The sequence below is a fragment of the Shimazuella sp. NTD248 genome (genome assembly GCF_059510395.1).
Window position 1 is genome coordinate 115,343 of sequence record NZ_JCAJZT010000002.1, and the last position, 57,671, is coordinate 173,013.

A 57,671-nucleotide genomic window follows, 5' to 3' on the forward strand; every position below is an offset into this window, starting at 1 on the left:
TTGTTAATGAATTTCTTAATTGGTTGTCAAGGTTAAAATAATTAGATAGTTAAAACAGTCTTTTATATTTTTCTGAACCACACTTTAATATTCTTAATTATCCTCTATAATAAAGTTAAGGAATATCAAAGCTAGGTCACTATCCTGATTGGGGAAATAAATGATTGAGGAACTTACCGTCTTTGAGGGTTGGTCTAAGAAAATGCTGGAGTCACTGACTGAGGCTGTCGTCTATCACATGGCATCCTCAGCAGATCTTGAACACTACACCCCTGAACTCTTGGAAATGCTTCTCTTTCAAATTGAGATGGACACACCAATGCCGCTCATCAGTCCGGGAGATCTCCTAATCACCTTTGACCATAAACCCACTTGGGTCGAATTGGAAGAGATGATCCGCGATGATCTAGTTGACTTTGGGCGTAATGTCCTTCAGTTCCTTTTCAAGGACTTTCTCGAAAAGAAGGGATTGCCGGATGAACTTGTTCTGGCAAAGTTGAAGAAGAAGCTACCAGTTCTCTTCGACAACTAAATATTCGGCAACACTTGATCCCAAGGTAACCTTCCTTCGATGATCCTTGGGTACGCTTCTGCGGACTTTGTATCGGCTGGATCTGGATTCATTCAATAGATCCAGCCGATCACCATTTCATCTCACTGGTAGAGTAGATAAAACTCCCTAGACGAGAGTTTTATCTTCGATCTTTTTATCTATATTTATGAGTACTTTCACACCCCCCTCCCCCTTAGACCCCCTCAGCGCCTGATTACAATTCCCTTTTCACGTTAGTCAGAATAGGTAGAATTTGGTGTATAATTAACATATAACAACTAACTTTTTTATGAGGGGAGGAAATCGTTTGGACATTACAAAGTTAAGAAAATCCCAACAAATTGAATTTATCAATGGAGATGGTTATTATGTGGGAGCTACATTAACTGGATTCCTTCATGGCCCTGATTTTGCTGATGAACTAACTAGACTCCTAGAGGAAAAACAGAGTGAAAACACATTCGCTGAAATACATCAAATTAAAAAATATTCAGATGAACATGGTTTCATAATTATCTTTAATTTATACAACTAACTGAAATTGGCAGTTTTTATCCTTTTAAAATTTTTTAAATGAGGTGTTAATAGTGATAGATGAAGATAAATTATTGGAATGGCTTGCGAATCAGATTAAGGATCAGGACGAAAAGGCAGCGGAATATTCCGAATCTGGTGACATGGATAGGTTTTTAACTTGTATTGGTGCTTCTAACGTATTATCTTTTCTTACTTATCAGATTATGATAGGTACTTTCAAAAAGTAAATATTAGGGGTCGATCTTGTGAAAGTTCTGGCTTGTAATTTGTAATCGTATCAGGCTATGACTTGACTTGTTCAAGTTTGGCAAGGTCTCGGAGTGTCCCTACCCCTGTGGGACGCACTCCCCATATCTTAATAATACAAGTCAATTAAGCCCCTCCTATTTCGTTCATCTAATAACAATCCAATAAATACATCACCTATACACAGTGTTAAAATTGTATAGGTGATTATTATGTACATTTCTCCCCTGTTACTCCACAGAACAGATAAACCATCCAACAACCATGATGATATATGTGAATTAAAAATAGATGGAATCAGACTTCTTCTCTCTACTGTCGATGGAAAAATCTGTGTTACGTATACTCAAGGTAAGCCTTGCTTTGAGTCAACCTCGAATGCTCTTTCTTTGTGTCTGTTAGGGAAGTGGTACCTCTTTCCACTTATTTGTGTTATCTGAATTTTGGTTGTTTATATCATTATACGTTAACTCATGGGAATACTTCCCCACAGTTACTAGCCAAGGACTGGTTTCATTTTGCTTTCTGACACGTACCTTATAAGTAACTTCTGTATCTGGTACATAAATGTAAAAATCTTTTTTCAACTTTTCTTGCTTACCATATTGAAGTACTAATACACTTTTGGGGACTACATTATTTAAATTTGTTTCCGAATGTTCAATCTCGAATCCAGTAAAATCTTTATATCGGTTATCTACCAATTTGCAGATGAACGTATTGAGGATGGAGTTAGAGAGATCAAGGAAGAACTTGGTATTGATGTTCCGTTTAAAAAACTACGATCATTGGGAATAAGACAGACTCCTCCAACTGCTATATCTATATAATTTGGTCTGTCAAAAGGATAAAGATCGGGTGATTTTTTCTGTAGTAACATTGTCCTGTTTTCGCTATTAATTACAATACAAGTGAAGACTCGATGCCATAAGCTTTCCTTGTGTGTTTCTTCTTTTGAAGCCTGTCCAACATGTTCGTATTGATCAGAAAAAATATCAATAATTTCGCTTCCCATGTTCCACATTAAACTCCTTGCGACTGTTTTTTTTGGATCAAATCTAAAATTTTTTATCCTCTTGAAATGACCCAAGGATCGCTAAGGGGAAGATTGAATCCAGTAACTGATTCAGAAAAATCCCTGAAAGCATCAGCATAAACTCCCTCATATGCTAATTCAGGATTTTTTTCTGTAACTCTGCCAATTCTTTAGCCCATTGGTCATAAGTAGAATCAGGTATTATTGAAGTGTTCATTCTGTAATACAGAAAAGAATGAATTAGGATTTGCCGACGGCGACGATTAATTAATTCCAGTACGGAATTATGCATTTAAATGTCCTCCAAATTAATAATCGTTCTTTCTAAGTTTATTTAAGTTCAAGTGAATAACCAGAGGATTTTTCGTGGAGTAAAACACGAATATCTGGATACCAAGGCATTAACCGTTCAGCTTCAGCAACATTCAACCATTTAATTTGTTTTATGCTTGAATCGTTGTTTTCTTCTTTTCCACCCACAATATTTGCACGAAATGTAAAAAACAAAACATGTTCTTCTTCTGTTATCTGCTCGTTTACATTTACCAAATCAGTTACTTCAATATCTAAGCCAGTCTCCTCTTTTGTTTCTCTTATTATTGCATGCACTAGAGATTCATTTTCCTCTCTTTTACCACCTGCTAGACTCCATGAATTCACATTTTCCACCATAAGAACCTTCTCTGTTTCCTGATCAAAAACAAGCGCATAAACAACATCTAATCGTCTTTTTTTCATTAGTTAGATCCTGCCTTTTCTAAAATACTCAATCCAATTTCATACTAATTGTTGAATTCTGATCGCAACAATCCATACACTACCGAATCACAATAAGTTCCATTTTGTACTGTAACTTTTCTTAAAACTCCTTCTTGAACAAATCCCAATCTTTTTGGTATAGCACGACTTTTCACGTTTGATGTCATAGGAGCGGTATTAAAAGAAGCAGGACAACCTCGTCTTAAAAGAAATTCACGAAAGAGTTTGCTCTAAGTTGGAAACGGATATTAAAATGGCTAATTTCCGAAATAATATTATAACTAGGCTGTAAAAAGCAATGAGAAAATATCCAGAGCAAGTCACGGATACTATCAATACAAATCCACTTGATAAAATGCTGATTTTATCAAGTAGCAAACCTGCTCTATTAAGCAGGTTTTGATTTTCTAATTAGTATTAAAATCGATTTATTTGGTCGTTTATTTCAAGGGGCTTATGTTGGATAAAATTCGAGCATAATAAATCAATATGAATTCTCTTTCTTATGTCTAATCCTTTGTTCTTCTATATTATGATAAGAATTAGTATAAATTTGATTATCAACATTTAATGAATCTGATATATTATGCCATTCGGCTTTCTTATCCAAATAGTGAAAATGGTATGTTATAAAACGATTATACTTTTCCCTAACTTCTTTAACGTAAATATAACCGGAGATAGGCTCACTAAGGGTAGTGGAAATTTCAAACATAAAAAGAGCTACATTTAATGGTTTCATGGATACAACAAAAGCATAAATCGGAATTTCAATAGAAAACACTTCACCGTAAGAAATAGTTTTCGGAGTAGAGGTGAGTATATCGTTTGAACTAATGTCTGTAGGTTTTGAGCCTGCGGATACATCAATGGTTAAAATTTCTACGTTATATATATGTACCTGAACCGCTTTGACATTAGTAAAATGAAGATATACTTTATCTATACGATTTTCTTTATTTACATTTACGCTAGTTTTCAATTTAGGCTTTAGTGCTTCTTTTTCTTTTCTTCTTGCTTCTTCTTCTTTTTTTCTTGCTTCTTCCATTTGCTCTATAGCTAGTTGAGTTTGTTGTAAACTAGCATCTGTTTGTTGCTGAGAATATTTTGTTTGTTTCCATAAAAACCACACTGTTATCAAAGTTACTATTCCGCTAAACCACTGACCTAACATTGCCCACAATTCAACGTTTACCCAACCATTTAATAAAATCCAAGTATGAATACTTTGAAACATTAACTCACACTCCATTTGAGTTTATAATATTGTCTGCTGGGTTTATCATTTATGTATATTTCAGTAATTCATGCTTTACACCATGTTTATTTTTAATTTTATATAAATTCATAATATCAAAAAAAGTTGTTGAAGCGAAATAATTAGAAGCTTAATAAACAAAAAGGAAAATTTGTACTTATGAAGAATCATTGTATCAATGGAGGTTTTTCTACATGGTATTTAAGAGAATTAACGACGATTTTGGAAACTTCGAAATAGATGACTTTGAAAAAGAACGCAGTCTTTCTATTCACATGAGCATGGTCGAGGATTTCAATAATGAACTGGATGAGGCATATAAAAGGGAGTGTAATGAAGAATATAGAAGAATGATTCAAGAGGAATTTGAGGAAGAGCAAGAAAACTTATATATGAATGATTATAAGGAGTATTCTTTTGATTCTATTCCTGAAAATGAAAAATCTCACTATATCTTTAATAAACAGAAAAACACAGTAATTAAGCTTTCAAATGAACTAATTGAAACTTTCGACAAAATAAAGCAAGATATATTTGTTTCTGATGTAGTTGCAATGATGCTGAACTACAAAAGACTGGCTGATCCGGAAAGTATTTAGTAGCATGCACTTTCTTGGCTACCAACCTCCCTTTTCAGATGAACAACTAAATTTACTAGAAGAGTACTCTGTCCAAGCGGATACGATCTAACTAATCGAATGTGGGCGCATGTTGAATTCGGAAAAAACTTGACATAATTGACCTCAATATCCAAAAAATAAAAAGCGAGAGAACTCCTCGCTTTATTCAATCAAATATTCGTTTACTTTTATCTGGAGGAAAAGAGAAAACATCATCAAATGGTTCAAATCCTTCAGGCTCCCAATTTTCTTCGGGATAACCATCTCTTCAAATAACTCTCTTAAATACCTTATAACCTCTTCCCATTTAGAAAACTCAATCGATTGATAAGACGCTTTCCCTTCACATGCAATCCATTTTTCATTGGGCAACTGAGTTGCAAACCATTCTGCATCTGTTGGTATAGTAAAAATGTAAAAAGAAGAATGATCTATTAACTTATTCCAATTATTGAAGCCTCGACTTTTGACTAAGCAGCCATTCAAAATTAAAGTCCCATTATTGGGACTTCTCATTTTCCTTTAATCTTCGGTAATTCGATATCAATCTTAATTCTTCTTGAGCCTTTCGTAAATTTTCTTCTTTACTAATATGGTATGTTAATGGTGGATTTCCTGGATAATAATTAATTTCGATCATATCATTTTCAAATTCAGGAATTGGCAGACTCCATAGTTCATACACTACCTCGACAATATCTTCGAAACTGCAAACAAATTCAAAACCACAATATCCAACACATATCCTAAACCATGTCAAAGAATTATCTGTTTCGCGATCTCGATAAAACCTAGCAGCTTTTTCAGGATAGCCAAGTACAAGACCTAGCTGATATTCAAACTCTGGTGTGCTACGATCAAGATCTTCAATACTTATTAGAAAATGATCTTTTATTTGCTGATTAAGAAAGTATATATGTTGACACGTTCTGCCTAAATCCATATGAAGGATGTGAGGATGTTTATTTAACTGGTCTTGTACATCCTTAGAAAATATTTCGTCAACGATACAAATAACAGCTGGTTTATATCCTTTTAGAAAAGAAGTCAATGGATTTAGTTCCTCTTCCAAAAAACATCTCCTCCTCTTTAAATCCATCATCATTTTTATTCATAATGTAATTCATCATTTCTATTATTTCTTTTGTGTCTACTTTTAGAGTTCTTGCCAAATCTCTGATTTGACACCATCTATTATGAGACTGGATAGATTCTGAAGATTCCACTTTACCAAAAATCATGTCTAAACCTTGTTCTTCCATGATTTGAACAATCATTTTTGATTTGTACACTCTGCCTCCCAAACAAAATCTACTACTTGCCATAGTAACCTCTTATATCTCTCTTGTTTTTCCAAATAATTGAGTAAATAACGAATAAAACTTTCTGTTCGTTTATCTAAATCTATAAGATAGGAATCGTCTAAATCATAAAACAACGAGTAATCTATTTGAATTAATTGAAACATGACAGTCGATTCCTGTGGACTATTATTATACGTTTATATAGATAAATCCTTTAAAATTGGAATCTGTCGGAAACTATTTTGAGAATAATTTCTTTAACAGCTTCATATAATACAGTTCGTCCATTACGCTTCCCAACATACAACAAACAGTTCTTGCCAACACTAAACCACTTTTAATCCTGCCGATGACATAAACATCTGATGGGTTATTTTTTTAGTGTAGACTGAAGGAAACAAAGAGTAATCATCCGATTACTCTTTACATATCAATTTAATCTGGGAAAGCTTGTTTCAATTTTTCCATTCTCAATTTTTTTAATGTTTCTCTTCGTTTTTCACCGCCACAAGCTTTACACCTTCCACCTTCTCGAAAGGTTCTCAATCTGGTATAGGAGATTCTTCCACATGAACATCTATACTTAAACCGATGTAATATTCCTTTGTACTCACTCAATAGCTCACAACCTGCCTGAGCTAGTTCTTTAGCGATCTCATTATGGGAATGTCTTGAATCTTCAATCCAACATTCTTTACACCGCTTCCCAGAATCAAATTGGTTCCATGAAGCAGACCATTTGTGTCCTCTTGGACATGTCAAAGGGACTTTCGTCCTATTATTAATATAATGGTCATCCTCTATTTTATATCCTTCTGATTCTAATGCTTGCTTAAATTTTTCATACATCTCTTCCCTATGTTGTTTTCTTGGTTTATTTTTTCTAATTGCTTTTTGTACTGATACTTGTTTGTCCACTCCAGCAAGATAACATTGTTTACATCGCTTCCCTTGACGAATATTATCCCATGTCGCCCACCATTCATGACCGTTTGGACAACTCATTTGGAGTTTTGTTCGATTGTTAACATAAACATCTGACTGAACAATATACCCTTCTTCTGATAGCAATTCTTTAATTTTAATTAACTGCTTCTCGCGAAAATTGTCATCATATTTCCCTGTTTTTTTTGGCATTGCATTTCCTCTCTTCTAACTTAACTACTATAGAGGGATTAATTAGTTTTTTATAATTGTTATGAAATAGTAGTATTATCATATCAAATTAATATAACCAGTAGTTCACTAAATATAAGGATTTTAAGGCTTTAGGGGTCTAGTACAGCTTATCATTTATTTGGTTCATTTACGAATTACCACTCCATCAGGAGTCTCTACAGGTGAACCTATGATAGTATTGACATCTACCATATCCCTGAGGTTTTCCATCGCTGTTTGCATTAAGCCTTGAATAGGATGTTCGTTTGACACTTTATATCCTCCTTCATGATCAAACTACCCTTATAATGAAATCAGACTTAGCATTTCCCAATGGCTAAAGAATATTCAGATGCAAATTAGTCATGAATTTTCATATTTATGGGTACAAAAATTTAATTCGAACGATTATAATTTGTTTATCAAATACATTACAATCAAGGGAGCAATGTAACAATGAAAATAAGATTTAGTTTTACGTTTCGAGAGCATAAAGTCACACAAAACATCGAAAGTTACAATATCCCATCAAGATTAAAAATCAAATGCATCAAAGTTTACTGAAATATTACTTTCTCATTCATATCTGGTAACCCGCTCAAGGGTAAGTTTATCAAATGGGTATATTTACTGCTTTGTACATAATTAAGTTGGAAAGCTTACTACTAACAGTTTCATGGAACTTTCTTAGTGTATAGCTAAAGGTTATATCTGCCAAACAGTCACGGGAATAAACCTTTTACAGTAAAAGAAGAACCGCTCGATCCTGGTTTAAACGTAAGCGTTTTGTTTTCGTCTTTCACTTTTAAATTCTTCAGGAGAAGAATGTTTTCGCATATTTACCTAGTAATTCAAAAAAACAAGTTCATCAGTTTTAAAAAATGCTTTTGGTCATCTTTGTAATATAATGGATGATTTTTTGATGAGAGCTGTGCTAAAACTCATTATATCTGCTTCCGTGGATTGGTGTTGATCGTACTTTCATCATAACCACGGTTTTATGATGTATTTTTCTGTTTAATTGCGAAGATTAACACAACAAACTCTAATAAAAATCTGATATTATATAGGTAAGGATGAACCATTGATTTGATGTAAGTATTTTAGACTATATATCCATTGAAACAGAAAGGAAAACATCTATGAAAACATTGACCATACTCTGTGAAGCTAATCCTAAAACTGATAAGGAACACTTCATCCAATTATATAAGGAAGCGTTTTTACCAGAATCTATTAAGATCAATGGGGTTGTGAAGATTCAATATTGTGAGGTTAATCCAGTAGAATCAGAGCTGTTCCAAGTTACTTTGGGAAATGATATTTTCTTTAGTATTACAGCTTATTTCCCAACTACTGAAGCTATCGAGGCTATGATAACTGACGAAAGGAGTAGTGAGTTGATTTCTGTATTTAACTCACTAGGGGTAAAATCTCACTGGTTTATAGGTGTTGAAGATACTGTAACCCGGTATCATTTCTAAATTAGAATAAGGGTGTGAAGAATATTTATCGACATATGGTTATTCCCACTCCAGAAATTATTAAAAAGCTTTACATTCCATTTGATTTTCAAGAATGTGAATTTGGAGTAGAAGCAGAAAAACACATGAATGATTGGGTAAGATATTTTGGTTTTTTTGATAATTTTGAAGATGAGCGGAAGTTTCAATCATATGGCTATAGTTGGTTAATGGTTTACGCCTATCCAAATGCTGGCAAGGAAGAGCAATTTATTGTTTCTGATTGGAATGCATGGCTTTTTTTACTTGATGATTTGAATGATACTTCAGAAATCGGACAAGACTATACGAAGCTTCGCCACCGCTTTGATTATTTATTGCAACTATTAATAGATCGAACCATACTATCGAGAGAAGCACAAGATCCTATCGCTGAATCAATGTGCGAACTTTGGAGTCGGATTTGTAAACATCAACCAGATATTCAATGGCAAGAACGATTTATAGATGGTATGAAGGGATATTTTGATGCTTGTGTCTGGGAATCCCGAAATCGCCAGTTTCATATTATCCCTTCCCAAGAAGATTATATACGCAATCGATATTATTCTGGTTGCGTATATCCTTCCATGGATTTAGGAGATATCACAGAAAAGATGAACGTCCCCAATGAAATCAAAAATCATCCTATTTTAAGTGAAATGACAGATTTAACTGTCATGCACATTACCCTCTGTAATGATCTCTTCTCACATGGTAAAGAGATCCTACAAGAAGAAGTTCATCACAACTTGGTTTTACAAATTGTTCAACAGAATCAAGTCACTGTTGAAGATGCTGTTAACCAAGTAATTGAACGGGTAAATAGAATGGTAGAACGGTTTTTGGTTTTAAAGCAAGAGATACCTATTCTTGGAACAAAGACGGATCAAGATGTAAATAAATATGTAGGACTTTTACAAACTTGGATTAGAGGACATGTCGACTGGGTGGGAAAAAAGTCTCAAAGATATATAATAACTCGCGGTGCTAGTTAAATTTCCTAAAAAAGTTCACATAATCATTGCACAACCACTTCATTTAGAATAAGTGATTTGCTTTGTCTGCCGTTTTTTCTCTTCCTTTCGTTACAATTCAGCCTAAATACTATGTTCGAACTTAGGAAGAGATTTTCTGTCCTCCACCCGTTATGCGGGTGGTTTTTTGTTGCGCACACTTGTCTGCATAACTGGATGAATCCATACTCAAAATCATATTACTATGAATATGCTAGCAGGTTCTTTTACATTACATATTATTCATTCTCTGTGTTGAAATGATATGCGATTTTTTATTACTTTTTTTTAATCTGAACCGCAAAAGCAAAAGAAAACGCACTGCAATTCCAAACGTAAACGAAAATTCAGCTTCAAATGATGTATTTAACATCGCCTGTTGAAAACAAGGAGTTACTTCTATTTGAGGTCTGCTATCCCATTGAATATAATGACTAATAAACCCGAGTACTGTTGTCTTTACTCCCCATATCACACCAGTTAATACACCAGCCTCTGCTGCATCTCCTGTCCCTACATTTGTCTCCCAATCCCATTTCGTACAATGGACACGACTCATAAAGCCCTTTACACTCTCTTGAAAATATCTAACTCGATGTAATAAATCTTCATAATTCTCATACCAGAGCTCAATTTTTTCTTTGTTGATGAATGTATCTTCTGCTTTTTTTTCTGTAGAGGTCTCTTTGTTACTTTCTACTTTCACACCCTTATCTATATTTTTGAAATCAAGTGTTGGAATAGATATACGATACCGAAGAAGCCCTCCCAGAGCCTTCACTTTAAGTTCCCCTTTATCTTGTTTATCTGTTCGCACGTAATAAATCTCAATTTTAATTTTAGAATAATAAACCAACAATCCTAATCCCAATACTAGTATCAGAATAAACATTACCATTTGTATCTCACACCAATTTTAAAATAAATAAAAAAAGATCCTATATCTAGGATCGGCAAAAATTGGCAGGAATATTCTTTCGTGACAAATCTATTTCTTACAAGCAAGTGGACAGTTTTTGCATTTGACATCCGATGCACTCGGCAACATAAAATATAAGCAACATTTATTGCGTACAGCACCTTCACAGAAATCTGCAAATGGATTTTCCGACAATTGAAATAAGCTGCCATCTGCTTCTTTCGTTAAATAAATAAAATTCTTATATGCCTCTGGTGTTTTAATCTTATTCAAACAGGTCCAAGCAATATAAATGTAGGTATTTTCCCATAGTAAATCCATTTTAATGCCCGTAAGTTTGGAAATAGAAGTCCATAATGGAACCAAGTGTTCAGCAAAATAATGCTGAATATAACGATCCAATTGTTTTTTGGAACAATGTTTTACCTGATATCTTAATGTACTTTCTTGGATAATAAGCTCTAACTCACTTGTCTGATAGTTGAATTCAATAAAATCCCGGTCTTTTTGAATCGAAGGAAATTCCCCACTTATTAACAATTGGTTAAGACTTAAAGAAAATAAATAAGAGCTATACCGTTTTGAAAATTGAGAAGCAGCTACAATGGTAGAAGGTGCCTTTAGGATAGAGGTTACTTCCATTAAAAATGTTTGAAGAACATCGAGTTTCCACAATTTATCTAGATGTATCGTTTTTGTTTGTTGTAAAGAGGCTAATGTCTCCATCATATCGATTCCCTTATAATTAATTGATAATGATATTTATTATCAATTGTAACGAGCAATATTCATTTCGTCAACATTTTCAAAAAAGAAAAAATTAGGCTATTTATCTGTGTATTATGTATGCTGAAAAATAAAAAAAAGACCCTTTTTCGGGTCATGGTTTTATGTATATTCATGCTGACTTTATTTTTAGATCCAGTATTTCTTTTTCTTGCTGAAGAGATCGTTTCGTTAATATATCCATCATCTCATCCTGTTTTGTTATCTTTTCCACAATTATTTCCATATTATGACCTAACTCGGAAGAAGACCCTTTAAGCATTATCATTTTTTCATCGAATGAACCGACCTTTGCATTTGTAGAACCAACAATCTGCAATAACTGTGTTATCATCTTCTCATTTCGCTCTTGGTTCTGTTTTAACTGAATGATATCTTCTTTTACTCCACAAATGGCCTCTTTCACTGCGCTTAATTCCTTCAAAATGATATCCTTATTGTTTACCATGGGAACCTCCTCGTATTCTCGCACCTGTTGTTTGATTATAGCGAAAACAAGAAACAATTTCCACTATTATTTGGTTATTTTTCCAAATTTTCGCCAGAAAACGCGTTCCCTTGACATAAATCAATTATTCTAAATTACTCTCTACTTCTGATTCTACTCCTAATCGATCATATAAATTTTTTCGATCTTCTTCCCATTCTTGCCAATGAAATATCGATTCTGGAGAAGGCAATTCATCAATTTTATTCAACCCAAAGTACTGTAAAAATTGGCGGCTTGTACCAAAGAGGATAGGTCTTCCTGGGCCTTCTGCTCTGCCAACTTGTCGAATTAACTCTTTTCTCTCCAATTGCTGAATGATACGATCGCTTTTAACGCCACGAATCTCTTCAATCTCAACACGAGTTACTGGTTGTCGATACGCGATGATAGCGAGCACTTCAATAGCTGCACGCGATAATCTTGCTCTAGTTGGGGCTTGCGCCATTTTTTGAATATAAGGTGTATGTTCTGGAAGAGTATTCATTTGGTAAGTTCCAGCGACTTGTGTCAGTTGTACCCCTCGATGGTCCAGTTTCCATTCCAATTGCATCTCATTTAACAGCAGTTGTATTTCTTGCTTTGGTAGTTCTGTAATTTGCGTTAGTTCTTTTATATTTACTCCATCTACACCAGCAGCAAAAATAATCCCTTCCAATATACTCTTCCATGCTTTTGCTTCCATCAAACATTCTCCTTTGTTTGATCTAGCCGAATACATATGTCCGAAAATAATTCTATTTGTATACAAGTTAGCGGTTTGGTTTTCATCAACTCTAAGATAGCGAGAAATGTAGTAATTAATCTTTCACGAGTAATACTATCTGCCTCTACTAATTTAGAAAACCAAAGTTCACCTTTATGTATTAACTCCTGATAAATTTGATCCATCCGATCACTTACTGATATTTCTTCTCTTGCCAATTTTGTTAAGGGCTGCTCAACCTCTTTTTGTTGTTCCAGTAAAGCGAATAATGCTTTCCATAAATCTTCAGGATCTAAACCTTGTAGTGGGTTTTGAGTAGGAGTATAAGGCGTTAAATCCATAGGCTGTCGAGAATAAACCCTATTTTGTTCAATCTCTCGCTCCTCTAGTTGATCCCCTAGTCGTTTAAATTGTTTATAGACTAATAAGCGTTCAATCAGCTCTTCCCTAGGATCTAACCATTCCTGTGTATCAGACTCTCGTTCTTCCTCTTTTAAAGTAGGAGGTAACAACATTCTACTTTTTAAAGATAATAGTGTGGCTGCCATCACCATAAACTCACTTGCGATTTCCATATTCCATGCTTTTGCATCATTCAAAACAGTAAGATATTGATCCGTAATGGTAGAAATAGACACCTCATAGATGTCTACTTCTGCTTTATCAATTAAATGTAGTAACAGATCAAAAGGACCTTCAAAAGCATCTAGTTTTATTTGTAGCGTTGTAATTTACATCACAGCCTTTATTGCCTTTTGTAAATTTGCCATCTCAATGGCATTCACTGCAATTTCATGTCCTTTATTTCCAGCTTTTGTCCCTGCACGTTCAATTGCCTGTTCGATATTATTTACTGTCAAAATCCCAAATAGAACTGGCAATTGGTACTTTGTGCTTGCAGCAGCAACCCCTTTGGCAACCTCTTTACATACATAATCATAATGAGTGGTTGCTCCACGAATTACTGTTCCAAGCGTGATCACAGCATCATAACGACCTGTTGCAGCTAGCTGTTCTGCGATCAGTGGGATTTCAAATGCACCTGGAACCCAAGCAATATCGATATGCTGTGAGTCAGCTCCATGTCGATAAAGTGCATCTTGTGCACCTGTGAGTAGTTTTTGCGTAATAAATTCATTAAAACGACTGACAACAACAGCAAACCGTAAACCTTCTGCTACTAGCTTTCCTTCTAATAAATTAGCCATATTTCTTCTACCTCTTTACGTTTTATAGATGAAGGAGATGTCCAAGTTTTTCTTTCTTGGTCTCCATATATCTTTTGTTATGTTCTCCTGTTGGAAGCTGGATAGGTACTGTTTCCACTATTTCAATACCATGTTCATCCAATCCTTTGATTTTCCTTGGATTATTGGTAATTAATTTGATTTTTGTCGCTTTCAAATCTTTAAGCATCTGCGCACATAAATCATATGTCCTTAAATCATCAGCAAATCCCAAGCGTAGATTTGCCTCTACTGTGTCATATCCTTCTTCTTGTAGTTTATAAGCCAGTAGCTTGTTAAGAAGACCAATTCCTCTTCCCTCTTGTCTCATATAGAGAACAATTCCTGAACCTGTTTCTTCAATTTGATGCAGAGCTGCATGAAGTTGTGGACCACAATCGCATCTTCTAGAACCAAATACATCACCAGTTAAACACTCTGAGTGAATCCGAACCAAAATAGGCTCATCTGGATTAATTTCGCCTTTTACAATGGCAACATGCTCTTTATTATCGACTGTATTCGAATAACCTACCATCTTAAAATCTCCATAATCGGTGGGCAGTTGAATAGAGACAACGCGTTCTACTAGTGGTTCAGCCGCACGGCGATATTGGATCAAATCTTGAATGGAGATCATTTTTAATTGATGCTTTTGAGAGAAAGTAGCGAGCTGTGGTAATCTTGCCATGCTACCATCTTCATTCAATACTTCACAGATCACTCCTGCCGGTGTACCTCCTGCCAATCTAGCTAAATCCAATGCAGCTTCTGTGTGACCTGCGCGTCCCAATACACCTTCAGGGTTAGCAATCAATGGGAAAATATGACCAGGTCTACGAAAATGAAATGCTTTCTTTGTGGGATCACACAACGCACGAATGGTGGTTGCTCGTTCTGCAGCTGAAATACCTGTTGTCACTTCATCCGCATCTACTGATACAGTAAATGCTGTTCCATGTCGCTCTGTATTTGATGTAACCATTGGTGTCAGCTCTAATTCGTCTGCTCTTTCTTTGGAAATCGAAGCACAGACCAATCCTCGTCCATGAGTCACCATAAAATTGATGATCTCAGGTGTAACTTTATCAGCAAGACATATCAGGTCTCCTTCATTTTCACGATCTTGTGCATCTACTACAATCACCATGCGTCCAGCTCGTAAATCTTCAAGTGCTTCTTCTACAGTATGAAACATCTCTCTACTCCTTCCAGATTAAAAGCCGTACTTTGCTAGTTTTTCTTTATCTAATACTTGTTCTTTTTCTTCAGTTCTTCTCCATTTAAATAAATACTTTCCAATAATATCGCATTCTATATTTACTAATTCTCCAACTTGGAGCACTTTAAATTGAGTTTGATTAAGGGTGTGGGGAATGAGAGATACAGCAAATGTATCTTGGATAACTTCTGTTAAGGTTAGACTTACCCCATTAATGGCAATAGAACCAGTTTCAACTAATAGTGCAGCAACTTCTGGAGTGGATTGGAATTGAAAATATGTAGCACTTCCATTATCTAACCGTTCCAGTACCGTTGCCACTCCATCTACATGGCCCTGCACAATATGTCCTCCTAATCGATCTGAAGCCTTCATTGCACGTTCTAAATTCACTACAGTAGATGAACGATAGTTTGCCAAGCCACTTTTCCGAACTGTTTCCGCCATTATATCTGCAACAAAAAATCCTTGTCCCATCTCTGTTACAGTCAGACAAACACCGTTCACAGCAATACTGTCTCCTATGTTGGTGTTTTCTAGGACTCTAGAGCAAGAAATAGTTAACTCCATTCCGTCCCCACTCTGCAAAATCTGTACAACACGACCAACTTCCTCAATAAGTCCTGTAAAAATAATGCTTTCCTCCTTAAGCAGTGGGGTAACCGATGATGCATAAATCCTCGCCATACTGCTTCCAAGATACTTGGTGGAGTGGTATTGCCTCTGCCATTTTATCTGGTCCCTCTCCTCCTATAGAGCTAGGACTTTTTACACCTCCCAACAATTTCGGAGCAAGAAAAGTAATAAATTTATTTACATGATTCCCTCTTAACATGGCAGCATTTACTTCACTTCCACCCTCTACCAACAAGGATAGTATTCCTTTACTTCCAAGTATCTTTAACATCTGTTCTATACTTACTCTTGAATCAGAACCAGTTGAAAATACTTGAACACCAGCTTCTTGAAAAGCAGCCTCTTTAAAAGGATCTTTGGCATCCGTCGTAAAAATCCAGGTAGGAGCTTTCGTCGTGTTTAATATTTTTGCCGTAAGTGGTATTCGTAAAGTGCTGTCTAAAATAATGCGAACTGGATGGATACCATTTCCTTCCGGCAGTCGAGTCGTCAGCTCTGGATCATCTGCGATTACTGTGTTTGCCCCCACTAAAATTGCATCTTGCTCGTGGCGAAGTTGATGTACAATTGCTCTCGATTCTACACCAGTAATCCATCTACTATCACCGTTTTTGGTAGCAATTTTTCCATCTAACGTCGTTGCCGTCTTTAGTGTAACAAAAGGTTTTCCTGTTTTTCTATGATGAAAATAAGCTTCATTCAACTGTAAACATTCTTGTTTGTTTACTCCTTCTAAAACTTCAATTCCTGCTTCTTTTAATCTAGCAATTCCTTTTCCTGCCACTAATGAATCTGGATCACCAGAACCTATGACTACACGTTTTACACCACATTCAATAATCTTCTCCGTACAGGGCGGTGTACGTCCAAAGTGATTGCAAGGCTCAAGGGTTACGTATATCGTACTTCCTTTCGCTTCATCTGCCGCCATATGTAGTGCATGTACTTCTGCATGAGGAGTTCCTGCTTTTAGATGGGCACCTGTTCCAAGTAAACGGTTATCTTTTACTACAACTGCACCTACCATAGGATTTGGTGAAGTTTGTCCAGTCGTTGCTTTTGCTAATTGAATAGCCAAATTCATCCAGTGTTCATGAATTCCCACCTGATACCTCCTAATTTACGACTTATACAAAAAAACGACCAAACTAGTGTTTTGGTCGAGGTTTAACTTGCATGCCGAATGAACCTTTATGTTTGTTCAAACAAAAAAGGTTCGTTCTATCCCTCTCCCATCCAGACTATACTGTCGGCTTTGGATTTTCACCAAATCCACCGCAGAATACGAAACGATTCTGCGGGTCACGGGCTTAGGCCTCATGGCACCTCACCGCCGGTTGGGAATTTCACCCTACCCCGAAGGACACTATATATATCTTATATTCGAAATTATTGACATCGTAACACAAACATATCGTACTAATCAATAGTTAGTCGCTAACCCCAATTTTTCGATGTCGCCATATACAATAGGACTGTGAAAAATAGAGAAATAATGGTAGTATGCAGCAACGCTGCAAGTAATTGTCCACCACTTAAAACCACAATAATACCTGATACTGCTTGTAGTGTTATCAAAATAAAGCCTAACGAAGCTATCTTCTTGAGTTGTATTCTATCTTGGTATTTTACCAAAATGACAAAAAGTAATACCAACATCAAAATCCACAATGAAAATGCTGCATACCGATGGAGTACTTGAATACCAGCTGGTGTAGAAAGACTGGGCAACAACTGAGGTCCACATAAAGGAACATTGTACCCGCAAGCCATTGTAGCATCTGCATGACGCACTAGAGCACCAGAATATACGACGATATACGTATAGATGACATACAGCCAAAGAAATATGCTGAACTTCTTCCCTACAGGAAAACGAGTAGGTTGATTCTCTTTCATCAGTCGAGTTAGTTCAATATTGAGCAATACAACACTAGCAAAAGAAACCAAAGAAAACCCAAAATGAAGTGCTAGAGCTGCATTTCTTTCGAATTCTCCTTGAAAAACAACGGTAAGTGCTCCAAGAGCTCCTTGCAACACTACAAAAAACAAACTATAAAATGCTAACCAACGAATTCTTTTCTCTTTCCAGAAGGAAATCCAGCACCAGATTGTAAGAAATAAAATAAGGAAACCAACCCCTCCAGAAACAATCCGATGACTATATTCGATGACAGTAGCAACAGATACATTACTTGGTATGAGTTGTCCTTGGCAAACCGGCCAACTATTTCCACAGCCTTGTCCAGATTCGGTAATGGTAACGATGGAACCATGGATGAGCATAAGATAAGCCCCAAATACTGTTAGCCAAGTGAGAACACGTAAATATCGATATTGTTTATGCACGTGAATAGACCCTCCCTATCCAATTACACATTGTAACACAGATAAGACCTATTCTTAGAATAGACATAAAAATGTCAAAATCACAGAAAGGTAAATATTCATAAAAAAAGCACTCCGATTGAGTGCTTAAATTTTAGGTGGCGGGAATATTCATACAGGCTTCACGGTTTGTTTTAAAAGTCTTGACGGAATTTTGTCTTTTTTGACAATATCTTCATATGTTTCGCGTTCCACGATGACTTCAGCTCGGCCATTTTGCACTAATACAACAGCCGGTTTAGGCAGACGATTGTAATTGCTAGCCATGGAATAATTATAGGCACCAGTGCAACTAACAGCTAATATATCTCCTTTTTTTACAGGTGGAAGATGAACATCCCAAATCAACATATCCCCAGATTCACAGCACTTTCCAGCTATGGAAACCAATTCAGTTGCTTCTTCATTTGCTCGATTGGCCAGCATTGCTTCATATTTTGCATCGTATAGTGCCGGTCTTGGATTGTCAGCTATTCCACCGTCTACTGCTACATACTTACGAATACCTGGAATCTCTTTCATCGTTCCGACAGTATAGAGTGTTGTGCCTGATTCTCCAATGATCCATCTACCTGGCTCTAACCAGATTTCAGGGCACCTTTCTGGAAATGCTTTTTCGATAATAGCTGTTATTCCTTGAATTATTTCTTCGATCGACCTTGGCGTATCTTGTTCTGTATAACGAATCCCAAAACCACCACCAATATTTAGTACGGCAGGAAAGAAAGCATACTCTCTATGACAGTCATGGATTAGCTCTACTAAACGATTGATAGCAACTGCAAAAGCATCTGCGTCAAAAATTTGTGAACCTATATGTGAGTGAAATCCTTTTAATAATAAGGATGAACTTCCTAATACGTATCGTACAGCTTGATCTGCTTGCCCACTTGATAAATCAAATCCAAATTTTGAATCTTCTTGTCCAGTTTGCACAAAATTGTGTGTATGTGCTTCTACTCCAGGAGTGATCCGAAACAAAATCGGAACAATTTTCCCCATTTCACTTGCTAAATCCTCTAACATGGTCAATTCTACCATATTATCCACTACGATATACTTTACTCCGTGATTTATCGCTTCTCTCAATTCCTCTATAGACTTATTATTTCCATGAAAATAAATACGATCTGCTGGGAACTCTGCTTGAATTGCTGTATACAATTCCCCTCCAGATACAACATCCAATAAATAACCTTCTTCTTCTACTATTCGACACATAGCAAGCGTATTAAAGGCTTTACTTGCATACGCAACATGATAAGGAATGGATGTCTGTTCACAAGCTGATTTTAGCCGTCTCATTTGATTACGAATATTCGTTTCATCCATCACATACAGCGGAGAACCAAACTGTTTCACTAGTTGTGTTGTATCGCATGATCCGATTTCTAGATTGCCATCATGATTGATTTTTGCAGTCCCATGTAAATACATTTCGCCTTATTCCCCTTTGTGCCAATAATACTCTACTATACGCTAGTCTGTTAGAGGATAAAAGCATTATTTTCACTCATTTTGATAATGAATATTTAAGATGAGCTGTATAGCTTTGGTTGTTATGGGGGAACCGATGGACATAGTATCTCGATGGTGCATCTTACCGATATCTCCTATACCAATAATGACGGGAATAAATAACTGATTTAATATTTCTACCGTGTCTCCATATATTCTTGCTGTGCGTTGTTGTTGAAGATAACCAAATTTATTCACACCTGTACTTACTACATTTCCATAACAATCCAATGACATATGTACGGGTGTTCCTCGACTTCTCATACAATTAGATGCAACTACAATCGCTCCTAGCACCTCTATATCTGGATGAGTCGCAACATTATACATACTGTTCTCTCCAGCACCAATCTTGCTCGATCCACAATCATCAAACATCACAAGCACTGGATCATAAGGTGCTTGCTGGATAAAAGAGACCAATTCATCCCCAGTAAGCGGTGAAGGATTTCCAGCAGATAAGGAGATACACCGTCCTCCAATGTTTCTTGCTGCCTGCTCCAAACTATCTTTTGCTATTTGATCTCCATCGGTGACTAATATCACTTGTCGCTTAGCCATGATTTATCCTTTTGGTTTAAAAATAAACGCAGTTAAAAGACCAAAGATGATTGCGGCTGATATTCCGGCGCTTGTAATTTGAAAAATACCCGAAAGCACTCCGATTAAACCTTCTTCCTCTACTGCTTGCAAGGCTCCATGTACCAAAGAATTACCAAAGTTTACAATCGGAACAGTAGCCCCAGCACCAGCAAAGGAAATTAACGGGTCATAGAGTCCTATCCCATCCAGAACTGCTCCTGCAACTACTAAAATACTCAAAACATGTGCAGGGGTAAGTGGAGTTAAATCCATCATTAATTGTCCAATAACACAAATGAGTCCTCCGACAATAAAAGCACTAAGAAATGATCCCAATGACAAACCCCACCTTATCATGTGATATATGAAAGGTAGTATGTCCAAAAGCTTAGTCAAGATACAATTGGGGGTTTTGTATAAATAACTACAACTTCCTAATACTATATTTAATTCATTTTGAAGTTTAAACGAGGTCTTATGATGGAAACAAATCCAAATAACACACAGGACAACAAACAAAACAGCAATCCTATCTCCAGTGACATCATGGTGAATATAGATTACATATCCAATAGATTCTCTCATAGCCCTGATTTAATGATTCGTTCATTCCAAACAAAAGGCGGAGAAAATGTTGCGTTATTATTTTTTAGTTGTCTTATCGATAAAGTTTCCATAAATGAAAATATATTACGACCCTTAATGTTCCATTTGGACAATATCAGCGATATATTTCAACCTGAAATACCACTTCCCGTTGGGAGTGTTCAAAAGTTAAGTTCTTGGGTTGACATTGAAAAAGCTATGTTCCGAGGAGAGTCAGTCCTCTTTATCGATAGCATCTCCCATGCACTGGCATTTTGCACTCAAGGATGGCCACAACGTGCTATTACAGAACCACAAATAGAATCCTCTCTAAAAGGCGGACATCAAGGATTTGTAGAATCGCTAGAAATAAATCTTGCGTTAGTTCGAAGATACATAACAGATGATAACTTAGTGGTGAAAGAACATTCCGTAGGAAAACGTGCTCCTGCCAAAGTGTTCATCCTATATATAGAAGACGTAGTTAATCCAGATTATGTACAAGAGGTGACAAATCGCATTCAAAATATAAAAAAAGATGCGGTATTAGATTTAGGTGAGCTAGAAGAAATGATCGAAGATGTACCACTTACTGTCTTCCCTCAATTTTTGATTTCAGAACGACCAGATAATATTGCTTCCAATCTCTTACAAGGGCGAGTAGCAGTTCTAATGGATCACTCCCCTAACGCTATCGTTGCCCCTATGACATTGGCTGCATTCTTTCAAAGTCAAGACGACTACAGCTCTCGATGGATAGTCGCTTCTTTTATACGATTGTTGCGATTGGGTGCATTTTTTTTAGCCATCATATTGCCAGCCCTGTACATTGCCGTTATTTCTTTTCACTATGAAGTAATCCCCCTAGATTTAATGTTATCAATAGGTGAATCTCGTTCTAAAGTCCCATTCCCACCGATATTAGAAGCGATTTTAATGGAAATCGCGATTGAAATGCTCCGCGAAGCAGGATTACGTCTACCAAGTCCAATCGGGCAGACAGTAGGGGTTGTTGGAGGGATTGTAATTGGAGAAGCTGCAGTCCAAGCAGGGATTGTGAGCAATATCATGGTCATTGTTGTATCCGTTACTGCTATCGCTGGATTTATTATCCCAAACTATGACATGTCAAGCGCTGTCCGATTAATCCGTTTTCCCATTATGTTCATATCTGCTCTATTTGGAATCGTCGGATTATCAGTAGGATTAATGGTACTATTCGCTCATCTCATTGCACTCAAATCACTTGGTGTTCCTTTTGGAAGTCCCATTTCACCCATTCATTTAAGGGATTGGAAAGATGTTTTTGTACGCGTTCCGCTAAAATGGATGAAACAAAGACCTTTCTCCGTTAACCCACAGCAATCTAGACGTCTTGGAGAGGAAAAAGAATAACATGCAAAAGAAAACTCCATTATCTTTTGGTCAATTTATCTTCGTTATTTATAAAACACAGATTGGAGTAGGTGTGTTAACTCTTCCTCACGATCTGTTTCTCTCTAGTGGAATGGATGGATGGATTGCGGTTATCTTTGGGTGGATCATTAGCATCATTATCGGATTCCTTATTATTAACACCTTGGAAAAACACCCGGATGAAACGCTTTATGATTTACTTCCAAAGTATTTTGGTAAATGGCTCGGAAAAGGGATGCTTTTTTGCTGGATAATGTACACATTGTATGCTGCAAGTTATGTGTTTATGTACACCATTTATCTCATTAAAGTCTGGGTTTTGCCCAATACTGATCCGATCCTACTTGGGTTACTTTTTATTGTTCCGATTTTCCAAATAACCGTACGTGGTCTACCAATGATCAATCGATATGCAGAATTCACTTTTCTTATTACGATATGGATGTATCCCGTCATCTTAATTACAGCCCGTTATGGAATGTGGTTTAACTTACTTCCTATCATAAAAGATGGTTGGATGCCCATTTTTAAGTCTACTCCTACAACAGCACTTTCCTTTTTGGGATTTGAACTCCTCTATCTTATATATCCCCATCTGAAAAATAAAAAACAAGCCTATAAAGGCATGTTTATAGCGAATACCATGACAGCTATTGTGTTATTACTCGTCACCATTTTAAGTTATGTACGCTTAAGTGAAGCAGAACTTTCTTATGCTATCTGGCCAACATTAGACCTTATCAAATTAATTCGTTTTCCTTTTTTAGAACGCTTGGAAATTGTCTTCATTTCCGCTTATATCATTATCTTATTAATGACGATTATCCCATACCTTTACATGGCTTTATCTGGAACTTCTCAACTCTTCCAGCGATCGTCATTAAAAAAAACATCTCTTATAGCCGTATTATTACTTTGGATTATCATTCTTTATTTTCCGATTATCGGATTTCAACCTATCATCTACTTTAAAAAATGGTTCGCTAATTTAGGTATGATTTTTGCCTTCGCATTTCCTGTCCTGCTTTGGTTATATAGCAAAGTATTTTTGGCTTTACGAAAGGGGCAGATAAAAGGATGAAAATCAAATGGATTACAGTCATCTTTTTTTGTTTGTGCTTGCTCATAAGTGGTTGTGGCGATCAGATGTATCTAGAAAGATCGGATATTATCCTTTTACTTGGTATTGATTTGAATGATAAAAATGAACTGATATTTTATGCAGATACTCCTGTTTTCAGTACGGATGCCAAAAAAAAAGATCGTCAGATGAAGGTAAAAGCAAAAAGTTTACGTGAAGCTAGGTATCAGTTTGATTCCTTGAGTCCAGGAGAAATCGTCAAAGGAAAAATTCAAACTATCTTACTTGGAAAAAAGCTTTTACAAAACAAAGCAGTTTTACCTTTCATAGATGTTATATTACGCGATCCGAAAGATGATCTAAATAGCAAAGTTGTTATGGTAGATGGGTCTATAGATGATATTTTTAACGCAAATATGAGCGATAAAGGCCGTCTTGCTGTTGTGATAAGAAATATGGTAGACACCTCTTTTAGTAGTGGGGTAATTGCCAATCCAAATTTACAACAGTACGTTGCCCAGCAGTTAGATACAAGATTTACACCCATGATACCTGCGATAAAAGTAATCAAGAACGAGCCCAAAATTACAGGTATGGCATTACTATCTCATAAAGGTTTTTATGTAATGACATTGAATTTGTCTGATAGCCCATTAGTATTAAGTATACAAAAATTCTTTACCGAAAGAATTCCCTTGAATATACAGATTACATCTGACAAAATTCATGCAAAAAAAGAACTTAAACTTATCAGTATACAGATTAAAGAAATCAGACGAAAAGTAAACACAAAATTTGTGAATGGACATTTTGAATTTGATGTTCAGTTAACGTTGTATGCAGACCTGATAGAAAGAATGTTCTTTTTAGATGCAGAAAAACATGCTGCACTTCTAAAAAAAGTCATTGAGGAACAATTGGATAAAGAATTTAACAACCTGATACAAAAAATACAACAAAAGAAGATTGATCCTATTGGTTTTGGTGTTTATGCAAAAGCAATGCAATATGATCAATGGAAAAAAATCAAAGGTGAATGGTTTGACGAAAACGCCAAAGCAAAAATAAAAATCCGAACCAATTTAATCTTAATTAACACAGGTGTCAGCCATTAAAATAGGGTGGAACAAGCGTACAATCTGGTATATCTGCTTGATTTGGAACATAACAAGATAATTTCTTTAAGAAGTAACACGTTTCAGGAAGATGGTGCTCCAAAAACCGGTAAGTCAATCTATTTAACAATTGATTATCTTTATATTCCTGCAAAATACGGATGACCAATTGGTTGAACTCGTTTACAGCTACGATTACTTGATGGACAAATTTCTCCTGTTGGGGTACGTCCTCATGTGTAAAATGTTCCATTTGTGCTAATGCACGATTGTGAAATAAATAGGATAAAAATTGTCTGGCTAACACTTGTGATTTGGCAATGATCTCCCCTTCCAGTGGATCTAGTCCGTTAGCTACTAGCTCAGCATGTCCCGCCTGATCTTCTAGCCACAAATCAAGTAGTTGAACAAGAGACAAGGGAGGGGCTTCTTTGCCACATGACAAATAACCTAAAATTCGAAGGTACTCCTGATTTTCCAATAAAGTTCCAGTTAAAAAAGAAGGAGTTAAATTAAGGTTTACCTTATTTCTTAATCTTAAATATTGCAAATTAGACTCTAAAGTAAAATACCCATATGCTACAGGATGAACTTCTCTGGCAAAATGAATCAATTCCGGTGAAGAAACTTCTAGATAAGGATCAATTTGTGTTAGCCTTTTTCTCAAATATCTAAATTGATCAATGTACTGATTTGCAGTCCTTACGTACTCTTTTTCTGTTGGGGATAAATAATCTCTAACAAAATGAGCGTGATCATCTAATATTTTTAACCAGAATTGATGCTCTTCCCACGGAGAAATATAACACTTATCCATCTATTTTTCCCCCTCTTCTTATTCGTATCATTTTATTAGATGGGTTATGGCTTTATCCCCTTTTATAGAAAAAAGAAGACCTTACAGGGGTCTTCTTTTCTTACAAAAGATGTGATTTCATTTGCGATATTATTTTCTTCTCCAACCTTGATACTTGGACTTGAGATATCCCTAACCTTTTCGCCACATCAGATTGAGTCTGATCTTTGTAATAACGCAGATACACAATCAATTTTTCTCGCTCTGTTAAATGCTCAATCGCTTCCTTTAAAGCTAATTTATCAAACCAAGTTATATCAGATTCATCTGCAATTTGATCCATGAGCGTAATCGGATCACCATCATTTTCATATACCGTCTCATGTATAGAAGTAGGCGCTCTATTTGCTTCTTGAGCAAATACGATCTCTTCTGGTGTCAGCTCTAATTCATCTGCAACTTCTTTTAGTGTAGGAATTCTATTTAATTTTTTGCTGAGCTCGTCTTTCTTTTTCCTAACTTTGGTAGCTATTTCTTTTAGTGATCTACTCACTTTTACCATTCCATCATCACGCAAAAAACGCTGAATTTCCCCAATGATCATTGGAACTGCATAAGTAGAAAATTTGACATCGTAGGATAAATCAAATTTATCAATTGCTTTGAGTAATCCAATTGACCCGATTTGAAACAAATCCTCTGCATCATAACCTCGACCTAAAAATCGTTGCACAACAGACCAAACCAATCGAATGTTGTGTTTTATTAAATGATCTCTAGCGGAATTGTCTCCACTCTGGCTTTCTTGAATCAGTTGCTTTACCTCTTTGTCTGGTAAGTACCGGTGCCTTGTATTCCTTACATCAGCTTCCATTTTACCATCCCTCAATTCGCCATCGTTTGAGGATGATTTTTCAACTGCTTCACAAGATAAACGGTTGTTCCTTGACCTGGATTTGAACGAATCGCGACCTCATCCATGAAATTCTCCATGATGGTGAACCCCATACCTGATCTTTCAAGTTCCGGCTTTGAGGTATAGAGCGGCTGACGGGCCTGCCCTATATCATCAATTCCAACCCCTTTGTCAGTGATTTGAATCGAAATTTTGGTACCTTGAATTTCAGCACGAATATATACCTGTTCTTCAGGATGTTCTTCATATCCATGAATGATTGCATTGGTTACTGCTTCAGAAACTACCGTTTTAATATCATTCAGCTCATCTAAACTCGGGTCTAATTGAGATACAAAAGCTGCAACGGCAATTCGTGCGAAAGACTCATTCTCCGAAAGACTAGAAAAGGTAAGTTCCATTACATTTCGATAAGCATTACTCATGAGGCCACCTCACATGCATAAACAGCACTACGCTCATCTTGATAAGTAGGCAAAATTTGAAATAATCCTGACATCTCCATCAATTTAAAAATAGATGTTGAAACAGAACAGAGATACATTTTTCCGCCCTTGCTGGTCATTTGTTTATATCTACCTAAAATCATCCCTAAACCTGAACTATCCATAAATTGAAGGTTCTCAAGATTCAAAATAAGATGAGTATGGATATCCTTCACCAACTCTGCTTCTATTTTTCTTCGTACATCTGAGGCAGTATGATGATCCAAATCTCCATTCAGTCTAACAATAAGCACTCGATGATTGGAAGTTATATTTACAGATAACGACAAACCTAGCACGCTCCTCTCCATCCTTTAACGAATACATTCTCTCTATTCCCTTATATTTCCTGCTAACAAAAACCCGATGTGCAGCTCTCCTTATACAAAAAGTACCCTATCGAGTAGGATTTTTTTACGGGTCTACACAATAGGGTACTCTTTATAAAATTGTCTAAAATAATGTATCTTCTAACACTCGTTTGACAGAAGACCAAAAACTAGCTCTTCCGATATCACTCGAACTTATCAATTCAAGTGAGGCAACTCTTCTTCCCTCTTTATGAAACTCCACCGTTCCTAAAACTTGTCCCTTTTTGATAGGGACTTGTAAGGTGCGCCATTTAATAACTTTGCGTATACCGTTTGGATTTTCTCCTCTTTTTAACATCATACTAATTGGATGACGAGCACGAATGGAGATATACTCCGGATCTCCTTTTTCTATCCGTAGTTTCGCAATTACTTGACCTTTTTTGTAGAATACCTGATTGGTGAACTGAGCGAATGCATAGTCAAGCATTTGAGATATTTCTGCATTTCTTGTTTTTACATCTGGTTCACCCATGACAACCGCTATAACCCGAAAGTTTTCTCGTTTTGCAGTAGCAGTGAGACAAAAACGTGCTTCACCCGTAAAACCTGTCTTAAGACCATCGAGACCCGGATAAAAGCGAACCAATTTATTAGTATTTACTAACCAAAATGGTTTTTTACTTCCTTTACGTAAGTAATCTTGGTATAGACCTGTAAACTTCGTAATTTCCGGATGTTTCAACAACTCACGGGACATAAGTGCAATATCATGCGCAGAAGAATAATGATCTGCTATTGGCAGTCCATTAGAGTTTTGGAATTTCGTATCATTCATCCCTATTTCCTTCGCCCGGGCATTCATCATTTGGGCAAAACGTTGTTCCGTTCCACCTAATTTTTCCGCCATAGCCGCAGAAGCATCATTTGCAGAACCTACTGCGATCCCCTTCAGCATATCACGAACACTCATTTGTTCTCCAGGTTCCAAAAATATTTGTGAACCACCTTTAGAAGCTGCATTTTCGCTCACACTAACTTGATCCGTCCACTTCAATTGTCCTCGTTCGATGGTTTCCATGATCAATAGCATGGTCATTACTTTGGTAATACTAGCCGGTGGTAATTTATCGTGTCCGTTTTTCTCAAAGATGATAGCACCTGTATCAGCATCCAAAAGTACCGCTGATCGAGCGTTTGGTGCTAAATCAGATGAATTGTCTGGACCTGCAAAAGCGAGCGCAGGAATACCTGCCAAACCCAAACAAAAAACAGAAAAAAGAATGCTAAATCTTTTCCACATTTATCTTCATTCCTCCTATCGTACGACCATAGTGTGCGCAGCAGACAGGAAGAATATTCTTGTACAAAATGTCACCGTGCAAAACATATCAAATCATTTTCCTTTATCATCCAGCCAGAATGAAATAGCGGATATAAGGAAAACAACTTATGGTATAATAACAAGGTTTGGAAATCTTATTATCAAGAGGTTACTGACATGATCATCCAATTCATTCGATTTCGGTAATGTAGGTACAGAAAATGAATACTCACTCCTTTTTTATTTATAATGGAGTGGGTTTGTTTCTCTGTGCCTTTTTTCATTCACCGATACTGATTATGAATGGATGAGGTGTTTCTTTATGTCTACAGACAAAAAAAAGACTTTACAAGCAAAGCTTTTTTTAGGAAATCAAAGTATTTTTAAATGCCCACTATGCTCCCAACCAATGAAAATGGTTTACAATAAAAGCTTGGTATGTTCCAAAAATCATTGTTTTGATTTATCCAAAAGGGGATATGTGAACTTTTTAAACCATTCTCAAAAAACAAAATACGAAAAAACTTTGTTTGAATCTCGGAGAATGATTTGGAAAGGTGGGTTTTTTGAACCATTAATTGAGGAAATTAGTGTAAAGATCAAAAATGAACCTTTCAAAAATGAGCGAATGACTATTTTAGATGCAGGCTGTGGGGAAGGATCTGCATTATCCAGTCTACGAGAAAAAACCTTGGCTCAGACCACAAACGATTTTTTGGGGATAGGCATAGATATTTCCAAAGCAGGTATTGATCTAGCTTCACGAGATTACACAAATCTAATCTGGTGTGTTGCTGATATTGCTAATTCTCCATTTGGTGAAGATCGATTCCATTTTATTTTGAATATTTTATCGCCATCTAATTATACAGAATTCAAAAGAATATTAACGGATGATGGGATGGTAATAAAGGTAATCCCTGAAAAGAACTATCTTCACGAATGGAGAAGCTTTTTTTACAAACATACAGACAAACAAATTTATTCAAATCAAAAAACCTTGCAACGATTTCGAGAGCATTTTAAACTTCTAGATGTGAAACAGGTACAATATTCTGTAAAATTAAACAGTACACTTGTAAAACCGCTCATTCAAATGACTCCGTTGTCTTGGAGAGCTACAGAAATGCAACTCCAACAATTTTTAAACACAAATTCCAAAACCATAACGGTTGATTTAGTTATTCTCTTTGGAAAACCTCACTAAAACTAATAAACGAAAACACCAACTAGGTCTTGACTCACAATGCCCAGTTGGTGTTTTGTTTCGTAACCTATATCATTCTATTGTCATACCACGACTATATTGTTAACTTCTTCCCATTCGTTTTTACGAATGATTTCCGCTATCTTCATTCCTTAAACCTCATTTATTATCCCTTTTACTAACTTGATAAACTTAGGTTTTGTACGATTGGCTGTTTCCATCACCTGTTCATGCGAGAGTGGCTCCAATTCTTCTCCAATCGCCATATCTGTAATGCAAGAGATTCCAAGTACATCTAATCCAAGAAAACTTCCTGCGATTACTTCTGGAACGGTAGACATCCCTATGGCATCCCCACCTAAGTTACGAAGCATAATGAGTTCAGCTGGTGTCATATAAGTAGGTCCACTAATACCAGCATATACTCCTTTTTGAATGAAGAAATCATGCTGTTTAGCAACTTTTTCAGCTAACGAAATCAGTTTAGGTGTATATGCGCTGCTCATGTCTGGAAAGCGTGGGCCTAATTCGTCGAGATGTGTTCCAATAAGCGGGTTGGACCCGGACATATTCAGATGATCTGTGATCACCATCAAGTCTCCTGCTTGAAAATTTGCATTCATTCCTCCTGCTGCATTGGTGACTATCAGGTTTTCAATTCCTAATAATTTCATCACAAACACAGGAAACACAACCTGTTGTTGGGTATAGCCCTCATAAAAATGAATTCTTCCTTGCATGGCTACTACTGTTTTTCCTTCTAATTCACCTATGACCAATTGTCCTGTATGACCTTCAACTGTCGAAATGGGGAAATGGGGAATTTGATCATAAGTAATCTTAGCAGGATTTTGGATTTGGTCTGCTAGACCTCCTAACCCTGACCCAAGTATCAACCCTATTGACGGTTTTATATCACTTATTCTTTTAATAGCTTCAGCTGCATCTTTTATCTGTTTCCAACTATCCATGTTATAACTCCTAACGTATTTCTTTAAGAATACTGTGAAGCAATTGTATAAAGTCACCTTTCACACGTTCTGCTGTCTCCATTACCTCAGCATGACTGAGCGGTTGTGGTAAGATACCTGCCGCCATATTGGTGATACAAGAAATACCTAATACCCGAATACCTGCATGACGCGCAACAATTACTTCCGGCACGGTAGACATTCCAACTGCATCTGCCCCAACTGCCCGAATCATCCGAATTTCTGCTGGAGTCTCATAAGATGGACCAAGGACAGCTGCATATACACCTGATTGAAGCTTTATTCCTTGCTGTGCCGCTAATTTGGCTGTCAGTTCTCGTAATTTCACATCGTATGCAGTGGACATATCGGGGAAACGCTCTCCTAACGAAGCATCGTTTGGCCCAATCAATGGATTGCGGTACATCAGATTGATATGATCTTGAATCAGCATTAAGTTACCAGGTTCAAAGGAGGTATTTACTCCTCCGGCAGCATTGGTAACCAAGATAGTCTCTACACCAAGTGCTTTCATCACCCGAATAGGGAATGTAACCGCGTCAAGAGCATGACCTTCATAGAGATGAAACCTTCCACGCATGGTAATAACCTGCTGCCCTTCTAATTCACCAACTACTAATTCTCCAGCATGCCCTTCTACTGTAGAAACTGGGAAATGGGGAATCTGATCGTATGTGATGGTGACAGCATCTTGAATTTCATCGGCAAGCATTCCTAATCCTGATCCCAAAATCAACCCAATTTTTGGCTCAACCTTCACCTTTTTCTGTATGAAAGCTACTGCTTCCTGTAATGATGTCATCTCGCTCATCCCTTTATTTTTTGATAAAAACTCTCTCCAAGAGGCGACTTTACTTGAAAAATATCAGCAATCGTAGCACCGACATCTGCAAATGTTTTACGAACTCCTAAACTTTTTCCCCCATCGGTTCGGTTTAGATTGTAAGCTAATATTGGTGTATATTCTCTTGTATGATCTGTTCCATGAAATGTCGGATCATTTCCATGGTCAGCAGTAATAATCAGTAAATCTTGCTCGGTTAATTTTCCTATAATCTCTGGAAGACGAGCATCGAAGTCTTCGAGTGCTTTCCCATATCCTACTGGATCGCGCCGATGGCCAAACTTCGCGTCAAAATCAACCAAGTTGATAAAAATGAGTCCTTCTTTTGTTTCATCACAACAAGTTAACAGTTTATCTACCCCATCCATGTTTGACTCAGTATGGACAGATTTGCTAATACCTTCCTCATCAAAGATATCAGATATTTTGCCGACTGCAACAACTTCAATTCCAGCATCTTGTAAGTAGTTTAAAACTGTTTTATATGGTGGTTTCACACTATAATCTTTTCGATTTGCTGTTCTTGTAAAGTTTCCTGGTTGTCCTACAAATGGTCTGGCAATTACCCGAACAACTGACCAACGATCCTCTAACGTAAGCTCTCTGGCAACTTCACAGATATGATACAGTTCTTTCAATGGAACTACTTCTTCGTGGGCAGCAATTTGGAAAACACTATCAGCAGAAGTGTAGACGATAATATTTCCGGTTTCCATATGTTCTGCTCCGAGTTCTTCAATAATCTGGGTACCGGATGCGACACAATTACCAATGACTTTACGACCAACTCTTACTTCTAATGCTTGAATAAGTTCAAGAGGAAACCCATTTGGATAACTTGGAAACGGAGTACTTGTTTCTAACCCCATCATCTCCCAGTGTCCCGTAGACGTATCTTTTCCTTTTGATATTTCTACCATTTTCCCATAATAGGCTGTTGGATGATGTACAGCTTTTACCCCTACAAGTTCTTCAATGTTTCCTAAACCCATCTCCTGCATATTGGGCAGTCGTAACCCGTTTTGATGCTGAGAAATATGTAGCAATGTATGCGAGCCAACATCATTAAATTTACCCGCATCTGGTAATTCTCCTATTCCAACACTATCTAAAACAATTAGTATTACTCGTGACATGGACACTTTTTTCACCTCTATAAGCCAATAGTCAAAAAATCCTCTTTGGTGCTTCTTCCTTTCAGAAATAGATTTTAAGCTTCCTTCTTCTATGTATCATGCACTTTCTAATCTATCAAAAAAGGGATTCACCGCATAGCCTTAGCATGCACCGTATCCCCTGTTACCATGCTTTGAACTTATTCACCCATGCCATAAAAAACAACTAATCGATCTAGCCAACTCATTTTAGGAGATAATATCGGTTCCATGGTTTCATTTGTAGATACTTTTACTGCATTACCATATGGCTCTTGATACGGTGATCGTAGTGGAAATATATTTGAAAATAGTTGGAACAGCTGGACAAGGATAAACAGAAACAAAAAAAATAAACAAAAAAACAAACTAACTTTCTTTATCTTTCTAAGCGATAGAATCATAAAATCACCCTTTATCCATTAATAATTCACTTTATGGAGAAGGGTGATAAAATATGTTAGAGAATTACTAGATTCATGACATCGTTTAATGGTGTGTATGACAGTTGAAGACTCTCAGCAACAGCTTCATAAGTAATATGCCCATTCATTACATTTACCCCTTTTGCTAAGGGGCGATTGGAAGCAATCGCCTTTTGGGCACCTTGTGTTGCGATCTGAACTGCATATGGAATCGTCACATTTGTCAACGCAATCGTGGAGGTACGCGGAACTGCACCTGGCATATTTGCAACGGAATAATGAACAACCCCATATTTTTCATATATTGGATTACTATGAGTTGTCACTCGATCTATGGTTTCAATCGATCCTCCTTGATCAATAGCCACATCAACAATAACTGAGCCAGCTTCCATCTCTGCTACCATATCTTCCGTTACTAGCCTTGGAGCTCTTCTTCCAGGTATGAGAACTGCTCCAATTAGCAGATCCGTTTTGCGAACTGCTTCTCTTATATTGTAAGCATTAGACATAACTGTATTAAGCCGGCCTGCGAAAATATCATCCAATTGACGTAAACGCTCAGGGTTTACATCTAATAGTGTTACATTCGCCCCGAGTCCCATCGCCATTTTAGCTGCATTTGTTCCTACTACTCCTCCACCGATAATAACTACATTACCTGCTGGCACACCAGGGACACCACCTAAGAGCACCCCTTTACCTCCATGTGGCTTCTCCAAAAATTGAGCACCTATTTGGACTGACATTCTCCCTGCGACTTCACTCATAGGTGTAAGCAAAGGTAATGCACCATTATCTAGCTGGATCGTCTCATAAGCGATAGCTGTTACTTTTTTCTCCATTAATGCCTTTGTTAACTCCAATTCTGGAGCTAGATGTAAATATGTAAAGAGAATTAAATTCTCACGAAAATATTCATATTCAGCGGCTAAGGGCTCTTTTACTTTCATGATCATTTCTGCTTTCGACCATACTTCTTTTGCTGAACCTAATATTTCTGCCCCATGTTCTGCATATTCTTCATTCGTGAAACCGCTTCCAACGCCGGCGTTTGTTTCAATGATTATACTATGACCAGCACGCGTTAAAGCATCAATACCGGCAGGTGTTATGGCAACACGGTTTTCATTGTTTTTAATCTCTTTTGGAATACCAACTATCATGACTTTTCCTCCTTTGCATTACAAAGTATATATTACCACTTTTTAAATTAATTTAGTCGATAAAAAAAGAGATCTTTTAATGATCTCTTCTTCATCACGTAACCCGTGCACCTACTAATTTTTTAGGATCTGCAACGACTTCTTTACAACGTCTACAGACACCATGAAAAGTTAGTCGATGGTCTACTATCTGAAATTGATATTCTTCTTCTACTTTCGCTTCAATCGGTGTCAACAAATCTTCCATAATTTCGTCTACTTCTCCACAGTTTAAGCAAATCAAGTGATGATGATGATGTTCTGCCCCTTCAGCCCGAAATTCATATCGAGTAACACCATCGCCAAAGTTAAGTTTATGAATGACAGAGAGGTCACTTAACAACTCCAGAGTACGATATACAGTAGCTAATCCAATCTCTGGTGCCTTCTCCTTCACCAACAGGTAGACATCCTCTGCACTGAGGTGTGCTTCTTCATTCTCGATCAGAACGCGGACAGTTGCTTCCCGTTGGGGGGTTAACTTGTAGTTATGGGCAGATAGTTGTTGTTTTATTTGATTCACCCGTTTTTCCACAGACACACCCCCTATGCCATATGTTTATTATAGGTGAGAAATTAGGGGGAAGTCAAACTAAATGAAAAGAACTATCAAATAAGAATCATTATAAGGGAATAACATTTTTCATCAAGGATGGAGAAATGTACGCTTCCGTTGCTGCAACCAATACCAAACAAATAGTCAATGCTGTTGCAAGTAAAGAATATCGAACAAATTGAGGATATATTGGTCCCCTGTTGTGGATAAATCGATTTTTAACAAGTGTGATAGAAAACTGAATTCCTGCGACAGATAGCACGAGTAAAATTGGAATTACAATTATATTGATGGGAACCACTGCAGCAATTGCAAACCAAAAACCTTTCCACGATAGTTGATTAATCAAAAAACCAATTGTAAACCCAGTGACCAAACCTTTGAAAAATAAATAAACCAACATGATAGGAATACCAATGACAGAAAGTCCAAGGATCCACATCAAAGCGAGCATTTTCAAGTAATCTCCAATAGAATGTTGAAATGCCACACTTGGGTCTGCAATATCATCTTGAGCTAAACCACGAAAAAAGTAATGTAAATATTGCAGTAACTCCCCTTTTTTGTTTGCATCCAGTGTGTTAACAATCACAGCACCAAACACTACACCAACTAGAAATAGTACACCTACAAACAAATAGATAGATTTCTGTGCTAGAATGTGTTCCGCAAGCATACGAACAAAATGTTTTTTTCGCTTCATCTTTGAATCCCCGCCTTTCTATTCCCTCCTATTCTATGAATCTAAATGAGCAGATATGATAGGAAGAAAACAAAGAAGAAACTAGAACAAAAAACTTTATTTTTGTTCCATAATTTGATAAGTTACCCAGCCAGTAATATCTTTTTGTCCATCATTTCCACTTACGAAACACCAGATATCCGAATCATCATCATCTACTTTTGTATTGTCAATATGCAGTTTTTGCCCCTTGATAACCTGCTGGATGATGTTCGATTTCTCATCAGGATTTTCATATACATTTCCTTGGTCAACCGTCACCTGTTGATCCGTACCCTTAAGTTCTTCTGCTTTTTTCACTGCTGCTTGATGTTTTTCATCTTGTTGAACTGGTTGTCCTTCTCCATCTTTTGGCGGTGTTTCTTCTTGTGTTGGTGTTGGAGAATCTGTTGGAGGATTATTTTTTGAGGGATCTGATGCTCGGACAACTTTTACAGGAACGTCAACTTTAATGGGTATACTAGGCTTGTCCTTCTTGGTTATAGTGGTAATCCTCTCTTGAATAGGATGAATATACGTCTTATCATCCTTTTTCATGACCATTTGTGTCTGCCCGTTGGTTGATTTATTAGAAAAACGCAACATATTCTTCTGAGGTGGCTGATTATTTTTCTGTGATGTCGATTGGTTTTCTTGTGATACTTCTTTTGATGGAAACGTTACCAAACCACAACCCGGGAGAATAAAAAAAAGAGTTACTGCCATGATCATATAAGAAATACGCTGCATGTTTGGACCTCCAAATAGAGCAATTATTTCAAAAAAATACATGCTGAATAGCTACGATTATTTTCCGAGAAAACTGCAAATAAATCAATATATAAATTACGAAAATTGTTACTTTTTTATTAACAAAAAAAACAAGTAGCTAAAACCCCGCTACCTGTAAATGAAAAATACATTAAAATCGGTATATACTCTCTACGATAACACCACAGAAGTACGTTAAACCTAGACAAATAGAACTAATCATCCCAGGTGCTTCTAAAAACATGGATATATCAGAGTGATAAGAAAGATACAGCAAGGCATATGTAATGGGAAAGATCGTATTCAATACCAATATAATACGAGAGACAATCCCGCATGCTGTTATATTCCTCCGATAGTAATAACCAAGTAGTGTGTTGACAAGGAATACAAAGGTGAGTAATCCGTAAAGCAGGGCATCACCTAAAGCCTTGCCAAGTATCATAATCCCAAAAAAACAAGCAGCATAGAGCTGAAAGATAATGGGATAACGAGCAATTGGCTTTCGATACCAATCATTTAACACTACTACTAGATTAAAGACAATCACCATTAATGTTGTTAGAAGTAGTAGCATCGGCCATAAATAGGACCACTCAAAGAAATTGGTAATGATTAATCCTGATACAAAAGGCAATACATATAATACCCATAGCCTAAGTGTGTAGCGTGCTGCTGTGAGGGAAATGTTTCTGTTTTGTGTCTCTTGAGTCACTTCCATCACCCCGAAGTAATAAACAGAATACTTCCATTATACCATAAAAGATGTTTTTTCACAAAACTTTCAATTCTACAACTGTTTTAATTGCCATAATGTGATAGTGTGCAAGGTTTTAGCATCACATATCTCTCCGGAAGCGATCTTCTCCCTGCATTCCATCAATGTTAATTCCACACATTCCACAAATTCATCCTCATCAAAAGATGTTTCCCCTGCTGTCAACTGACTAGCTTCAAACAAATGAATGTATTCATCAGCAAAACCAGGCGATGTATAGAATCCTATGAGTTTCTCCCAGTTTTTTGCACTATACCCTGTTTCTTCTTTTAGTTCCCTGCGAGCACAAACTTCAGCTTCTTCACCTGCATCTAATTTTCCTGCTGGAATCTCATAAATAGTTTTTTCTAAAGCCTTACGAAATTGCCGAACCAATATCAATTTGTTTTCATCAGTAATAGCCATGATAGCTACGGCTCCCGGATGTTTCACAATCTCTCTATTGGATGTTCCTCCATTTGGTAAATTCACCTTATCCAATTGAACACGAATGATTTTTCCTTCATATATTTGCTCTGTTGAGATTGTTTTTTCCTCTAAATTTTTCATAGTTATGTATCCTCCTCGTTCAACATATTTTTTATTATATCTTTTTTCTGGCAACACTGGACGAAAAGCGACGAATGGAGGACAATTAAGTTGAATAAAAGTATAAAACTTACTGGTAAAGCGTGGCAGATCCAAGCACAATTGCGTCAGTGGGCAAAGTCTCCAATTACGTTAGCAGAATTTATCGATCGTAATACGAGAAAAGGAAAACACCTTCGCCTTATTAAGTAAGAATAACATTTGAGGTGAAACATTCTGAACGCATATCAAGCAGACACTTTAGAATCTTTACAAGAAGCATTACAACAAATAAAAAAATGGGAAAACGATCAATCTGACCTCTGGTTTTGGGAAAAGATTGGTCGGATCCCTTTTGCTATCCTCGACAAGTTAACACCGAAACTAATCCAAAAATATATTGGCATCGCCTTGGATGAACTAGGAAGCTACATTCAAACAGGCGGGCAATACTTGATTGCACAGGATAAAATCTTACAAAAATACAAACCACATTTGTTTTTACAATCATCTTCAGAGGTTACGATCGAGAGAGTTTCCGAAGTCCCTCTTTCTTTCATGAACCAAGTAGCCAAAGATAACAAAGATAACCATACCAATTTTGCAACTGTTCAAGGAGCCACAACTGGATTTGGTGGAATTTTCACTTTGGCTATCGATATCCCCCTACTCCTTGGAACATCGTTAAAAGTTTTACAAGAGATGGCGATCACATATGGTTATGATCCACGGAAAAAAGAAGAACGCATTTTCATCGTAAAATGTCTACAGTTTTCTAATTCGGATTTTGTAGGAAAAAAAGCCATATTGAAGGAATTAACAGAAACAGCTACTGAACAAGAAGCCATTTCAAGGCTCCAAGGTTGGAGAGAAGTTATTCTTTCCTATCGTGACAATTATGGCTGGAAGAAGCTATTTCAAATGGTTCCCGTTTTGGGGATGATTTTTGGTGCGATTATCAATCGGTATACCATTCAAGAAGTTGCGGAAGCTGGTGAAATGTTATATCAAAAGCGCCGGGTTTTAGCTAAGTTACATGAATTAGAACAGAAACAACAAGAGCTAGAAACCCAGCCTGAATTTTTTGACAAGGAAAAAAAAGAGGAAAACGATGAAAATCTATGATATTAGTGAACCCTTATATAATGAAATGACGGTCTGGCCTGGTGATAAAACATACCACTTTAAACTCACTTCTGTCATAGGAAGTGACAGCTGTGCCAATGTTGGACAGGTCTCTTTTAGCACCCATACCGGGACTCATATTGATGCCCCCTATCATTTTGATAATAACGGAAAACAGGTGCATGAATTAGACCTCTCTTTGTACTTTGGGCCATGTAAAGTAATTCACCTATTTGGAAAGCAGTCCATCACAATAGAAGATTTACAATTCTTCCATCTGCATCACACGCAGCGTCTTCTCATTCGTACTGATTCATGGGAAGATAAAACTTCTTTTCCAAAAACATTCACCTACCTTGAGACTGAAGCAGCAGCTTATTTGCAATCTCTAGATATAAGACTCATAGGAGTAGATGTCCCTTCCGTAGATCCTGCCGACAGTGAGACACTGCCTGCTCACCACGCCTTGCATCAATCAGGTATTCACATATTAGAAAGGGTTGTTCTAACAGAAGTACCGGCAGGTGAATATGAACTTTCTGCTTTACCCCTTCCCATTGTCGGCGGGGATGGCAGTCCTGTTCGAGCTGTACTACGGCCGTATTCCGCAGATTAAGAGCCTTCATTTATATGGAGGTTTTATTATTTATATCTCCAAAGTGCTTTAGCAATAATCATAAAATACATACAATTCGTTTGGTTAAGAAATAAAGAAAGCGCTTGCAAAATGAATATTCTTCGTTATAATACTTGTATACAAGTATACTTGAGTTTTAGGAGGTGCTTACATGGATGAAACGAAAGAGCATTTATACCCTGTTAAATGGCTTGCCAAAGCTTCTGCTGGTGATCGAGTAGCGAGTGAGCTTAGAATGCGTATTATCTCTGGCACAATTGAAAGCGGTACCATTTTATCTGAAAATAAAATCGCAGCAGATTTTGCTGTGAGTCGCTCTCCTGTTCGTGAGGCGTTAAAAACACTTGCTGCGGAAAATATTATCCGCTTAGAGAGAATGGGTGCAGTTGTTATCGGTTTAACGGAAAAAGAAATAGAAGAAATTTATGATGTCCGCCTATTGATAGAGACATTTGTCTTTGAAAGACTCGCTCAGATGAATGTACATGTTTTAGTAAACGAACTTAGTAAAATACTAGAAATGATGAAAGTAGCGATCAAGTATCAAGATGCAGATGAATTTTCCTATCAGGATGTCCTATTCCATGAAACTATTATTCGTGCTATTAACCATTCTTATATGCTCATGATCTGGAATAATTTAAAACCTGTGATGGAAAGTTTCATTCTTTTATCGATGCGTGTCCGTATAAAGGAGAAATACGACGATTTTACACGAATTATAAAAAATCATGAGCTTTATATTGAAGCGATAAAATCAAAAGATAGAGCCCTGATGATAAAGTCTCTGCATAAAAACTTTGATGATGTTCAAGGTAAAGTGGAAGACTTATGGAGATCACAGCAATTGCTTGCAAAAGGAGAAGAGCAAGAAAATGACTAGCTATATGTTAGGAATCGATATCGGTACAACAAGTACAAAAGCTGTTTTGTTTACCGAAAAAGGAGAAGTGATCCAAAAAGAAAATATTGGCTATCCTTTGTATACACCAGATATGTCCACAGCGGAGCAAAATCCTGAAGAGATTTTCCAGGCAGTGTTACAGGTTATTTCCAATATAACGAGAAAACATGCAGATAAAAAACCTGTATTCCTCTCCTTTAGTAGTGCAATGCACAGTGTCATTGCCATCGATGAAAAAGATAAAGCCCTGACACCATGTATCACATGGGCAGACAATCGAAGTGAGGAATGGGCGCATAAAATTAAACATGAGTTTCATGGTCATGAAATCTACAGACGAACGGGAACACCGATTCATCCAATGTCCCCCTTCGCCAAAATCGCATGGCTTGTACACGAACATCCCGAAATAGCAATCAAGACAAAAAAATATATTGGCATCAAAGAATATATCTTCAAACGTTTTTTTGATCGCTATGTAGTCGACCATTCTCTAGCTTCTGCGATGGGGATGATGAATCTCCAGACACTGGACTGGGATACAGAGGCTTTAGAAGTTGCTGGCATCACTTCCGACCAACTCTCAGAGCTCGTACCGACAACCACAATATATCGTAACTGTTGTCCTGATTTAGCAGAGCAGATCGGAATTGACCCTGCTATCCCATTTGTTATCGGAGCTAGTGATGGTGTCCTTTCCAATTTAGGAGTAAATGCGATAAACCGAGGAGAAATAGCCGTCACCATCGGGACAAGCGGTGCTATTCGCACGATTATCGAACAACCACGAACGGATGAAAAAGGTCGGATATTTTGCTATGCCTTAACAGAAAATCATTGGGTGATTGGCGGTCCTGTGAATAATGGAGGAATGGTTCTTCGCTGGATTCGCGATGAGCTCGCTTCTTCTGAAGTGGAGACGGCAAAGAGATTGGGGATTGATCCCTATGATGTTTTAACAAAGATCGCTGAACGGGTTAGACCAGGTGCAGAGGGATTATTATTCCACCCTTATCTCGCTGGAGAACGTGCCCCATTGTGGAATCCAGACGTTCGAGGCTCCTTTTTTGGACTAACGATGTCACATAAGAAAGAGCATATGATTCGAGCAGCATTGGAAGGCGTTATTTACAATTTATATACGGTGTTTCTAGCATTGATCGAATGCATGGATTCTCCTGTGACCCACATCAAAGCAACTGGCGGATTTGCCCGCTCAAATATTTGGCGCCAGATGATGTCCGATATATTTGAATCCGTTGTGGTTGTACCGGAAAGCTACGAAAGTTCTTGTTTAGGAGCATGTATTTTAGGACTATATGCCACCGATAAAATCGAGTCCTTTGAAGTCGTTTCCCAAATGATCGGCAATACGTATCAACACACACCACAAGAAAACGCCGTTAAGGAATATCGACAACTATTACCGATCTTCATTCATCTTTCTCGAGTACTAGAAGAAAACTATACACAAATCGCAAAATATCAAAGGAGCTTTCTACACAACTAGAGAAATAGGGAGGACTTATCATGCCACTACTCATTGTCGCAGTTGGAATTTTAGTCTTATTACTACTGATCATGGGCTTAAAATTAAATACATTTATTTCCCTCATCATTGTGTCATTTGGTGTTGCCTTAACCCTAGGAATGCCGATGGATGATGTAGTAGCCTCAATCGAGAAAGGATTAGGCGGCACACTTGGCCATTTGGCATTGATCTTTGGGCTTGGTGCAATGCTTGGAAAATTACTAGCAGATTCCGGTGGCGCACAACGAATTGCGATGACCCTTGTCAACAAATTTGGCGAACGAAATATTCAATGGGCAGTAGTCTTCGCATCTTTTATTATCGGTATCGCTTTATTCTTTGAAGTTGGACTTGTATTGTTAATCCCGATTGTATTTGCCATTTCAAAAGAATTAAAAGTATCTATTTTGTATCTAGGGATACCGATGGCAACAGCACTATCTGTCACACATGGTTTTCTGCCCCCACATCCAGGCCCAACAGCTATCGCTGGTGAATTTAAAGCCGATCTTGGACAAGTATTACTTTATGGATTCATCGTTGCTATTCCAACCGTCATTATTGCAGGACCTCTATTCACCAAACTCGCTAAAAAACTCGTACCTGATTCCTTTAACAAGACTGGTAACATCGCCTCTTTGGGCGAACAAAAAGTATTTAAATTAGAAGATACACCTGGTTTTGGAGTCAGTGTACTCACTGCTATTCTTCCTGTTATTTTAATGGCGATAGCCACAATTATTACCTTGCTCCAAGAAACAATGGGAATAAAAGATAATGTATTGTTAGCAAGTATCCGCTTTATCGGCAGTGCAGCTCCTGCCATGCTGATTTCCATATTAGTTGCCATTTATACCATGGGACTGGCTCGGAAGATACCGATGAAATCCGTGATGGACTCCTGTACAACCGCTATTACCCAAATCGGCATGATGCTCTTGATCATCGGTGGTGGTGGAGCATTCAAACAAGTACTGATCGATGGCGGTGTAGGTGACTATGTAGCAGAATTATTTAAAGGCACTGCGATTTCCCCTATCTTACTCGCGTGGATCATCGCTGCAATCTTACGGATTTCCCTGGGGTCTGCTACAGTTGCTGCTTTAACCACCGCAGGACTTGTCATCCCAATGTTAGGACAAACCGATGTCAATCTCGCTCTAGTTGTACTTGCTACAGGTGCAGGCAGCTTGATCGCCTCCCATGTTAACGATGCAGGCTTCTGGATGTTTAAAGAGTACTTTGGCCTGAGTATGAAAGAAACATTTGCCACTTGGACATTGCTGGAAACGATTATCTCTGTATCTGGACTGGTGTTTACGCTGTTATTGAGTACTGTCGTCTAAACTTTACACTTTTCCTTAAAAAAGCAAAACGGCTTAAAATCAAGTCGCTTTGCTTTTTTCATCTATATTATCTTTACCCTTTTGTACGTCTTTACCATCTGATACTTGTGCTAATTTATCCAAGTAATATTTCTCCTCGCGATACATATGATCAGCCATTAACGGTGCAATCGTTCCAAGTAATGTTTTGTTTGAAGTCATTTCTTCTATTTCTTTCAAAAAATTTTGGAAAATCTTTATCTGTAACTCCACATCTCGATTAAAACGACTAAGAGCAGGAAATTGCATACAGTTAGTACGTAAATAGCCAGCTAATTCAATCGCTTTTAAATAAAAAGCCTCAAATCGATCCGTAAAAAAAATGGTCTTTTCCAGCCATTCTTTCTCCACACCATCTGTATTTTCATTTAGTGCTGTAGCGTGCCCTGCTGCATCAGGCAGCCATAGGAGGTGATGATGCAGAGAATGAAGATTAGGCGGGAGTTGGTTTTGCTGAAAACAATCCAGTATGCGCATATATTCTTCGAGTTCATTTAACATATGATTGAGAAAAGTTGGAGTCAGATGAAAGGAGATTTGTTCCGTCAATAATCGTTTTAATAAATGGAGCTTAAACTTCCTCAACTTACTTACGGCATCATAAACAGCATCAAAATCATATTGCCGATGTTGATACAAATCATCAAATAATGCATATAACTTTTGAGCCTTGTTTATTTCCTTTTCTTCATTAGGAGCAAGTGCCTCCAAAATAAACTGACAATGATCGCGAAGGATATGCAACCAGAAATGTTGCTCATATTCAAGTGCTTCTTTTAATTTGTCCAATTGATCCACCTCTTCTTGTTTCGCTATCCTAGGTATATGAGAAAGTGGAAAAAGTTATTATCTGAATGAAAATACACGATTGAAGTGGTGTAAAAAAAGAAAATAGAGGAGATTTTTATCCCCTCTCTTCCTCTTACCATTTTTGCTTTGTATCCATACTATTTATTTCCACCATACTTCTCCGATAATCTAGAAATATCCTCTTCTTCAATCCGTTTAAACAATAAATCTGGCACATCAAAAGAATGACTTTCTGATAGATATTCCAAATCAACTGCATCTTGAAATGGAATAAATTGATCATCTTCTGAAAGGTTTAAAGCTTGAAATACTTTTGCTGTTGTAAATGGAATAAGTGGGTTCGCAGCAATAGCAAAAATACGAATCAAGTTTATTGCTGTACGTAATACCATTCCGGCTTTTTCCGTATCTTGTTTGATTAAACTCCAAGGCGCTCTCTCATCCAGATAAAGATTCCCTTGAGTCCATAATTCTCTTAAAGTGAGTATAGCTTTGCGAAACTCTTGTTTTCGAAGTAACCCTGTGTATTCTTGGATCAATTGTTCACATTTATCTTGTAATTTTCTTTCTACTTCTCCTATTGATCCACCACTTGGTATGGTATTACCTAATTTAGATGAAGATAGTTTTAAAGTGCGATTGACAAAATTACCAAATGTACCAACTAAATCTTTGTTTATAACACTAGCAAATAATTCCCAAGTGAAGTCAGAATCAGCAGACTCAGGAGATTGGGCAATTAAGTAATACCTCCAATAATCTGCTGGCAGTTCTTCTAACGCTTGGTCCATAAATACACCACGTTTTTGACTCGTAGAAAATTTACCACCATAATAATTTAACCAGTTGAACCCTTTAATCTGTGTTGCTTGTGTCCATGGTTCTCTAGTGCCAAGGATAGTAGCAGGCCAAAATACAGTATGAAACGGGATATTATCCTTCGCCATAAACTGTGTATACACAACGTCATCTACGTTGTACCACCAGTCTTTCCAATTCCTCTCATAAGGCTTTTGATCAGACCATTCTTTTGTCGCTCCTACATATTCAATTGGTGCATCAAACCAAACATAAAATACTTTGTTCTCAAAACCTTCTTTTGGTACAGGTATTCCCCAATCGAGATCACGGGTAATACCACGTGATTGTAATCCTTCATTGATCCATTTCAACGCAATCGAAGATGTCAATCGAGGCCAATCGGGATGCGATTCGACCCATCTCTTTATTTCATCACTTAATTTATCCAATCGTAAAAAAAGATGCTTCGTTGACCGAATTTCAATTGCTCTACTACCAGACAATGCAGATCGTGGTTCCAATAATTCAGTTGGGTCTAACACAGAAGTACAGTTTTCACATTGGTCACCGCGAGCTGCTTCATAGCCACACTTCGGACATGTTCCTTCTACATAACGATCTGGCAAGAATCTTTTATCATCAAGTGAATAGACCTGTTGAATGTCCTTTTCCTCAATAAATCCATTTTTCTCTAGCTGTTTGTAGAAATGTTGCGTTAATTCATGATTCTGCTTAGAAGAACTTCTACCAAAATAATCAAATGCCAAGCCTAATTCTTCATATATTTCTGCTTGTACATCATGCATTTCTCTGCAATACGTTTCAATATCTTTTCCAGCTTTTAAAGCAGATAGTTCAGCAGGTGTTCCATGCTCATCTGTGGCACAAATAAATAGTACCTCTTCTCTTTCTTGACGTAAGAATCTTGCATATACATCAGCTGGTAATAGGGAGCCTGCAAGATTTCCTAAGTGTTTGATACCATTTATGTATGGGAGTGCACTTGTGATTAGGTATTTTGTCATAGGTTAACCTCCGAATCGATCATTACATTATTGACGAACCAAATTTGATTCATACTTCCTACCATTTTATCACTAATATTTTAGTAAGTTCATATACTTCCGATAATTTTTTATAATTAATTTATAGATAAGAAAAGCCCTCACTTAGGGCTTAGAATTATCAGGCAGAGTTACACGTAAATTTTTGGGAACATTTTCACTTAACTTATGACTTTCGCGATCATAAGGTCCACCTAATCCTTGATGTCCTGCACCTGTTACATACATAGCAACTTCATGTATTCCATCTATCCCTAGAATAGGTTCAACGAAACTTTCTTTAACTGCACCTGTTACAAATACCCCTAAATTCAATGCTGTGCCTGTAAGTAAGAAATTTTGTGCATAGTGCGCTGTTTCAAAATGCATTAAACGATAAACTCGACTACTTTTATATTTCCACATCAGTCTGTCCACGATACTTGTGTAAAAAACAGTTACTGATGCATCTAGAAAATAATCTTGTCCGTAGAGAGCTTCTTTTAAAAAAGGCTTTACTTCCTCTTCTTTAATTAAATTTAAGGCATGATGTTGCTGGCAATAATGATAAAAACCTTTTGACAAACCAATACATTCATTTATGACTGGATATAATTCTGTAGTATGTCTTCCACCTGGAGAAGGAGCAGTCTTTTTGGAAACCGTTCCGTAATACACTGTATCATTTGTAAATAGAACACCTGCTGTGAAAAATAATAAATCTGACAGCTCCTGTAATGTAATTGGTTCACCACTATAATTTCGGCAAGTTCTTCGTAATGTTAGTGCATCAACAAGTGTACTCTCTGAAAGGCGACTTGGCGTCGGGAGATCAATTTTAGAAAATGAACAATTACAAGAATATATTTCAGGAGAAGCAGGAGAATTCTGTTTAAAATTCTCAGCCAAAATAATTCTTTCTTCTAGATTTGTCTCGTAAGGAGCATCTTTACTATGAAGGTGTAAGAACCAAGAGGCTTCCCCCCAATCTTCCCATTTTCGTATAAATTGAGCGGTTTGTATGTTCTTGTTTTCTTTTTCTGAGACTAATATTCCAACACATATTAAGCTTTTGCAAATATCCTGTATTAGATTTTTAGTAGGAATAACATGGAGTTGATCCCATAGATTTGTACTATTATCAATAAAGGCATTAATGACAGATAATACTTTCCAATCTACTTTCACTTGACAACGTGACGAAGCAACATGTAATCGAGGAAAACCGTCTGTATAGGTTATAACTAAATCAGGTGCTAGTTTAAACCCTGTACTAGGTGAGATACCAATCATGATTATCCTCCCTTAATATAAAAAGACGCATTCCTCCCCGACCCAATCGGGGTCTCATGCGTAATAATATCAAGACTATTTATTCCTAATTACTGAACTATTTCATCGTTAGGATGCATCAATAACTTATCTTCGATCTGCACTTCAAATTTAAAATCTTCTTGATTTTCAAGGGTAATTTCTTCTATTTTTAGATTCATGACCTCACCCCCTCTTACTCTCTATGTATAATTTACCAATTTTCCATGTCTAATTCAATGAATTTTATTAATTTAATGAAAATAATAACAATTCCTCTCCTGCCAATAATTATCCTCGAAAACACATCCAAAATCTTTCAAAATCGAAAATGCCAATCATTCCATTCTACTCGATTGGCAAAAATGAACATAAAAAAGAACCCTAGCAATCTAGGATTCTAAAAACTTTATTGACCAGAATCAGCATCATCATCAGCAGGACCTGATCCAAAACATTTCATATTCTACACCCCCATAACTTTATAGAAATATCATAAAGCTTTTCTTTGTAATAGTGAAGATTCTCTAAATCGTTCGTCTTTGAATAACAACTACATAAACTAGCAATGATTTCGTGTAACTTGGAGTCCTGATCATGCTGTCGAGATAAATCCTCCGCTTGTTGATAAGAACGTATTGCCTCTTCATATAATTGTTGCCCTAAAAAACTTCTTCCTAAAACAATAAGCAAATTTATTTTCCTTGTAATCCGTCCCTCTTCATCGCTAATTTCCATTGCTTTCTCTAACATTTCTTTTGCTAGTAACCAATTGTTCAGTTCGAAAGAGACAAGCGCTAAGTTTTCATAAGCAGGAACAAGTAGATACTTTTTGGTTGGAGTAATCCTATCCTTTAACTCTAAAGCCTTTAGATAATATTTTTGTGCTTCTGAAAAATTTCCAATTGAAAAATATACATTACCACAGGTAATACGCAAACCTAATATACGATCATAGTTCTTATTTTTCAAAGCGATGCGCATACCTTGGCGGGAATACTCCAATGCTTTTTGTGGTTGATTTAATTGCCGTAATATAGCTCCATACATCATATTCATCTGAATCACAATATCCAGTGGAATATCATAAGGTTGATTGTTTTGTTTCAATACCTCAATTTCATGATCAAGCACCTTAACTGCTTCATAAGCAAGTTCAACTTTTTCTAATCGATTGAGGTAAATCACTCTATTTAATAGCAAATGATACAAATGTACTTTTCGTTCTCCATTTCTAACAAATATCTCTAAGCCCTTCTCTACACACTCCAATGCACGATTTATATCCCTTTGAAAATGAAAAACTCTGCTCATTTCATTTAAGCTTGCTGCTTGTAAATTAGAATTCTCCAACTCTGGAATTGAATTCACAAGTTCAATTGTTTTTTGAAAACAATCATGCGCATGATCCCATTGTTTTTCATAGTAGTAGTATACACCTTCAATATAACATTTCACTGGAACTACCATTGGAACATCAGAAATATCAAGTTGCTTCACCTGTTCTGCCGCTTCTTTTGGATCAATACCTACCATCTCCTCCAATTCATTTATAGCCGCTCGCACTTCTTGTTCATGTTTTTCTTTCTCTGTTATGAGTCCTAATAACTTCTCTAATATCCCTAACTTCTTCGCAAGGTAAATGTACTTCTCTGGATGAACATTGCGCACATTTAATTCAATATTCGAAATGGTGGATGCAGAGATAAACTCATCTGCCAGCTCTTCTTGGTTGATCTTCATTTCTTTGCGCATACTGCGAAATAAGTGACCAGTTTTGCCCCATTGAATCATATCGACTGCCATTTTTTCCAAATCCATCGATCGTTCCCCTTTTTGCCAATAGTGCAATTTTATTTGCCTAGTATTTCGATGAATGACAGCATTTTCCTGCTATATTTCGACAATTTGCCAAGCACACGACTGGAAAATATAAAAATTGAAAATATTTAATATTTGATTTATTATTTTTATAAAACAAGGCAAATAAGGAGGCTGTTCCATGAATTTGAAAATATCGCTAGATGGCAATTATCAAGAAGTGAATACCTTTGTGGAGCGGATGAAATTTTTGTTTCACCTGCCTGTCTACATACGTTCCAAGTTATCGATGAGCAGAGAAAGAAAGCGGGTGGAGTATGAGTTTGTGGATGTTGAAGTTCCAGTATTTGAACAGCAAAAAAATAAAACGATTTTCTTAAAATTGATGGACGGTAATACCATTGAGTTAATATTATCCGATGTAGAACAATTTGATCTGTCTGATCAGTGTACGGTAATCATCGGAAAATCTCCTTTTCTTCCAGAGCCATTATCCTTATCAAGTCCCCCTCCTTCGGAGGAGATCGGGTGGAAGCAATAAAGGCACTTGCTTGTCAGTTTATAAATACTTACAAGGAAGATTATCTTTTTCAGTTCATCACGGCAGACCCTTATGATCGAGGGAAATTGATCCAGATGATAAACGATAGTTTGCGGCAAAAAAAGACGAAAGTTCTGCTCACTGCTGAACATATCCACATCATCTCTTCTATTTTATTACAAAAAGACGAAGAAAAAATACTGGCGTTTCACTTTGAGTTATCCATGTGTATTTTGTTACTGCTGCTCAAACAGATGCAAATGCAACTTCAACATCTTGATGATCGATACGATGAAGAGGCTGAGTGAATAAAACTCAGCCTTTTCGTCGGACTATTCATTTTTTCTACTTGAAGCATACCGTTTCCTACACGGTATAATTTGCTGCCAGCAATGCTTCTCCATCTAAGGGTAAAAATCTTTTTATGTTTGCTTCCTTTTCTTTATCATCCACACAACAAATCCAAAGAGAACAATGACCAAGACGAACCAAAAGATACTTTTATGTAATAGTAAGGTATATTCTTTCCAATGCTCACCAAAGAAGATCCCTAGATTTACAAATACCATCACCCAAATGATACTCCCAGTCAAGGCATAGAGGAAGAAAGTTCCATAGGACCATCTGCTTATGCCAGCGTAGATCGCAGTCACTTGTCGTACTCCAGGAACAAAATAACCAAAAATAATGGTTCGTTTTCCAAAGCGTTCAAACCATCCTTCTACTTTTTCATATCTTTCCATCGTTAGCCCTATACGTTTTCCAAAGCGATGGAGAAACGGCAATCCTAAATACCGACCGACCGAGAAGCTGATGGTTACGCCAAACATACTTCCAGCAATAGCGGTTAGTATCGTCCAAATATAATGCAACTGATGAATTTTCACCAGATATCCCGATAAGGTCATCAAAAATTCATCTGGTACTGGAATTCCCAACAGACCAAACATCAATAATCCGAAAATACCTGTATAGCCATAGTGGCTGACAATATGTAGAATCCGTCCCATCCTATCTTTCCTCCTCCCCTCAGGATTACCGTTTTACATTCAAATGATCCTACATCTTATAAAAATGGATTGAATACGTTTGCTAAACAACAAATATAAATAACATTTTACCTATTAAATCCTGTTCATAAACGGCACGCGGCGGTGCCAACTATTGTTGACACCGCCGCTCAGCCCTCTATACACATAAGATTCATCCCGCAATTCTCATACGATTATGAGGGCAGTGATCGATACAGTTCTCACAGAACTGCCCACAACGAAACAACTTGGAGTGAGCAAAGGAACTGCATTTCTGACCAAATGTTGACACGTGAGAACAGGGGTGGTGTTCATGGCAATAGTTTTCTCTCTTTACCAATGACCATTGCTCCCCCATTCCCATTACAGGGAGTGGAATAACATGCTCGCTATTCTCCTGCATCTCTCTCGGAATGCACTGAAGCTGACACTGCTTCCCAGTTGGTGCCGTATGGACACACCTGTATAGCTTAGTCAGGAGACCTTCATACCAAGAGGGATTTGAGTCATAAACTTCCCATCTCGGATAAGCACCACTGTTCACCATTCGATAGAAGGTCTGCTTGTACTCCAAATGAACCCTAAGCCAAATGTCAGCAGGAATAATCCGTTTGCGAGTCCAATTTCTTGCTATCGATACAAGTGACGCAGCATCTACCAATACTCCGTAAACTTCAGCATATGGTCGAATCTCCTGTACAAGACGAAGAATTGCTTCCCGTTGTCCACGATTCGGACCAGCATCAGTGATGACGACAATTCCGGGTTTGGAGAGAACTTCCCTGAGTTTATCTAGCGCATACCCCATAGTGGGATCTACTTCTTCTTCAGGAACTTCTCCTCCCCAGTCTCCGTCCCCAAGAAACTCATCAGGGTCAACCTCATGAAGTTTCACCCGTGGAAAACGAATCAAAACTGCATTCGAACTTCTGTAATCCTCGGGAAGGACTTGAAGATTCGGCAAATCCACCCGGAGTTGATCTACCAGAAAACTTTTCCCAGCGCCACATTCACCTGTTAGCAGGATTACAGCATCTTCATTAAGCAAGTCCAGCAATAGTTCTGGTGAGCTAATTAGTGAAAGCTCCCTCTGATCCCGCAAAATTTGCAGTTCTTCGTATCGTTTATTGGAACAATATTCCACTTCTCTCAATATTTGAGTGATTTCCTCTGAAGATGAATCAGGTGAGGAAAACTTTACTCCCAATTCTCTTGCTCTCAGCCTCATGACTGTGACAACAAAATGACGAGCATTAATTTCACCAACACTGAATGGAGGTTTCGTCACAAGACCATAACCATATGGCTTCCTAAAGACAATCGGAACAAAACCAGACTTGAAGAAGTTACTCATGTGGACACTCTCTTGCATTCTACAATAGCGATCCAACAAATATTCGATTCCTGTCTGGCGAATATCAGCCAGATCTTCCTCGGTGGCAATTCTCCTCTTCATCTTCCCTCTTTCTATCTGAAGACGATTAACTAACTTAATTATAAATTAACCCCGAAATCGTTTAAACATCCTTTTACAACTTCCAACAAATATACACTAGATAATACAAGAAAAGCTGAGTAGAAACTCAGCATCTTTCTTGATCTTTTTTACTCTTTAAGCGATAAGGCATTGTGACAACTACAATGCCCTTTTTCACAGATAATACGACCCGAATAATGATCGCTGTCTGATTATGTAACAAACGCTGCCACCAACGACCAGGAATAAACTCAGGAATGAGAACGGTCAACTGGCGTTTTGACTCTTTTACTTGAAGATGTTCCAAAAAACGAAGCATTGGTCCCATTATACTGCGATATCGTGACTTTGTTACGATTAAAGGAATACCAGGATTCCACTCTTCCCAGCGTTCTTCTAACTTCTTTGCACTTTCATCATCAAAAGCGATATAAAAAGCGATGACATGGGAACTGATCATTTTCGCATATGCAATAGAGGATTGAACTACTCGATTTACCCCACTGATAGGAAGAACAACTAGGTGGTCTGTTGGCGGCTCACACTTTAGATTTTCATCAAATCTCAGTTGATCTGCCACCATCTCATAGTGCTTTCGAATCTTATAGAATATAAAGATAAACAAAGGAATAACAACAATCACAACCCAAGCACCTTCAGAAAACTTGGTGACTGCAAAGATTATGAGGACAATAAAAGAAACTACGCAGCCTAATGCGTTAATCGTTAACTTCAGTTGCCACCCTTTTGGTTTGAGTTTTAACCAGCGTTTAACCATTCCCAATTGCGCCAGAGTAAAAGATAAAAATACTCCAATAGCATACAGCGGAATCAATCGATCAATGTCCCCTTGGAATACAACAATTAGAAAGATTGCTGCGAAGGCAACGGTAATAATTCCATTAGAAAAGTTTAACCGATCTCCTCTAGCAGAGAAAAAACGTGGCATAAATTTATCTTTAGCCATGATTGAGGAGAGCAAAGGGAATCCAGAGAAACTAGTATTAGCAGCAAGAATCAAAATAAGGGCAGTCGTTGCTTGAATATAATAATAAGGCAACGTTCTACCGAAGGTATGCTCCGCAATCTGCGACAATACCGTTTCTGTTTCTTTTGGAGTGATATGGTACAAAAAGGCTAATAAACTCGTTCCTGCAAATAAAACTCCTAACAAAATACCCAGCATGGATAACGTTTTAGCCGCATTTACCGTTTCTGGTTTCCGAAAGGTCGGAGTAGCATTCGAAATTGCTTCTACTCCTGTTAACGCCGTACACCCTGAAGAAAAAGCACGAAGCAACAAAAACCAAGTCAAACCTTCTGGGATTTTCTCATGAACAGGCGGCACATCACTTGGCAATCCATGGAAAGCTATTCCAAATAACCCTACTGCAACAAGGACAATAATCCCCAATATGAATAAATAAGTCGGAAACGAGAAAATCGTCCCAGATTCCCGCAACCCGCGAAGATTCAGTACCATAATGATAAAGACAAAAACTACCGATATAATGGTTGCATGTTTATGTAATGCTGGAAAAGCAGAAGTAAGAGCAGCTGTACCTGCCGTAATACTCACTGCTATCGTAAGCGTGTAATCAATTAACAAGGAAGCACCTGCAACCAATCCAGACTGCCATCCTAAATTATCCGTTGAAACGATATAGGCTCCGCCACCATCTGGATAACTGGCAATGATTTGTCGATAGGAGATGATCAAAAGCGCTAATAAAAATATGATCGCTGCCGTAATCGGCAAAGAATACCAAAGCGCAAATAGTCCCAATGGAGCGAGCACTGTAAGTAATTGTTCGGTTCCATATGCAAGCGAAGACAAAGCATCCGAAGATAATATAGGAAGCGCTTTCCATTTTGGAATTTTTTCTTCTGTCAATTGTTCGGTTCGTAGTGGACGTCCGATGATGAGTCGTTTAACAAAACCTAACATGTTCATTCGAACCCCTTTTCGGGTAGATATGTATTAGTATTTCGAGTTTCCCTTTATTCATAGGAGGTATCATTTTCCTATCTGGAAATACAATAAAATCTATCTTAACCCATTTCAAAATGAAAATCTATATAAAAATATAAAAAAATAACTTAATATTTATCAATTGGCAATGTACCACTGTAATTCAAAAAAGAAAACAGCCTTTGATTTTAACAAAGACTGTTTTCTTGATCTATCTATAGAAAATGATTATATTCGAGCCCAGACACCCAAATAACCCAAGTGTCTGGTTCCCCCCAAATTACAATTTTGGTAAAAGGGGGGAGGTTGATGGTTTCTCTGGGTTGGCGACCCAGCATCAACGCCCTGGACGGGACTCTGAAACTGAGTCAGCCGCGAAGGATGAGAGAATTGCCGATCCAATCACCCAACAACGCCGTAATCGGTGGCCACCGAACAAGACATCCCCTTTGATTTCCTGTCTACAAGAAACCAAAGGCGGGGTCCTGAATCGGTTAAGGTGAAAGGATGTCTCATCAACTTCAACAGAAGAAAACCAACTGAATTTAGAGTATCATCACTTTTCAGCATTGTCAATATAGTATGAAAACCATAATAAATAGCTAATCCGAACAGATCATCGGATTAGCTTTTTGTAAGAAATATATAAGTCCCATTTTTAACATTAAAGCAGTAAAGTATAAGTAACTGCGCTTATGTTTATCCCACTCATTGGGCACTCTCTTTTACAAGCGCAACGACCAGTTCTGCTGCTTTTACTAACTCCGGAATGGACATCCGTTCGTTAGTCGTATGAATATTTTCGTACCCAATACTGAGATTAACAGTTGGAATACCATATCCTGCGATCACATTGGCATCACTGCCACCACCACTAACACCTAAGTGTGGGGTACGGCCTACTTTTTTGACACCTGCTATCGCCTTTTGGACAACAAGGTCATCTGCCGAAAAAGAGTAACCAGGATACAGTGATTTTGTTTCTACTTCCGCTGTTGCACCCATTTGTTTGGCTGTCAGTTCAAAAGCCATGACCATTTCTTCCACTTGATGAACCAATTTTTTCTCGTTTCTACTTCTGGCTTCGGCAAAAATTTTCACATATTCTGGTACGACATTTGTCGCGATTCCACCTTGGAACATGCCTATATTTGCTGTCGTTTCTGCATCGATTCTCCCTAACTTCATACGGGAAATCGCTTGGCTTGCTACTTGGATTGCACTGATGCCGGATTCCGGACTGGAACCTGCATGAGCAGCTTTCCCGTGAATGGCTGCTTCGATTTTTACTTGAGCTGGTGCAGAAGTGATAATTTCTCCTACTTGCCCACCTGCATCAAAAGCAAATCCATACTCTGCTTCCATTAACGATTTATCTAAATGACGAGCTCCCACTAAACCTGACTCTTCTCCAACTGTAAAGACAAATTGTAAGTTTCCATGAGGAATATTCCATTCTCGTAAGATTCGAATCCCCTCTATAATAGCAGCGATGCCAGCTTTATCATCACTACCCAATACAGTTGTCCCATCTGTCACGATATAATCTCCGAGTATGGAGGGTTTTACCCTCTTGCCTGGCGCAACGGTATCCATGTGTGAAGTGAAGTAGATCGTTGGAGCATCTGCAATACTGCCTGTATACGTAGCAATTAAATTTCCTGCACCATGTTTCGTAAACCTAGCAGATTCATCTTCTACAACATCTAACCCCAAAGAAGAAAGTTTCTCCTTCAAGAAATCACAAATTTTTCGTTCGTTCCCCGATTCACTGTCTATTTGCACCAACCGCATAAATTCGTCGATCAACCGATTTTTATTTACCACCGTACTGTATGCTACCTTTTAATGCAGGATCAATTTTTCCGTTCTTTTCCCCATGATCCTACATTTTTCCTCTTTCGACGTGTCGCTATTAAAGAGCGTTTGGTGTAACACTCCAGAGGCGTTAATTCCGACAAGTCCTGCCGTATTGTACCTATTCCTACTAGTCAAAATAGGTACATGTAGCTCTCCTTTCTTCTTTTGTCTGCTACGACACCAATAACATAGCTTTGCTTTCCATTTTTTATAGATAAAATCACGTTTCGTTGTCCCCCGATCGAATAGACCATGTTTTCGCAAATACGAATATGCTCCTTTTGTAGAGGAGGAGATTTGCTCAGATTAGAACGGACAGGTATAGTAATTTATATGTTAATTTTTACATTGTTTCATCGCTTATATGAGAAGGACAGCGCATTAATATTACAGATATATTATACTTATTTTACAGAATTATTACAAGGGGATATTGCCGTGTTTTTTAGGTGGTAAATGGGCTTGTTTGCGCTCTAGCATCTCCAGCGATTGTTTTAATTTTAATCTTGTCTCTCTTGGATCAATTACATCGTCTACCATACCGTACGCAGCAGCTACATAAGGGTTCGCAAATTGATCTTTGTACTCACTTATCTTGGCTTGTCTCATCTCTTCTGGGGTATTGCTCTCGTCAATTTCACGCTGAAAAATAATATTAGCTGCACCTTCTGGTCCCATAACAGCTACTTCGGCTGTTGGCCAAGCATATACGATATCTGCCCCTATCGACTTACTATTGAGAGCGACATATGCCCCGCCATATGCTTTGCGGAGAATCACCGTAATTTTCGGAACAGTAGCTTCGGTATAAGCATATAAAATCTTTGCTCCGTGCCGAATAATACCACGGTGTTCCTGACCAACACCAGGAAAGAAACCAGTGACATCTACAAAAGTGATGAGTGGAATTTGGAAACAATCACAAAATCGCACAAATCTACTCAGCTTGTCAGATGCGTCAATATCCAACCCCCCTGCCATGAACTTTGGCTGATTGGCTACCACACCTACTGGTTTTCCATCTAAATGGGCAAATCCTACAACCAAGTTACGAGCAAATTTTTGATGTACTTCTAAAAACTCACCATCATCAAAAACGTGCTCTATTACTTTTTTTACATCGTAGGCTTTCATTCCTTCCGTCGGCACTACATTTATTAAATCTTCTACCCAATCTTCTTGTTTTGGCTTATGGGCAACAGGAGGTAAAGCTTGATTGCTATTTGGTAAATATTTTAATAAACGGCGAACATTTTCAAAAACTTCTGCTTCTGACGGAGAAGTAAAATGTACGTTCCCACTAATACTCGCATGTACACCTGCACCGCCAAGTTGTTCTGCTGATATTTTCTCTTTGGTGACAGTTTCAATCACCTTTGGTCCAGTAATAAACATTTGACTTTTTTGTTCCACCATAAAGACAAAATCAGTTAATGCAGGAGAATACACTGCTCCACCTGCACATGGACCAAGGATGACAGAGATTTGCGGGACTACTCCAGAATACAGCACATTTCGTTTAAAAACATGTCCATATCCGTCCAAAGATAGTACACCTTCTTGAATTCGTGCACCACCTGAATCATTTAGACCGATGATCGGCGCTCCATTTTGAGCAGCCAAATCCATCACCTTGGCAATTTTCATCGCATGCATTTCCCCAAGAGCCCCTCCAAATACAGTGAAATCTTGGGCAAATAAATAAACTAATCTA

General features: G+C 37.4%; 65 protein-coding genes, 1 pseudogene and 1 riboswitch (1 of these 67 cut by a window edge). Of the genes and pseudogenes, 18 read left to right on the top strand and 48 right to left on the bottom strand.

Going from position 1 to position 57,671, the window contains the following annotated elements; all coding sequences use genetic code 11:
- The first annotated feature begins 160 nt into the window (after positions 1–160).
- From AC5WOE_RS05140 to AC5WOE_RS05150, 3 genes are all read left to right on the top strand, one after another.
- Positions 161–532 carry a hypothetical protein gene (locus AC5WOE_RS05140; protein ID WP_496052073.1) on the top strand — a complete coding sequence of 124 codons (372 nt, stop codon included), beginning with the start codon at positions 161–163 and terminating at the stop codon, positions 530–532.
- A gap of 328 nt (positions 533–860) precedes the next feature.
- Positions 861–1,088: a hypothetical protein gene (locus tag AC5WOE_RS05145; protein WP_496049774.1), complete on the top strand. Its 228-nt coding sequence runs from the start codon at positions 861–863 to the stop codon at positions 1,086–1,088.
- A 52-nt stretch (positions 1,089–1,140) separates the two neighbouring features.
- Positions 1,141–1,317 (top strand): hypothetical protein, encoded by a 177-nt coding sequence (locus AC5WOE_RS05150; RefSeq protein ID WP_496049773.1) that lies wholly within the window; start codon positions 1,141–1,143, stop codon positions 1,315–1,317.
- 716 nt (positions 1,318–2,033) lie between these two features.
- Here AC5WOE_RS05150 and AC5WOE_RS05155 read toward each other — a convergent pair.
- From AC5WOE_RS05155 to AC5WOE_RS05170, 4 genes are all read right to left on the bottom strand, one after another.
- A complete protein-coding gene (locus AC5WOE_RS05155) occupies positions 2,034–2,351 on the bottom strand; it encodes an NUDIX hydrolase (protein WP_496052074.1) in 318 nt (105 codons plus the stop codon).
- Positions 2,352–2,505: 154 nt separating this feature from the next.
- Positions 2,506–2,664 carry a DNA ligase LigA-related protein gene (locus AC5WOE_RS05160; protein WP_496052075.1) on the bottom strand — a complete coding sequence of 53 codons (159 nt, stop codon included), beginning with the start codon at positions 2,662–2,664 and terminating at the stop codon, positions 2,506–2,508.
- A gap of 38 nt (positions 2,665–2,702) precedes the next feature.
- Complete coding sequence (locus tag AC5WOE_RS05165) at positions 2,703–3,110, bottom strand: NUDIX hydrolase (protein WP_496052076.1); 408 nt, start codon at positions 3,108–3,110, stop codon at positions 2,703–2,705.
- 505 nt (positions 3,111–3,615) lie between these two features.
- Positions 3,616–4,368 (bottom strand): hypothetical protein, encoded by a 753-nt coding sequence (locus tag AC5WOE_RS05170; RefSeq protein ID WP_496049768.1) that lies wholly within the window; start codon positions 4,366–4,368, stop codon positions 3,616–3,618.
- A 215-nt stretch (positions 4,369–4,583) separates the two neighbouring features.
- Between AC5WOE_RS05170 and AC5WOE_RS05175 the strand changes: the two genes are divergently transcribed.
- Positions 4,584–4,988 carry a hypothetical protein gene (locus AC5WOE_RS05175; protein ID WP_496052077.1) on the top strand — a complete coding sequence of 135 codons (405 nt, stop codon included), beginning with the start codon at positions 4,584–4,586 and terminating at the stop codon, positions 4,986–4,988.
- Positions 4,989–5,171: 183 nt separating this feature from the next.
- Here AC5WOE_RS05175 and AC5WOE_RS05180 read toward each other — a convergent pair whose 3' ends face one another.
- The 6 genes and pseudogenes from AC5WOE_RS05180 to AC5WOE_RS05205 form a co-directional block, all read right to left on the bottom strand.
- Positions 5,172–5,495: a hypothetical protein gene (locus tag AC5WOE_RS05180; protein ID WP_496052078.1), complete on the bottom strand. Its 324-nt coding sequence runs from the start codon at positions 5,493–5,495 to the stop codon at positions 5,172–5,174.
- A 13-nt stretch (positions 5,496–5,508) separates the two neighbouring features.
- Positions 5,509–6,081, bottom strand: a complete 573-nt coding sequence (locus AC5WOE_RS05185; protein WP_496052079.1) for a hypothetical protein — start codon at positions 6,079–6,081, stop codon at positions 5,509–5,511.
- A complete protein-coding gene (locus tag AC5WOE_RS05190) occupies positions 6,035–6,301 on the bottom strand; it encodes a hypothetical protein (RefSeq protein ID WP_496049764.1) in 267 nt (88 codons plus the stop codon). The genes AC5WOE_RS05185 and AC5WOE_RS05190 overlap by 47 nt, the downstream gene beginning before the upstream one ends.
- Entirely contained in the window at positions 6,283–6,477 is a 195-nt protein-coding gene (locus tag AC5WOE_RS05195; protein ID WP_496049763.1) for a hypothetical protein, read from the bottom strand. Before AC5WOE_RS05195 ends, AC5WOE_RS05190 begins: the two co-directional genes overlap by 19 nt.
- Before the next feature lie 271 nt (positions 6,478–6,748).
- Positions 6,749–7,450: a hypothetical protein gene (locus AC5WOE_RS05200; protein WP_496049762.1), complete on the bottom strand. Its 702-nt coding sequence runs from the start codon at positions 7,448–7,450 to the stop codon at positions 6,749–6,751.
- A 174-nt stretch (positions 7,451–7,624) separates the two neighbouring features.
- A pseudogene (locus AC5WOE_RS05205) lies at positions 7,625–7,714 on the bottom strand (sporulation protein YtfJ); the annotation flags it as partial.
- An 899-nt stretch (positions 7,715–8,613) separates the two neighbouring features.
- Here AC5WOE_RS05205 and AC5WOE_RS05210 point away from each other — a divergent pair.
- Together AC5WOE_RS05210 and AC5WOE_RS05215 are read left to right on the top strand one after the other, a co-directional pair.
- On the top strand, positions 8,614–8,955 hold the full coding sequence (locus tag AC5WOE_RS05210; protein ID WP_496049761.1) for a hypothetical protein: 342 nt from the start codon (positions 8,614–8,616) through the stop codon (positions 8,953–8,955).
- 14 nt (positions 8,956–8,969) lie between these two features.
- Positions 8,970–9,971 carry a terpene synthase family protein gene (locus AC5WOE_RS05215; RefSeq protein ID WP_496049760.1) on the top strand — a complete coding sequence of 334 codons (1,002 nt, stop codon included), beginning with the start codon at positions 8,970–8,972 and terminating at the stop codon, positions 9,969–9,971.
- Positions 9,972–10,221: 250 nt separating this feature from the next.
- On the opposite strand, the gene AC5WOE_RS05220 is transcribed toward AC5WOE_RS05215, so the two are convergent.
- From AC5WOE_RS05220 to spoVAE, 13 genes are all read right to left on the bottom strand, one after another.
- On the bottom strand, positions 10,222–10,887 hold the full coding sequence (locus AC5WOE_RS05220; protein ID WP_496049759.1) for a DUF2953 domain-containing protein: 666 nt from the start codon (positions 10,885–10,887) through the stop codon (positions 10,222–10,224).
- Between the two features lie 90 nt (positions 10,888–10,977).
- Positions 10,978–11,637, bottom strand: a complete 660-nt coding sequence (locus AC5WOE_RS05225; RefSeq protein ID WP_496049758.1) for a hypothetical protein — start codon at positions 11,635–11,637, stop codon at positions 10,978–10,980.
- 169 nt (positions 11,638–11,806) lie between these two features.
- Positions 11,807–12,142, bottom strand: a complete 336-nt coding sequence (locus AC5WOE_RS05230; protein ID WP_496049757.1) for a hypothetical protein — start codon at positions 12,140–12,142, stop codon at positions 11,807–11,809.
- A gap of 124 nt (positions 12,143–12,266) precedes the next feature.
- Positions 12,267–12,866 carry an SMC-Scp complex subunit ScpB gene (scpB, locus tag AC5WOE_RS05235; protein ID WP_496049756.1) on the bottom strand — a complete coding sequence of 200 codons (600 nt, stop codon included), beginning with the start codon at positions 12,864–12,866 and terminating at the stop codon, positions 12,267–12,269.
- Entirely contained in the window at positions 12,866–13,618 is a 753-nt protein-coding gene (locus tag AC5WOE_RS05240; RefSeq protein ID WP_496052236.1) for a segregation and condensation protein A, read from the bottom strand. The genes scpB and AC5WOE_RS05240 overlap by 1 nt, the downstream gene beginning before the upstream one ends.
- Positions 13,619–14,095: a 6,7-dimethyl-8-ribityllumazine synthase gene (gene ribH, locus AC5WOE_RS05245; protein ID WP_496049755.1), complete on the bottom strand. Its 477-nt coding sequence runs from the start codon at positions 14,093–14,095 to the stop codon at positions 13,619–13,621. It lies immediately after the preceding gene.
- 22 nt (positions 14,096–14,117) lie between these two features.
- The gene (locus AC5WOE_RS05250; RefSeq protein ID WP_496049754.1) at positions 14,118–15,311 is read right to left on the bottom strand and encodes a bifunctional 3,4-dihydroxy-2-butanone-4-phosphate synthase/GTP cyclohydrolase II; all 1,194 of its coding nucleotides are present in this window, start codon (positions 15,309–15,311) and stop codon (positions 14,118–14,120) included.
- 18 nt (positions 15,312–15,329) lie between these two features.
- Positions 15,330–16,022: a riboflavin synthase gene (ribE, locus tag AC5WOE_RS05255; RefSeq protein ID WP_496052080.1), complete on the bottom strand. Its 693-nt coding sequence runs from the start codon at positions 16,020–16,022 to the stop codon at positions 15,330–15,332.
- Positions 15,982–17,055 (bottom strand): bifunctional diaminohydroxyphosphoribosylaminopyrimidine deaminase/5-amino-6-(5-phosphoribosylamino)uracil reductase RibD, encoded by a 1,074-nt coding sequence (gene ribD, locus AC5WOE_RS05260; RefSeq protein ID WP_496049961.1) that lies wholly within the window; start codon positions 17,053–17,055, stop codon positions 15,982–15,984. Before ribD ends, ribE begins: the two co-directional genes overlap by 41 nt.
- Before the next feature lie 136 nt (positions 17,056–17,191).
- Positions 17,192–17,339, bottom strand: a riboswitch (FMN riboswitch).
- Positions 17,340–17,408: 69 nt separating this feature from the next.
- A complete protein-coding gene (locus AC5WOE_RS05265) occupies positions 17,409–18,320 on the bottom strand; it encodes a COX15/CtaA family protein (RefSeq protein ID WP_496052081.1) in 912 nt (303 codons plus the stop codon).
- Between the two features lie 150 nt (positions 18,321–18,470).
- On the bottom strand, positions 18,471–19,796 hold the full coding sequence (gene lysA / locus AC5WOE_RS05270) for a diaminopimelate decarboxylase (RefSeq protein ID WP_496052082.1): 1,326 nt from the start codon (positions 19,794–19,796) through the stop codon (positions 18,471–18,473).
- Positions 19,797–19,868: 72 nt separating this feature from the next.
- Positions 19,869–20,438 carry a stage V sporulation protein SpoVABEA gene (gene spoVAEA, locus AC5WOE_RS05275; RefSeq protein WP_496052083.1) on the bottom strand — a complete coding sequence of 190 codons (570 nt, stop codon included), beginning with the start codon at positions 20,436–20,438 and terminating at the stop codon, positions 19,869–19,871.
- A 3-nt stretch (positions 20,439–20,441) separates the two neighbouring features.
- Positions 20,442–20,795 carry a stage V sporulation protein AE gene (spoVAE, locus tag AC5WOE_RS05280; protein ID WP_496052084.1) on the bottom strand — a complete coding sequence of 118 codons (354 nt, stop codon included), beginning with the start codon at positions 20,793–20,795 and terminating at the stop codon, positions 20,442–20,444.
- 144 nt (positions 20,796–20,939) lie between these two features.
- Here spoVAE and AC5WOE_RS05285 point away from each other — a divergent pair, with 144 nt between their 5' ends.
- Genes AC5WOE_RS05285 through AC5WOE_RS05295 form a run of 3 tightly spaced genes read left to right on the top strand, consistent with a single transcriptional unit; the run spans position 20,940 to position 24,656 of the window.
- A complete protein-coding gene (locus AC5WOE_RS05285; RefSeq protein WP_496049748.1) occupies positions 20,940–22,439 on the top strand; it encodes a spore germination protein in 1,500 nt (499 codons plus the stop codon).
- 1 nt (position 22,440) lies between these two features.
- A complete protein-coding gene (locus tag AC5WOE_RS05290; protein WP_496052085.1) occupies positions 22,441–23,541 on the top strand; it encodes a GerAB/ArcD/ProY family transporter in 1,101 nt (366 codons plus the stop codon).
- Positions 23,538–24,656: a Ger(x)C family spore germination protein gene (locus tag AC5WOE_RS05295; RefSeq protein WP_496052086.1), complete on the top strand. Its 1,119-nt coding sequence runs from the start codon at positions 23,538–23,540 to the stop codon at positions 24,654–24,656. Before AC5WOE_RS05290 ends, AC5WOE_RS05295 begins: the two co-directional genes overlap by 4 nt.
- Here AC5WOE_RS05295 and AC5WOE_RS05300 read toward each other — a convergent pair.
- The 5 genes from AC5WOE_RS05300 to AC5WOE_RS05320 all read right to left on the bottom strand — a co-directional run bounded on the left by AC5WOE_RS05300 (position 24,646) and on the right by AC5WOE_RS05320 (position 28,467).
- A complete protein-coding gene (locus AC5WOE_RS05300; protein WP_496052087.1) occupies positions 24,646–25,473 on the bottom strand; it encodes a DUF2935 domain-containing protein in 828 nt (275 codons plus the stop codon). The genes AC5WOE_RS05295 and AC5WOE_RS05300 overlap by 11 nt on opposite strands.
- 100 nt (positions 25,474–25,573) lie before the next feature.
- Entirely contained in the window at positions 25,574–26,326 is a 753-nt protein-coding gene (gene sigF / locus AC5WOE_RS05305; protein ID WP_496049744.1) for an RNA polymerase sporulation sigma factor SigF, read from the bottom strand.
- An 11-nt stretch (positions 26,327–26,337) separates the two neighbouring features.
- On the bottom strand, positions 26,338–26,793 hold the full coding sequence (gene spoIIAB / locus AC5WOE_RS05310; protein WP_496049743.1) for an anti-sigma F factor: 456 nt from the start codon (positions 26,791–26,793) through the stop codon (positions 26,338–26,340).
- Positions 26,790–27,143: an anti-sigma F factor antagonist gene (gene spoIIAA, locus AC5WOE_RS05315; protein WP_496052088.1), complete on the bottom strand. Its 354-nt coding sequence runs from the start codon at positions 27,141–27,143 to the stop codon at positions 26,790–26,792. The genes spoIIAB and spoIIAA overlap by 4 nt, the downstream gene beginning before the upstream one ends.
- A gap of 163 nt (positions 27,144–27,306) precedes the next feature.
- Positions 27,307–28,467: a D-alanyl-D-alanine carboxypeptidase family protein gene (locus AC5WOE_RS05320; RefSeq protein WP_496052089.1), complete on the bottom strand. Its 1,161-nt coding sequence runs from the start codon at positions 28,465–28,467 to the stop codon at positions 27,307–27,309.
- Positions 28,468–28,810: 343 nt separating this feature from the next.
- Between AC5WOE_RS05320 and AC5WOE_RS05325 the strand changes: the two genes are divergently transcribed.
- Entirely contained in the window at positions 28,811–29,695 is an 885-nt protein-coding gene (locus tag AC5WOE_RS05325; protein WP_496052090.1) for a putative RNA methyltransferase, read from the top strand.
- A 152-nt stretch (positions 29,696–29,847) separates the two neighbouring features.
- Here the strand turns inward: AC5WOE_RS05325 and AC5WOE_RS05330 are convergent, their stop codons facing one another.
- The 10 genes from AC5WOE_RS05330 to AC5WOE_RS05375 form a co-directional block, all read right to left on the bottom strand.
- Entirely contained in the window at positions 29,848–30,666 is an 819-nt protein-coding gene (locus tag AC5WOE_RS05330) for a purine-nucleoside phosphorylase (protein ID WP_496052091.1), read from the bottom strand.
- 10 nt (positions 30,667–30,676) lie between these two features.
- Positions 30,677–31,489: a purine-nucleoside phosphorylase gene (locus AC5WOE_RS05335; RefSeq protein ID WP_496049739.1), complete on the bottom strand. Its 813-nt coding sequence runs from the start codon at positions 31,487–31,489 to the stop codon at positions 30,677–30,679.
- A 5-nt stretch (positions 31,490–31,494) separates the two neighbouring features.
- The gene (deoB, locus tag AC5WOE_RS05340; RefSeq protein ID WP_496052092.1) at positions 31,495–32,667 is read right to left on the bottom strand and encodes a phosphopentomutase; all 1,173 of its coding nucleotides are present in this window, start codon (positions 32,665–32,667) and stop codon (positions 31,495–31,497) included.
- 179 nt (positions 32,668–32,846) lie between these two features.
- Positions 32,847–33,089, bottom strand: a complete 243-nt coding sequence (locus tag AC5WOE_RS05345) for a DUF4227 family protein (RefSeq protein ID WP_496049737.1) — start codon at positions 33,087–33,089, stop codon at positions 32,847–32,849.
- A gap of 56 nt (positions 33,090–33,145) precedes the next feature.
- Complete coding sequence (ald, locus tag AC5WOE_RS05350) at positions 33,146–34,276, bottom strand: alanine dehydrogenase (protein WP_496052093.1); 1,131 nt, start codon at positions 34,274–34,276, stop codon at positions 33,146–33,148.
- Positions 34,277–34,370: 94 nt separating this feature from the next.
- The gene (gene fur, locus AC5WOE_RS05355) at positions 34,371–34,850 is read right to left on the bottom strand and encodes a ferric iron uptake transcriptional regulator (RefSeq protein ID WP_240874083.1); all 480 of its coding nucleotides are present in this window, start codon (positions 34,848–34,850) and stop codon (positions 34,371–34,373) included.
- Positions 34,851–34,938: 88 nt separating this feature from the next.
- Positions 34,939–35,574 carry a stage II sporulation protein M gene (gene spoIIM / locus AC5WOE_RS05360; RefSeq protein ID WP_496049735.1) on the bottom strand — a complete coding sequence of 212 codons (636 nt, stop codon included), beginning with the start codon at positions 35,572–35,574 and terminating at the stop codon, positions 34,939–34,941.
- 96 nt (positions 35,575–35,670) lie between these two features.
- Complete coding sequence (locus AC5WOE_RS05365; protein ID WP_496052094.1) at positions 35,671–36,342, bottom strand: SH3 domain-containing protein; 672 nt, start codon at positions 36,340–36,342, stop codon at positions 35,671–35,673.
- A gap of 172 nt (positions 36,343–36,514) precedes the next feature.
- On the bottom strand, positions 36,515–37,078 hold the full coding sequence (locus AC5WOE_RS05370) for a hypothetical protein (protein WP_496049733.1): 564 nt from the start codon (positions 37,076–37,078) through the stop codon (positions 36,515–36,517).
- A gap of 75 nt (positions 37,079–37,153) precedes the next feature.
- Entirely contained in the window at positions 37,154–37,690 is a 537-nt protein-coding gene (locus AC5WOE_RS05375) for an NUDIX domain-containing protein (protein WP_496052095.1), read from the bottom strand.
- 90 nt (positions 37,691–37,780) lie between these two features.
- On the opposite strand from AC5WOE_RS05375, the gene mciZ reads away from it, so the two are divergent.
- The 6 genes from mciZ (at position 37,781) to AC5WOE_RS05405 (ending at position 43,251) form a co-directional block, all read left to right on the top strand.
- Complete coding sequence (gene mciZ / locus AC5WOE_RS05380) at positions 37,781–37,921, top strand: Z-ring formation inhibitor MciZ (RefSeq protein WP_496049731.1); 141 nt, start codon at positions 37,781–37,783, stop codon at positions 37,919–37,921.
- A gap of 24 nt (positions 37,922–37,945) precedes the next feature.
- Positions 37,946–38,833: an EcsC family protein gene (locus tag AC5WOE_RS05385; RefSeq protein WP_496052237.1), complete on the top strand. Its 888-nt coding sequence runs from the start codon at positions 37,946–37,948 to the stop codon at positions 38,831–38,833.
- Positions 38,820–39,449, top strand: a complete 630-nt coding sequence (gene kynB, locus AC5WOE_RS05390) for an arylformamidase (RefSeq protein WP_496052096.1) — start codon at positions 38,820–38,822, stop codon at positions 39,447–39,449. Before AC5WOE_RS05385 ends, kynB begins: the two co-directional genes overlap by 14 nt.
- Before the next feature lie 172 nt (positions 39,450–39,621).
- Positions 39,622–40,353, top strand: coding sequence for a GntR family transcriptional regulator (locus AC5WOE_RS05395; RefSeq protein WP_496052097.1), 732 nt, complete (start codon positions 39,622–39,624; stop codon positions 40,351–40,353).
- Entirely contained in the window at positions 40,346–41,884 is a 1,539-nt protein-coding gene (gntK, locus tag AC5WOE_RS05400; RefSeq protein WP_496052098.1) for a gluconokinase, read from the top strand. The genes AC5WOE_RS05395 and gntK overlap by 8 nt, the downstream gene beginning before the upstream one ends.
- Positions 41,885–41,904: 20 nt before the next feature.
- Positions 41,905–43,251 carry a GntP family permease gene (locus AC5WOE_RS05405; protein ID WP_496049727.1) on the top strand — a complete coding sequence of 449 codons (1,347 nt, stop codon included), beginning with the start codon at positions 41,905–41,907 and terminating at the stop codon, positions 43,249–43,251.
- A gap of 39 nt (positions 43,252–43,290) precedes the next feature.
- Here AC5WOE_RS05405 and AC5WOE_RS05410 read toward each other — a convergent pair whose 3' ends face one another.
- The 4 genes from AC5WOE_RS05410 to AC5WOE_RS05425 form a co-directional block, all read right to left on the bottom strand.
- A complete protein-coding gene (locus AC5WOE_RS05410) occupies positions 43,291–44,088 on the bottom strand; it encodes a DUF2935 domain-containing protein (protein WP_496052099.1) in 798 nt (265 codons plus the stop codon).
- Between the two features lie 149 nt (positions 44,089–44,237).
- On the bottom strand, positions 44,238–45,926 hold the full coding sequence (metG, locus tag AC5WOE_RS05415) for a methionine--tRNA ligase (protein WP_496049725.1): 1,689 nt from the start codon (positions 45,924–45,926) through the stop codon (positions 44,238–44,240).
- 144 nt (positions 45,927–46,070) lie between these two features.
- A complete protein-coding gene (locus AC5WOE_RS05420) occupies positions 46,071–47,237 on the bottom strand; it encodes a SagB/ThcOx family dehydrogenase (RefSeq protein WP_496052100.1) in 1,167 nt (388 codons plus the stop codon).
- Between the two features lie 477 nt (positions 47,238–47,714).
- Positions 47,715–49,076: a tetratricopeptide repeat protein gene (locus AC5WOE_RS05425; protein ID WP_496052101.1), complete on the bottom strand. Its 1,362-nt coding sequence runs from the start codon at positions 49,074–49,076 to the stop codon at positions 47,715–47,717.
- Positions 49,077–49,257: 181 nt separating this feature from the next.
- On the opposite strand from AC5WOE_RS05425, the gene AC5WOE_RS05430 reads away from it, so the two are divergent.
- Positions 49,258–49,617 (top strand): hypothetical protein, encoded by a 360-nt coding sequence (locus AC5WOE_RS05430; RefSeq protein ID WP_496052102.1) that lies wholly within the window; start codon positions 49,258–49,260, stop codon positions 49,615–49,617.
- The gene (locus AC5WOE_RS05435; protein WP_496052103.1) at positions 49,605–49,925 is read left to right on the top strand and encodes a hypothetical protein; all 321 of its coding nucleotides are present in this window, start codon (positions 49,605–49,607) and stop codon (positions 49,923–49,925) included. Before AC5WOE_RS05430 ends, AC5WOE_RS05435 begins: the two co-directional genes overlap by 13 nt.
- 114 nt (positions 49,926–50,039) lie before the next feature.
- Here the strand turns inward: AC5WOE_RS05435 and AC5WOE_RS05440 are convergent, their stop codons facing one another.
- The 6 genes from AC5WOE_RS05440 to AC5WOE_RS05465 form a co-directional block, all read right to left on the bottom strand.
- Entirely contained in the window at positions 50,040–50,627 is a 588-nt protein-coding gene (locus tag AC5WOE_RS05440; protein ID WP_496052104.1) for a DedA family protein, read from the bottom strand.
- A 193-nt stretch (positions 50,628–50,820) separates the two neighbouring features.
- Positions 50,821–52,104, bottom strand: coding sequence for a hypothetical protein (locus tag AC5WOE_RS05445; protein WP_496052105.1), 1,284 nt, complete (start codon positions 52,102–52,104; stop codon positions 50,821–50,823).
- A 127-nt stretch (positions 52,105–52,231) separates the two neighbouring features.
- Entirely contained in the window at positions 52,232–54,073 is a 1,842-nt protein-coding gene (locus tag AC5WOE_RS05450) for an APC family permease (protein WP_496049718.1), read from the bottom strand.
- Positions 54,074–54,805: 732 nt separating this feature from the next.
- Positions 54,806–55,924 carry a M20/M25/M40 family metallo-hydrolase gene (locus AC5WOE_RS05455; RefSeq protein WP_496049717.1) on the bottom strand — a complete coding sequence of 373 codons (1,119 nt, stop codon included), beginning with the start codon at positions 55,922–55,924 and terminating at the stop codon, positions 54,806–54,808.
- 18 nt (positions 55,925–55,942) lie between these two features.
- The gene (locus tag AC5WOE_RS05460; RefSeq protein WP_496049716.1) at positions 55,943–56,221 is read right to left on the bottom strand and encodes a hypothetical protein; all 279 of its coding nucleotides are present in this window, start codon (positions 56,219–56,221) and stop codon (positions 55,943–55,945) included.
- Positions 56,222–56,377: 156 nt separating this feature from the next.
- Positions 56,378–57,671: the 3' portion of an acyl-CoA carboxylase subunit beta gene (locus AC5WOE_RS05465; RefSeq protein ID WP_496049715.1), read on the bottom strand. The gene runs 248 nt beyond the window's last position; the window shows 1,294 of its 1,542 coding nt (coding positions 249–1,542); its start codon lies beyond the right edge, outside the window; the stop codon is at positions 56,378–56,380.

Excerpts from the sequence above, each read along its gene's own strand:
- AC5WOE_RS05140 (WP_496052073.1), top strand. The coding sequence starts at position 161 with ATGATTGAGGAACTTACCGTCTTTGAGGGTTGGTCTAAGAAAATGCTG.
- AC5WOE_RS05155 (WP_496052074.1), bottom strand. The coding sequence starts at position 2,351 with ATGGGAAGCGAAATTATTGATATTTTTTCTGATCAATACGAACATGTT.
- AC5WOE_RS05160 (WP_496052075.1), bottom strand. The coding sequence starts at position 2,664 with ATGCATAATTCCGTACTGGAATTAATTAATCGTCGCCGTCGGCAAATC.
- AC5WOE_RS05165 (WP_496052076.1), bottom strand. The coding sequence starts at position 3,110 with ATGAAAAAAAGACGATTAGATGTTGTTTATGCGCTTGTTTTTGATCAG.
- AC5WOE_RS05170 (WP_496049768.1), bottom strand. The coding sequence starts at position 4,368 with ATGTTTCAAAGTATTCATACTTGGATTTTATTAAATGGTTGGGTAAAC.
- AC5WOE_RS05175 (WP_496052077.1), top strand. The coding sequence starts at position 4,584 with ATGGTATTTAAGAGAATTAACGACGATTTTGGAAACTTCGAAATAGAT.
- AC5WOE_RS05195 (WP_496049763.1), bottom strand. The coding sequence starts at position 6,477 with ATGTTTCAATTAATTCAAATAGATTACTCGTTGTTTTATGATTTAGAC.
- AC5WOE_RS05200 (WP_496049762.1), bottom strand. The coding sequence starts at position 7,450 with ATGCCAAAAAAAACAGGGAAATATGATGACAATTTTCGCGAGAAGCAG.
- AC5WOE_RS05210 (WP_496049761.1), top strand. The coding sequence starts at position 8,614 with ATGAAAACATTGACCATACTCTGTGAAGCTAATCCTAAAACTGATAAG.
- AC5WOE_RS05220 (WP_496049759.1), bottom strand. The coding sequence starts at position 10,887 with ATGGTAATGTTTATTCTGATACTAGTATTGGGATTAGGATTGTTGGTT.
- AC5WOE_RS05225 (WP_496049758.1), bottom strand. The coding sequence starts at position 11,637 with ATGATGGAGACATTAGCCTCTTTACAACAAACAAAAACGATACATCTA.
- AC5WOE_RS05230 (WP_496049757.1), bottom strand. The coding sequence starts at position 12,142 with ATGGTAAACAATAAGGATATCATTTTGAAGGAATTAAGCGCAGTGAAA.
- scpB (WP_496049756.1), bottom strand. The coding sequence starts at position 12,866 with ATGGAAGCAAAAGCATGGAAGAGTATATTGGAAGGGATTATTTTTGCT.
- ribH (WP_496049755.1), bottom strand. The coding sequence starts at position 14,095 with ATGGCTAATTTATTAGAAGGAAAGCTAGTAGCAGAAGGTTTACGGTTT.
- AC5WOE_RS05250 (WP_496049754.1), bottom strand. The coding sequence starts at position 15,311 with ATGTTTCATACTGTAGAAGAAGCACTTGAAGATTTACGAGCTGGACGC.
- ribE (WP_496052080.1), bottom strand. The coding sequence starts at position 16,022 with ATGGCGAGGATTTATGCATCATCGGTTACCCCACTGCTTAAGGAGGAA.
- ribD (WP_496049961.1), bottom strand. The coding sequence starts at position 17,055 with ATGAATTTGGCTATTCAATTAGCAAAAGCAACGACTGGACAAACTTCA.
- lysA (WP_496052082.1), bottom strand. The coding sequence starts at position 19,796 with ATGTATTTACATGGGACTGCAAAAATCAATCATGATGGCAATCTAGAA.
- spoVAEA (WP_496052083.1), bottom strand. The coding sequence starts at position 20,438 with ATGGCTAAGCGACAAGTGATATTAGTCACCGATGGAGATCAAATAGCA.
- AC5WOE_RS05285 (WP_496049748.1), top strand. The coding sequence starts at position 20,940 with ATGGAAACAAATCCAAATAACACACAGGACAACAAACAAAACAGCAAT.
- AC5WOE_RS05290 (WP_496052085.1), top strand. The coding sequence starts at position 22,441 with ATGCAAAAGAAAACTCCATTATCTTTTGGTCAATTTATCTTCGTTATT.
- AC5WOE_RS05295 (WP_496052086.1), top strand. The coding sequence starts at position 23,538 with ATGAAAATCAAATGGATTACAGTCATCTTTTTTTGTTTGTGCTTGCTC.
- AC5WOE_RS05300 (WP_496052087.1), bottom strand. The coding sequence starts at position 25,473 with ATGGATAAGTGTTATATTTCTCCGTGGGAAGAGCATCAATTCTGGTTA.
- sigF (WP_496049744.1), bottom strand. The coding sequence starts at position 26,326 with ATGGAAGCTGATGTAAGGAATACAAGGCACCGGTACTTACCAGACAAA.
- spoIIAB (WP_496049743.1), bottom strand. The coding sequence starts at position 26,793 with ATGAGTAATGCTTATCGAAATGTAATGGAACTTACCTTTTCTAGTCTT.
- AC5WOE_RS05320 (WP_496052089.1), bottom strand. The coding sequence starts at position 28,467 with ATGTGGAAAAGATTTAGCATTCTTTTTTCTGTTTTTTGTTTGGGTTTG.
- AC5WOE_RS05325 (WP_496052090.1), top strand. The coding sequence starts at position 28,811 with ATGTCTACAGACAAAAAAAAGACTTTACAAGCAAAGCTTTTTTTAGGA.
- AC5WOE_RS05330 (WP_496052091.1), bottom strand. The coding sequence starts at position 30,666 with ATGGATAGTTGGAAACAGATAAAAGATGCAGCTGAAGCTATTAAAAGA.
- AC5WOE_RS05335 (WP_496049739.1), bottom strand. The coding sequence starts at position 31,489 with ATGACATCATTACAGGAAGCAGTAGCTTTCATACAGAAAAAGGTGAAG.
- deoB (WP_496052092.1), bottom strand. The coding sequence starts at position 32,667 with ATGTCACGAGTAATACTAATTGTTTTAGATAGTGTTGGAATAGGAGAA.
- AC5WOE_RS05345 (WP_496049737.1), bottom strand. The coding sequence starts at position 33,089 with ATGATTCTATCGCTTAGAAAGATAAAGAAAGTTAGTTTGTTTTTTTGT.
- ald (WP_496052093.1), bottom strand. The coding sequence starts at position 34,276 with ATGATAGTTGGTATTCCAAAAGAGATTAAAAACAATGAAAACCGTGTT.
- spoIIM (WP_496049735.1), bottom strand. The coding sequence starts at position 35,574 with ATGAAGCGAAAAAAACATTTTGTTCGTATGCTTGCGGAACACATTCTA.
- AC5WOE_RS05365 (WP_496052094.1), bottom strand. The coding sequence starts at position 36,342 with ATGCAGCGTATTTCTTATATGATCATGGCAGTAACTCTTTTTTTTATT.
- AC5WOE_RS05375 (WP_496052095.1), bottom strand. The coding sequence starts at position 37,690 with ATGAAAAATTTAGAGGAAAAAACAATCTCAACAGAGCAAATATATGAA.
- kynB (WP_496052096.1), top strand. The coding sequence starts at position 38,820 with ATGAAAATCTATGATATTAGTGAACCCTTATATAATGAAATGACGGTC.
- AC5WOE_RS05395 (WP_496052097.1), top strand. The coding sequence starts at position 39,622 with ATGGATGAAACGAAAGAGCATTTATACCCTGTTAAATGGCTTGCCAAA.
- gntK (WP_496052098.1), top strand. The coding sequence starts at position 40,346 with ATGACTAGCTATATGTTAGGAATCGATATCGGTACAACAAGTACAAAA.
- AC5WOE_RS05405 (WP_496049727.1), top strand. The coding sequence starts at position 41,905 with ATGCCACTACTCATTGTCGCAGTTGGAATTTTAGTCTTATTACTACTG.
- metG (WP_496049725.1), bottom strand. The coding sequence starts at position 45,926 with ATGACAAAATACCTAATCACAAGTGCACTCCCATACATAAATGGTATC.
- AC5WOE_RS05420 (WP_496052100.1), bottom strand. The coding sequence starts at position 47,237 with ATGATTGGTATCTCACCTAGTACAGGGTTTAAACTAGCACCTGATTTA.
- AC5WOE_RS05425 (WP_496052101.1), bottom strand. The coding sequence starts at position 49,076 with ATGGATTTGGAAAAAATGGCAGTCGATATGATTCAATGGGGCAAAACT.
- AC5WOE_RS05430 (WP_496052102.1), top strand. The coding sequence starts at position 49,258 with ATGAATTTGAAAATATCGCTAGATGGCAATTATCAAGAAGTGAATACC.
- AC5WOE_RS05440 (WP_496052104.1), bottom strand. The coding sequence starts at position 50,627 with ATGGGACGGATTCTACATATTGTCAGCCACTATGGCTATACAGGTATT.
- AC5WOE_RS05445 (WP_496052105.1), bottom strand. The coding sequence starts at position 52,104 with ATGAAGAGGAGAATTGCCACCGAGGAAGATCTGGCTGATATTCGCCAG.
- AC5WOE_RS05450 (WP_496049718.1), bottom strand. The coding sequence starts at position 54,073 with ATGTTAGGTTTTGTTAAACGACTCATCATCGGACGTCCACTACGAACC.